This is a genomic window from Thermoplasmata archaeon (assembly GCA_038851035.1).
Taxonomy (GTDB): Archaea; Thermoplasmatota; DTKX01; order VGTL01; family VGTL01; genus JAWCLH01.
On the sequence record JAWCLH010000002.1, the window covers coordinates 115,343 to 161,625 of the forward strand.

Annotated in this window: 40 protein-coding genes and 1 tRNA gene; 19 read left to right on the plus strand and 22 right to left on the minus strand. The window is 57.6% G+C overall.

What is annotated here, in order from left to right; translation table 11 throughout:
* Positions 1-271 precede the first annotated feature (271 nt).
* Both QW379_01140 and QW379_01145 read right to left on the minus strand, forming a co-directional pair.
* On the minus strand, positions 272-2,467 hold the full coding sequence (locus tag QW379_01140; protein MEM2869015.1) for a CARDB domain-containing protein: 2,196 nt from the start codon (positions 2,465-2,467) through the stop codon (positions 272-274).
* A 121-nt stretch (positions 2,468-2,588) separates the two neighbouring features.
* Positions 2,589-3,155, minus strand: a complete 567-nt coding sequence (locus QW379_01145) for a zinc ribbon domain-containing protein (GenBank protein MEM2869016.1) — start codon at positions 3,153-3,155, stop codon at positions 2,589-2,591.
* A 143-nt stretch (positions 3,156-3,298) separates the two neighbouring features.
* Between QW379_01145 and leuS the strand changes: the two genes are divergently transcribed.
* Together leuS and QW379_01155 are read left to right on the plus strand one after the other, a co-directional pair.
* Positions 3,299-6,193: a leucine--tRNA ligase gene (gene leuS, locus QW379_01150; GenBank protein MEM2869017.1), complete on the plus strand. Its 2,895-nt coding sequence runs from the start codon at positions 3,299-3,301 to the stop codon at positions 6,191-6,193.
* Between the two features lie 44 nt (positions 6,194-6,237).
* Complete coding sequence (locus QW379_01155; GenBank protein MEM2869018.1) at positions 6,238-7,620, plus strand: right-handed parallel beta-helix repeat-containing protein; 1,383 nt, start codon at positions 6,238-6,240, stop codon at positions 7,618-7,620.
* A gap of 25 nt (positions 7,621-7,645) precedes the next feature.
* Here the strand turns inward: QW379_01155 and QW379_01160 are convergent.
* A tRNA-Met gene (locus tag QW379_01160) sits at positions 7,646-7,747 on the minus strand.
* Between the two features lie 164 nt (positions 7,748-7,911).
* On the opposite strand from QW379_01160, the gene gcvH reads away from it, so the two are divergent.
* Together gcvH and gatD are read left to right on the plus strand one after the other, a co-directional pair.
* Positions 7,912-8,328, plus strand: a complete 417-nt coding sequence (gene gcvH / locus QW379_01165; GenBank protein MEM2869019.1) for a glycine cleavage system protein GcvH — start codon at positions 7,912-7,914, stop codon at positions 8,326-8,328.
* Between the two features lie 152 nt (positions 8,329-8,480).
* Positions 8,481-9,869: a Glu-tRNA(Gln) amidotransferase subunit GatD gene (gatD, locus tag QW379_01170; GenBank protein MEM2869020.1), complete on the plus strand. Its 1,389-nt coding sequence runs from the start codon at positions 8,481-8,483 to the stop codon at positions 9,867-9,869.
* On the opposite strand, the gene QW379_01175 is transcribed toward gatD, so the two are convergent.
* Complete coding sequence (locus QW379_01175; protein MEM2869021.1) at positions 9,850-10,899, minus strand: geranylgeranyl reductase family protein; 1,050 nt, start codon at positions 10,897-10,899, stop codon at positions 9,850-9,852. The two genes, gatD and QW379_01175, sit on opposite strands and share 20 nt — an antisense overlap.
* Positions 10,900-11,062: 163 nt before the next feature.
* Here QW379_01175 and QW379_01180 point away from each other — a divergent pair, with 163 nt between their 5' ends.
* Positions 11,063-12,076, plus strand: coding sequence for a radical SAM protein (locus QW379_01180; GenBank protein ID MEM2869022.1), 1,014 nt, complete (start codon positions 11,063-11,065; stop codon positions 12,074-12,076).
* Here QW379_01180 and QW379_01185 read toward each other — a convergent pair.
* On the minus strand, positions 12,054-13,169 hold the full coding sequence (locus QW379_01185) for an ABC transporter permease (protein MEM2869023.1): 1,116 nt from the start codon (positions 13,167-13,169) through the stop codon (positions 12,054-12,056). The two genes, QW379_01180 and QW379_01185, sit on opposite strands and share 23 nt — an antisense overlap.
* Positions 13,170-13,251: 82 nt before the next feature.
* Positions 13,252-14,307 (minus strand): ABC transporter ATP-binding protein, encoded by a 1,056-nt coding sequence (locus tag QW379_01190; GenBank protein ID MEM2869024.1) that lies wholly within the window; start codon positions 14,305-14,307, stop codon positions 13,252-13,254.
* A gap of 186 nt (positions 14,308-14,493) precedes the next feature.
* Between QW379_01190 and QW379_01195 the strand changes: the two genes are divergently transcribed.
* The 4 genes from QW379_01195 to QW379_01210 all read left to right on the plus strand — a co-directional run bounded on the left by QW379_01195 (position 14,494) and on the right by QW379_01210 (position 19,977).
* Positions 14,494-16,140, plus strand: coding sequence for a M48 family metalloprotease (locus tag QW379_01195; protein MEM2869025.1), 1,647 nt, complete (start codon positions 14,494-14,496; stop codon positions 16,138-16,140).
* A 106-nt stretch (positions 16,141-16,246) separates the two neighbouring features.
* Positions 16,247-17,521, plus strand: coding sequence for an NOP5/NOP56 family protein (locus QW379_01200; GenBank protein ID MEM2869026.1), 1,275 nt, complete (start codon positions 16,247-16,249; stop codon positions 17,519-17,521).
* Positions 17,522-17,588: 67 nt separating this feature from the next.
* Positions 17,589-19,307 (plus strand): DUF5711 family protein, encoded by a 1,719-nt coding sequence (locus QW379_01205; GenBank protein ID MEM2869027.1) that lies wholly within the window; start codon positions 17,589-17,591, stop codon positions 19,305-19,307.
* 7 nt (positions 19,308-19,314) lie between these two features.
* The gene (locus QW379_01210; GenBank protein MEM2869028.1) at positions 19,315-19,977 is read left to right on the plus strand and encodes a fibrillarin-like rRNA/tRNA 2'-O-methyltransferase; all 663 of its coding nucleotides are present in this window, start codon (positions 19,315-19,317) and stop codon (positions 19,975-19,977) included.
* 156 nt (positions 19,978-20,133) lie between these two features.
* On the opposite strand, the gene QW379_01215 is transcribed toward QW379_01210, so the two are convergent.
* The 3 genes from QW379_01215 to QW379_01225 all read right to left on the minus strand — a co-directional run bounded on the left by QW379_01215 (position 20,134) and on the right by QW379_01225 (position 22,748).
* Complete coding sequence (locus QW379_01215; protein MEM2869029.1) at positions 20,134-21,354, minus strand: transglutaminase family protein; 1,221 nt, start codon at positions 21,352-21,354, stop codon at positions 20,134-20,136.
* Between the two features lie 91 nt (positions 21,355-21,445).
* Entirely contained in the window at positions 21,446-22,033 is a 588-nt protein-coding gene (locus tag QW379_01220; protein ID MEM2869030.1) for an HAD family hydrolase, read from the minus strand.
* Between the two features lie 124 nt (positions 22,034-22,157).
* On the minus strand, positions 22,158-22,748 hold the full coding sequence (locus QW379_01225; protein MEM2869031.1) for a 50S ribosomal protein L15e: 591 nt from the start codon (positions 22,746-22,748) through the stop codon (positions 22,158-22,160).
* Between the two features lie 233 nt (positions 22,749-22,981).
* Between QW379_01225 and QW379_01230 the strand changes: the two genes are divergently transcribed.
* The 3 genes from QW379_01230 (at position 22,982) to QW379_01240 (ending at position 25,345) form a co-directional block, all read left to right on the plus strand.
* Positions 22,982-23,806 (plus strand): Mov34/MPN/PAD-1 family protein, encoded by an 825-nt coding sequence (locus tag QW379_01230; GenBank protein ID MEM2869032.1) that lies wholly within the window; start codon positions 22,982-22,984, stop codon positions 23,804-23,806.
* 24 nt (positions 23,807-23,830) lie between these two features.
* The gene (locus tag QW379_01235; GenBank protein ID MEM2869033.1) at positions 23,831-24,130 is read left to right on the plus strand and encodes a GYD domain-containing protein; all 300 of its coding nucleotides are present in this window, start codon (positions 23,831-23,833) and stop codon (positions 24,128-24,130) included.
* A gap of 174 nt (positions 24,131-24,304) precedes the next feature.
* A complete protein-coding gene (locus QW379_01240) occupies positions 24,305-25,345 on the plus strand; it encodes an SLC13 family permease (GenBank protein ID MEM2869034.1) in 1,041 nt (346 codons plus the stop codon).
* A gap of 40 nt (positions 25,346-25,385) precedes the next feature.
* Here QW379_01240 and QW379_01245 read toward each other — a convergent pair whose 3' ends face one another.
* From QW379_01245 to QW379_01265, 5 genes are all read right to left on the minus strand, one after another.
* Positions 25,386-26,489 carry a GTP-binding protein gene (locus QW379_01245; protein MEM2869035.1) on the minus strand — a complete coding sequence of 368 codons (1,104 nt, stop codon included), beginning with the start codon at positions 26,487-26,489 and terminating at the stop codon, positions 25,386-25,388.
* Positions 26,490-26,630: 141 nt separating this feature from the next.
* On the minus strand, positions 26,631-27,764 hold the full coding sequence (locus QW379_01250) for a (Fe-S)-binding protein (protein ID MEM2869036.1): 1,134 nt from the start codon (positions 27,762-27,764) through the stop codon (positions 26,631-26,633).
* On the minus strand, positions 27,757-29,190 hold the full coding sequence (locus QW379_01255; protein MEM2869037.1) for an FAD-binding oxidoreductase: 1,434 nt from the start codon (positions 29,188-29,190) through the stop codon (positions 27,757-27,759). Before QW379_01255 ends, QW379_01250 begins: the two co-directional genes overlap by 8 nt.
* 138 nt (positions 29,191-29,328) lie before the next feature.
* Positions 29,329-29,886: a CBS domain-containing protein gene (locus tag QW379_01260; GenBank protein MEM2869038.1), complete on the minus strand. Its 558-nt coding sequence runs from the start codon at positions 29,884-29,886 to the stop codon at positions 29,329-29,331.
* Between the two features lie 158 nt (positions 29,887-30,044).
* A complete protein-coding gene (locus tag QW379_01265) occupies positions 30,045-31,514 on the minus strand; it encodes an NAD(P)H-hydrate dehydratase (protein ID MEM2869039.1) in 1,470 nt (489 codons plus the stop codon).
* A gap of 225 nt (positions 31,515-31,739) precedes the next feature.
* Between QW379_01265 and QW379_01270 the strand changes: the two genes are divergently transcribed.
* From QW379_01270 to QW379_01280, 3 genes are all read left to right on the plus strand, one after another.
* Positions 31,740-32,879 (plus strand): DUF1611 domain-containing protein, encoded by a 1,140-nt coding sequence (locus tag QW379_01270; GenBank protein MEM2869040.1) that lies wholly within the window; start codon positions 31,740-31,742, stop codon positions 32,877-32,879.
* Positions 32,876-33,943: a dipeptide epimerase gene (locus QW379_01275; GenBank protein ID MEM2869041.1), complete on the plus strand. Its 1,068-nt coding sequence runs from the start codon at positions 32,876-32,878 to the stop codon at positions 33,941-33,943. Before QW379_01270 ends, QW379_01275 begins: the two co-directional genes overlap by 4 nt.
* Before the next feature lie 72 nt (positions 33,944-34,015).
* Positions 34,016-35,323, plus strand: a complete 1,308-nt coding sequence (locus QW379_01280; protein MEM2869042.1) for a phosphoribosylglycinamide synthetase C domain-containing protein — start codon at positions 34,016-34,018, stop codon at positions 35,321-35,323.
* A gap of 159 nt (positions 35,324-35,482) precedes the next feature.
* Here the strand turns inward: QW379_01280 and QW379_01285 are convergent, their stop codons facing one another.
* Genes QW379_01285 through QW379_01315 form a run of 7 tightly spaced genes read right to left on the minus strand, consistent with a single transcriptional unit; the run spans position 35,483 to position 39,578 of the window.
* Positions 35,483-36,421: an ABC transporter ATP-binding protein gene (locus tag QW379_01285; protein ID MEM2869043.1), complete on the minus strand. Its 939-nt coding sequence runs from the start codon at positions 36,419-36,421 to the stop codon at positions 35,483-35,485.
* Positions 36,406-37,143, minus strand: coding sequence for an energy-coupling factor transporter transmembrane component T (locus QW379_01290; protein MEM2869044.1), 738 nt, complete (start codon positions 37,141-37,143; stop codon positions 36,406-36,408). Before QW379_01290 ends, QW379_01285 begins: the two co-directional genes overlap by 16 nt.
* Positions 37,140-37,433 carry a cobalt transporter gene (locus QW379_01295; protein ID MEM2869045.1) on the minus strand — a complete coding sequence of 98 codons (294 nt, stop codon included), beginning with the start codon at positions 37,431-37,433 and terminating at the stop codon, positions 37,140-37,142. The genes QW379_01290 and QW379_01295 overlap by 4 nt, the downstream gene beginning before the upstream one ends.
* Positions 37,434-37,449: 16 nt before the next feature.
* Positions 37,450-38,112, minus strand: a complete 663-nt coding sequence (locus QW379_01300; GenBank protein ID MEM2869046.1) for an energy-coupling factor ABC transporter permease — start codon at positions 38,110-38,112, stop codon at positions 37,450-37,452.
* 57 nt (positions 38,113-38,169) lie between these two features.
* On the minus strand, positions 38,170-38,955 hold the full coding sequence (rlmB, locus tag QW379_01305; protein ID MEM2869047.1) for a 23S rRNA (guanosine(2251)-2'-O)-methyltransferase RlmB: 786 nt from the start codon (positions 38,953-38,955) through the stop codon (positions 38,170-38,172).
* A 7-nt stretch (positions 38,956-38,962) separates the two neighbouring features.
* A complete protein-coding gene (locus QW379_01310; protein MEM2869048.1) occupies positions 38,963-39,298 on the minus strand; it encodes a hypothetical protein in 336 nt (111 codons plus the stop codon).
* Between the two features lie 19 nt (positions 39,299-39,317).
* The gene (locus QW379_01315; GenBank protein MEM2869049.1) at positions 39,318-39,578 is read right to left on the minus strand and encodes a hypothetical protein; all 261 of its coding nucleotides are present in this window, start codon (positions 39,576-39,578) and stop codon (positions 39,318-39,320) included.
* A gap of 452 nt (positions 39,579-40,030) precedes the next feature.
* Between QW379_01315 and QW379_01320 the strand changes: the two genes are divergently transcribed.
* The 4 genes from QW379_01320 (at position 40,031) to QW379_01335 (ending at position 44,973) form a co-directional block, all read left to right on the plus strand.
* Positions 40,031-40,945 (plus strand): ribose-phosphate diphosphokinase, encoded by a 915-nt coding sequence (locus QW379_01320; protein MEM2869050.1) that lies wholly within the window; start codon positions 40,031-40,033, stop codon positions 40,943-40,945.
* A gap of 78 nt (positions 40,946-41,023) precedes the next feature.
* On the plus strand, positions 41,024-42,352 hold the full coding sequence (locus QW379_01325; GenBank protein MEM2869051.1) for an NAD(P)-dependent oxidoreductase: 1,329 nt from the start codon (positions 41,024-41,026) through the stop codon (positions 42,350-42,352).
* A 64-nt stretch (positions 42,353-42,416) separates the two neighbouring features.
* Positions 42,417-43,949, plus strand: coding sequence for a sialidase family protein (locus tag QW379_01330; GenBank protein ID MEM2869052.1), 1,533 nt, complete (start codon positions 42,417-42,419; stop codon positions 43,947-43,949).
* Positions 43,950-43,968: 19 nt separating this feature from the next.
* The gene (locus QW379_01335) at positions 43,969-44,973 is read left to right on the plus strand and encodes a hypothetical protein (protein MEM2869053.1); all 1,005 of its coding nucleotides are present in this window, start codon (positions 43,969-43,971) and stop codon (positions 44,971-44,973) included.
* An 85-nt stretch (positions 44,974-45,058) separates the two neighbouring features.
* On the opposite strand, the gene QW379_01340 is transcribed toward QW379_01335, so the two are convergent.
* Positions 45,059-46,141 carry a histone deacetylase family protein gene (locus QW379_01340; protein ID MEM2869054.1) on the minus strand — a complete coding sequence of 361 codons (1,083 nt, stop codon included), beginning with the start codon at positions 46,139-46,141 and terminating at the stop codon, positions 45,059-45,061.
* Between the last annotated feature and the right edge of the window lie 142 nt (positions 46,142-46,283).

Consider the following 46,283-nt stretch of genomic DNA (forward strand, 5'->3'; position numbering starts at 1 on the left):
CCAACATGTTCCTTTATAAGGCCTCGAGAGCCGGAGTAGGCAGGGTCGGGGTTATTGGCATGGTGGACGATTCTCTTTTTAAGACGTAGCAGAGCTCACGTACCAGGGGCCATGCGCTTCTCCATGCTGCCCCTAGAGTTACCCAGAATTGGGTTGTGAGTTGTCGATAAGTGCGACATTGCTTAGTGAATCCGGAGCGGCTGATGTTACACCCCCGGTCACACAGAAGCGCTGGACCGGAGGGGCTGGGGCCAGGCGTGGGTTAGACCGGTTAGCTTTTTCTTCTCCTGAGCAATAGATTGCCCACGAGTACGGCGGCTAGAAGCACTAGAGCTCCGAATCCGGGAGTACTCTCTCTGAGTTCAACGTAAATGGTCTGAGAGGTCTTCAGGCCCGCGTCCGCACCCTCTATCGATATCCTGGCGGTGTGGGTTTTTGCGCCCGTGAGGTTCCATTTATATACGAACTCCGCCGTGGAGTTGGCTGGGACAGAAACCTCTGTGCTGAGCAGTTGGACGAGCCCTTCTTTGATTACGAGCAGGACCGTGCCGTCCTTCTCGCCGCTGTTGGAAAGGGTGACGGTGAGTTTGACGCTCCCCTTCTCCCCTTTCTTTACCTCGAGGCTCTTCTTTGACACGAGGACGCTCTGGATATCTATGGAGGCTCGTGGCTCCGGTTTCACAATGATGTCCTTGATATCCTCGTTGATGTTGTTGAACTCGTCCGACTCCACCACAACACCCGTGGCATCGACCTCGACTTTGAATCGGAGGGCAGTGCCGGGAATTGTGGGCTTCACAGTCCAGTTCACGGTCATGGTGTCTCCGTTGGCGAGGTCTAGGTTCTTCACCAAGTATGGCATCTCGGTCCCGAGGTTGAACTTCACCGTAAAATTATAGGCGGGAGCGCGTCCCTTGTTCGCTATTACGGCGGAGGCGGCGTATTCGCGATTCACTATCATTAGTCGAGGCACGTCCACACTTTCCACCACGAGGTCTGGCCTCAGCGGGACAGTTGACTTTACCAACACGCTGTCCTCGAGCAAAGTAGATTTGTACTGTGCCAAGAACTTGAATGTGGTGTCGTTCTCACCCACCTCGGGAGTGTAGGTGTAATTCACCCACTCCTCCGTGCCCACCCGTACATTGACCTTTTTGATGGCGAGGGGATAAGTCTCGTTGGAGCCGAGGTAGAACCTAAGCTCCTCGTTGTAAGCATCGGCCGTGCCGGTGTTGGTCACCTTTGCAGAAAGAAGGACTGTCTCCCCGCTCTTCACGACGGACGGCGTTACCTCGAAGAAGATAAGCTCCACGTTGGGCAGTCTTGGCCTTACCTCTACCTCAGGAGAGGTCATCGAGGCCCGTGGGTCGCTCGAGGCGGGAACCTTCACGGTGAAGGTATGCATGCCCGGTTCTGCACCCGAGGAGTTCCATATGAACGTTGCGATAACGCTGACGCCCCCCTTCGGGATAAACTTAGTCACAACACCTTCGGTGGTCGGGCTAGTCGCATCGTCGACCAGAAGCCAAATCTCCTCGTCGGCGGTGGTGTTGGCGGTCCCATTATTCTTCAGTGTGACCGTGATTGTGACGCTCTCCCCCTCCAGGATAGAGGTCTTGTCCACCTGAATGGAATGGATGTACACGTTCGGGGTGGGGAGGGTGAGTTCGATGATGTCGGACTCGAGCTTGAATTTGGAGCTCGTCACCTCCACCACTATAATGAATTTTCCCTCGCTCATCTGAGAGGTGTCCCAAGTGTAACTGACCGAGACCTCAGTGGAGTTGTCGGCGGGGAGTGGTCTGGGGTAGGGAAGTATCCCATTTATCAGCGGGGAGGCCCCGACTAGGAACCTGACCGTGTCCTCGTCCTGCTCTGTCATATCTTTGGTTCCGTCGTTCTTGAGGTAGGCAGTTATGACGACTGGGTCTCCTATGAGAGCATTGTTGGGTAATACTATTCTATCTACATATACGTGAGGCTTAGGAATTGGGATAATCTTAAAGCTCTTGTAGGCGTCATTGTTGCTGGTGTCTGCATCGGGTATCATTTCATCGTTCACGTTCACCCGGATTTCGTAGTCCCCCGGGACTACGCTGGTTGTATCCCAGACCAGTTGGCAAGAGGCCTCCTCTCCTGGCGCTATGGGGTCGGTGATCATGGATGAGCCTATGACGAGACTATCATAAAAGAATGATACCGTCACTTGACTACTATCGGTGTCGGAGTTAGCGCTATTGTGCACGGTCGCTTTGATCGTTACCATTGAACCCATGATCGCCTCCCCGACAGACTCGCCTCCAACCGTGAACGTGATATCGTCGGTCTCAAGATAAAGGTCCAGTCCAGGGCTCCGGGCACCGGCCATTGCGTCGCCTACCCCGCCGACGCTGAGCCCACCGCCCAGGCTCGCGAGGAACAGGAGGACGCACATTAAAGCACCCATCTTGGTCATTGTAGTCTTCATCACACCACCCTTAGTTAGGTCGGGGGCTTTAATGTTTTGAACCTATATAATAATATTCCTCGGGACAGGAAAGTTGATAAAGGTGATGTGTAGAACCCCATCTAGAATATAGGTGGGCCTTTTACCGAAGGGGTGCTCCGCATTTCGGGCACAGAATCCATTTCGGTCTGGTCTCTGTGCCGCATCTAGGGCAATGTTCTTGCTCCGCCTCTAGCCGTTCCGCTAGCTCCATCGCCTTTGTGGCGTACCTGAGGGCTCTCTCCGCGTCACCTTGGTGCAGGAGCGATTCCGCCAGAGAGAGGTGCCTCCTAACCATGGACGCGTTCAGACCATTCTCTTCTAAGGCTACAATCATCACGGTCACGGATTGGATGACCTCCCTAACTAGGTCCTCTTTCTCTTTCTGCTCCTCCTCATCCGGACCCCCAACCGCAACCGGGGGCTCCGGAGGCTTCTCGAGTTCTGGAGGTGGCTGGGGGCCGGGAGTGGCCGAGACTATTCGGGGGGAAGTGTGCATGGGGCGGGGGAGAGGGGGAAATGTCTCGTGAAGAAGCTCGCGCCGCCCTTCGCCCTTACTGGGCTTTTCCCTTTTCCTCTCTTTGAAAAAGGAGCGTAGGCGAGAGCCGAGGCCGGCCATCAGGAGAAGCTGAGTCGGGTTGAAAGAGCAATGATGGGTGGGTCGGCCCATTTATCGTCCTCCGAAACTCCGGAAGGAGAGTTTTTTATTAGTATTAAATTGTTTTTATATTAATGAGTTCTTTCATTTGGTTTCATTTGGTCCCGGTTTTTACGGATAGGATTATATCCCACCTCAACCTTTTGCACGCTGTCATGAGGGAGTACGACCCCCGGGCAATAGAACAGAAATGGCAACATAGATGGGTGGAGGCAGGGGTCTTCAACTCGCGCCCGGACCCTAGCCGGAGGAAGTTTTTTATCACTGTCGCGTGGCCCTACCCCTCCGGACCGATGCACGTCGGCCACGCCCGCACATACACCGTGCCGGACGTGATCTCGCGCTTCAAGAGAATGAAGGGGTACAATTGCCTCTTTCCAATGGGGTGGCATCTGACCGGGAGCCCCATCGTGGGAGCAACCAAAAGAATAGCTGGGCGGGACGAGAAATATCTCAAGACTCTGCACGAAAAATACGGCCTCTCTCCTCAGCAAATCGACGCCCTCAAAGACCCGATGAGCTTCGCCCGGTTCTGGATATCTGAGAGTCCGATGGGCTACAAGCGCAGCATGAACTCACTCGGGTTCGGTATCGCTTGGGAGCGCGAGTGCACTTCCCTCGACCCCCATTTCAGCAAGCTGGTCGAGTGGCAGTATAGGAGGCTTAGGGAAAGAGGCCTGGTGGCGACGGGCTCCCACCCCGTGAAGTTTTGTCCCCGAGACAATAACGCGGTCACAGACCACGACCTACTCGAGGGGGAGGGCGTTGGGATAAACGAGTTCGTGCTCATAAAGTACAGGCTGGAGGGGGGGAGCCTTGTTTTCCCAGCCGCCACCCTCCGCCCCGAGACCATATTTGGCGTCACCAATATCTGGCTGCATCCGGGCGCGGCTTATGTGGAGATAGAAACAGGCGGCGAGCGCTGGATCGTCTCCGAGCGAGCCGCGGAGAAGCTCTCCCACCAGCAGAAGGAGGTCAGAGTCGTCCGGAGCGTTAAGCCGAGGGACTTCATCGGGAAAAAGGTGGTCGTGCCTAGGACCGGCGTGACAGTGCCGATTCTGCCCGCGGAGTTCGTTCAGGCCGACCACACCACGGGGGTCGTCGGGTCCGTCCCGGCCCACGCGCCCTTCGACCTCGTCGCCCTCGCCGATTTGCAAAGGGACGAGGAGCGGATGCGCTCCTTCGGGCTGAACCCGGAAGAGGTCCGGAGAATTCGGCCTATACGGATGATAGAGTTGGAAGACGGAGGCGAGAGCACCGAGGAATTCATCCGGCGGCTGGGCGTGAGGGACCAGGGGGATGCAAAGAAGCTGGATGAAGCCACCCAAAGAATATACAAGCTCGAGTTCAACAGGGGAAAGATGGCATCCAACACGGGCCCCTGGAGAGGGATGAGAGTCTCCATAGCCAAGGACGGCGTAAGGCAGGAGCTTCTTTCTACCGGCGATGCCGATATCATGTACGAGTTCTCCGACATGCCCGTCATCTGCAGGTGCGGGAGCCCCTGTGTGGTCAGGGTGGTGAAGGACCAGTGGTTCATCCGCTACTCGGACCCGGCCTGGAAGGAGGAGGTCAGGGCCGCGCTGGAAAGAATGGAGCTGATACCACCCGAGACGAGAACCTACTTTCTGAATGTTGTCGAATGGCTCCATGACTGGCCCTGTACCAGAAGGGTTGGGATGGGGACAAGGCTCCCCTGGGATGCCACTGGCTGGATAATAGAATCTCTTTCTGATTCCACCATTTATATGGCCTACTACACCCTCGTCCCCTGGATAAGGAAGGTTAGGCCGGAACAGCTCGACGACTCTGTCTTTGATTATATCTTCTGGGGGACCGGGGAGCCTTCCGCCATCTCGGAAAAGACCGGGATCCCTTCAGAACTACTCACGAGAATGAGGGATGAGTTCACATACTGGTACCCGCAAGATTACCGGGTCAGCGCCAATGAACTGATTCCCAACCACCTGACCTTCATGATATTCCACCATCTCGCCACAATGCCGAAGGAATTCTGCCCACGGGGCATAGTGAGCCTTGGCCTTGGGGTGCTCGAGGGGCAGAGAATGTCGAGTTCGAGGGGAATTGTTTTTGCGGTCTCGGACGCTGTGGAGAAGTACGGAGCAGACGTCACCCGCTTCTACCTGATGTACATGTGCGAGCCCTGGCAGGACTTCAACTGGCGAGGGGCGCAGGCGGAGGCACACAAGCGCCAGCTGGAGAGGTTCTTCTCGATGGCTCAAGAGATAATGGCTATCGAGGACTCTAGGGAAAGCCCTGTGGATGGATGGATGCTCTCGAGGCTGCAGCACCATGTGGCTGCAGCGGGGGAGGCCCTCGAAGAGTTTCAGACTAGAAAGGCACTACAGCACTCCTTCTTTCTGCTCCAGCAGGACATGCGCTGGTACCTCCGGAGGGGCGGCTCGAATCGTGAGGTCCTCAGAAAGGTTCTGGATGCGTGGCTCCGCCTTCTGGCCCCCATCGTGCCACATATCTGCGAGGAGCTTTGGGAGATGCTCGGCGGGCGAGGGTTCATTGCCGACGCCCCGTTCCCATCACCGGATGAGTCCCTCCGGGACAGAAGGGCAGAATTCAGAGAAGAGGTGGTCAAGAGGGTGGCGGAAGATGTGGGTGAGATTCTGAAGGTCACGGGAATAAGTCCGAAGAGGGTCGTTCTCTACTCGGCCCCCAGCTGGAAGTGGGCGATACACAAGCGTGCTCTGGAGATGGCGAGGGAAGGGCGCCTCTCCGTGAGCGAGCTGATAAAATCCGTTCTCAGGATGCCGGAGCTAAGGGAGCGGGAGAGGGAGGTGGCCCCTGTATGTCAGAAGCTTGTGATTGGATTTGGGAGACTCCCACCGGAAGAGCTGGAGCAGCTCACACTCCCGATTGACGAGCCCGCCCTGATGGAGGATATTAGGACCTTTCTCGCGAGGGACCTGGGCTGTGAGGTGCTCCACTTCCCGGCCGAGGCTCCCGACAGGTATGACCCACAGGGCAAGGCCCGCCAGGCTATGCCCCTTCGGCCCGCGATATACATCGAGGGATGAGCTCATCACAACCAATATATACCACACCCCTTAATCTTAGACAAGTGTCCGGAGCGTTAGGGAGTTGCGTCCTCCCTTTTCTGGTGGTCTCTCTCATCTTAGGCATCCTCATTCCCGCACCGACATCCGTTGCCCAGACACCTGAGTGGGTGGTCAGCTCCCTCTTCACGCTTGAGAGCACCGTCAAAGACATCAGAGCCAACCTGATAATTGAGAGCGGCGGCGTACTCCAGCTCCTGAACTCGACCCTCGTGATGAACCTCACAAAGGACGCAGAGTTCGAAATTCTGGTCAAGCCCGGAGGCAGGTTGATTGCGCGTAATTCCACAATCACAAACGGCCCCCTAGGAGCCCATTACTGGTTCAGGGTCAGGGGCGCGATGGAGCTATGTGACAGCAACGTTAGAGGAACATGGGGCGTATTTGAAACCGGAGGGATCATAATATCCTGCAATGAGGTCATCATAACCCGCTGCCGTCTCACCGATCATAAATGGTATGCAATAACTGTCAATGCCTCATCCCCGGAAATCTCCGACAACACCATCGAGGGATGCCGAGCTGGAATTCGGGTGGAGGGGGACGGGGCCCCCAATATCTCGGGTAATTTGATAAGAAACATGGAAAAGGAGGGCATAATCTCCCTTGGTGCGAGGCCCCACATCAGGAGTAACCGGCTCCTGAACAACTGGATGGGCGTGGGCCTCTTCGACTCGGATGCCGAGGTATCGGGCAATGAGATTTTGGGCTCAGGTTCCTCTGGCATTGATTGCTCCAGCGGCTCTGACGCTAAAATCTCAGGAAACACCATCTCCTCAGGGAACGGTGCTGGCATAACCATCCACTCATCCTCGCCGCTCTTGTCCTCCAACACAATCTCCGACAACGCCGTAGGAGTCAACTGCACCTCCTCCAGACCTATAATCCGGAACAATCTTATCACCGGTAGTAGGGGCTGGGGTGTCTACTCCGTCAGCGGCTCCCCAGTGCTGGAAGGTAACTTGTACACCGCAGGCCCCGGTAGCGAGAACGCTCTGGGTGCAGTAGCGGTTGTCTGGAGGCTAACAATCCGGGTGGAGGACTCTGAGCGCCGGCCAGTTGGTGGAGCGGATATTACCATCCGTGACAGTTTGGGGGCTATCGTTTTCAGGGGCAGGACGGAGAGGAGCGGCACCTTCAGCGGCATCGAGCTTTTCCAGTTGCACTATGACCCTAATGGCACGAGGCATGAGGACACGCCGCACACAATCACGGTGGGAGCACAGGGTCTCTCATCGAGCCGGGAGGTCGAAGTAAATGAGGACCAGTCCATAACCATCAGGCTAGGAGAGGGCGCGCCGTCTTTTATCCCCACTGGAAGCGGTCCCCTGTTCGCTCTGGCCCTCATTGGAGCACTGCTCAACTACGTCAGGAAGTACCGTGATTGAGTGCCCTTGAACTCTTCGTAATAAGTGTCGGGGGGGGGGTTTGAACCCCCGGCCTCCGGATGTCGCAGAGCTAGAGGGTCTCTATCTCCTATGAGTCCGACGCTCCACCAGGCTGAGCCACCCCGACTTGACGATACTTGATGATTGTTTTACGAGGATAAAAGAGCGAGGGCCAATAAAAAGCTTGGGGAGCGCCCCGGACACTACTCTTGGCTCTCCGGGACTAGCAGCGGGTGGTAACATAATACTTAATAACAATGACTGCATTCGACCTCCGGAGGGGGGAACCCGATGAAGTTCGAGCAATACGACATTCCCGACAACCTCGTTTACCACAAAGAGCACCACTGGCTCAAGAAGGAGGGCGACCACTACATTATGGGAATAACGGATTTCGCCCAGAAGCTGGCGGGCGACATAACCTATGTCGACCTCCCCTCGGAGGGCGACAAGGTGTCGCTGGACAAGCCCTTCGGTACGATGGAATCGGGTAAGTGGGTTGGCAAGCTCTACGGCCCGTTCGACGGCGAAGTTGTGGAAGTCAACCAGGATATTGCGGACGACGCCACACTCATCAATAGGGACCCCTACAACAGGGGCTGGATAGTGAAGCTCAAACCGAAAGACCCCTCTCAGGTCTCCCAGCTCCTCAACGCGGCTGCATATCTCGAAATAATGAAGAAGAAGCTCTCCGAGATAAAAAAGTAGGTTGAGCGCCGCGGCCCCCCTTTTTACTGTGGCTCTGAGGCCGAAACCCGCCGAGTGAGGTGCCCACTGCCCCCCTTGTCTACTCAGACCTTCCTCAATCACACCACCGGCAATGCTTATTTAGGGCTATACCATGCCGGTCCCGAGGGAGATTGACCGACGACGCCTACAAGGGGTACAGGGGCCGCGCGAGAGCCCGCCTCATCGAGTTCGGCGTGAGGGTATGGAGCGACGTCGAAGTCAGGACGGGGCACGGGGTGTTCGAGGGCATCATCCTGCCCCGCTCAGAGAGCGCGGACGACTATCACATAGTCCTCAAGCTGCGCAACGGCTACAACATCGGCCTCGATGTCGATTCGATACAGAGCATAAAGGAGGTCGGGTACAGGGAAGCAAAATACAAGATACCGGAAAAGGAGTTCCCCAGGGACCCGAATAAGCCCAACGTAACCCTGTTAGGCACCGGTGGCACCATCGCAAGTCGCCTCGATTACAGAACAGGGGCGGTGATTCCCGCCTTCACACCTGGCGAACTCTATGGCGCGGTCCCGGAGCTGGCCGACATCGCCAACCTGACCACTATAAAACTCTACGGGGTCTTCAGCGAGAATATGGGGCCGGAACAGTGGAAGACGACCGCAGAGGCCATAGGGAAGGAGGTGGCCAAGGGTGCGGACGGAATCGTCATAGGCCACGGCACCGACACGATGCACCACACTGCTGCCATCCTCTCATTCATGGTCCAGAACTCGCCCGTCCCGATTGTGATGGTCGGCTCCCAAAGGTCGAGCGACAGGCCCTCAAGCGACGCCGCCATGACCCTGATCTGCTCCACCATGACCGCTGCGAAGTGCGACATCGCAGAGGTAATGGTTTGCATGTTTGGACCCACGAGCGAGGAGTACTGCCTCCTCCACCGCGGCACGAGGGTCAGGAAGATGCACTCGAGCTACAGGTCCACCTTCAGGACAATAGGTGATATACCTCTCGCCATGGTCTCGCCACAGTGGGGCTTCAGGTACCTCAGGCAGGACTACAAGAAAAGGAGAAGGGACAGGGACATTATTATAGACACGAAGTTCGATGACAGGGTTGCGATAGTTTACTATTATCCGGCGATGAAGCCCGACATCATCGACTCCCTCATTGACCATGGGTACAGGGGAATTGTGATAGCGGGCACGGGCCTCGGACACGTGAACAAGCCCCTCTACCCATCCCTGAAAAGGGCGAAGGAAGAGGGAATCGCCATGTTCATGACCGTGCAGACCCTCTGGGGCTACGTCCAGATGTATGTTTATGACACTGGGCGGGACCTGATGGAGCTGGGCGTTGTCCCGGCCGCCAACATGCTCCCCGAGGTGGCTTATGTGAAGCTCGGCTGGGTGCTCGGCCACACCCAGAACCCAGAGGAGGTCAAAAAAATGATGCTCACGCCCATCGCCGGCGAAATCACAGAGAGGGAGCCTTTCAACGGCTACCTGATAATGCAGGGCGGAATACCCGAAGTTGAAGAATTCGTCAGCAAGCACTTCCACTGAGACCCCGGAGGGCTGTCACGTATCTCTCGGCGCTCGTGGGGGTCCTGAGCACCCTCCGAAAATCCACCTCCCTGAGCGAGAGCAGCCCCTCCTCCTCGAGGAGCTTTAGATAGGTTCTGTCAATTCTCCTAATACCTGGGCCCCTCTCCAGACAAAGGGAAGCTGCTCTCGCCGCGAGCGTACCTGAGAGAAGGGCGAAGCGGACGCCCTCACCCGTTCCGGGGAAGACAAAACCCCCCGCGTCGCCCGCTAGAAGGACCCTCCCCTTCCCCAATATTGGCAGGGGGCCGCCCATCGGTATCCTGTGCGCTTCAAACCCCATACACTCCCCATCGCCCGTCAGCTCGCGAACTTTTGACATTCTCAGGAAGATAGATAGACTCTTGGGAGCGCCCCACCCAGACAGCGTGCTTCCGACGCCGGCCCTTACGCAGCTTCTGTGAGGCGCTACCCACCCATATCCTCCGGGAATGATGTAGAAAACGTGGAACCACCCCTGCGTTCTCCGGCGGACCTCAGAGGGAGGCATAGGAATACTAGTCTGGCAGGCCAGCGCCATAGCTCCGGGAGCGGCGTCGAGCACTGCCCTCACCCGAGAGTTCGCCCCGTCTGCACCGATGAGCACGCGGCACTTGAGTTCCCCGGTGCTCGTTCTCACCGTGACTGAATCACGCCCCTGAGATGCACCGAGCATTTCTGCCCTCACCGGCTGCTTCTTAAGGCGAGAGAGGAGCCATGAGTCGAACCGAGACCGGTCCACGGAGTATCCCGGGCGGGGGAAGCGCGAGAGGAATTCAGCGCTGGAAGCCGTGTGGAGATGATAGCCCCAAATTCTTCGCTCATACACGGTCCGGGGCAGAGGACCCACTAGCTCCTCAATTTTGGGAGGTAGGATGCCGGCGCAGGGTTTTGACCTTGGAAAAGAGCATCTGTCCATTAGAATATAATCCACCCCGAGCCTCTCTAGCTCTCTAGCAGCAGAGGCGCCCGCGGGACCGGCGCCGATTACTGCGACCTCGTACTCCTCCACATTGCTAAATCTGGTTAGGGCCTTAAATCTTCTCCTGCCGGAACTCTCCGCCCCCGGACCCGGAGAATTTCAGCCAGCATCGTTGCGCGAATTGGATAGCTGAGGCGGCTCACGCACCCAATTCCAAAAACAATATATCGCCCCCCCTCGCTCCCCTCGCCCAATGGGAAGCGCTTTGGTCGGGCGAATCAGGGAGCTTCGACGGAGGCCGCTGGATGAGCTTTTAGCGCTCGCCTGGGACGCGCGGCGCCTGAACTTCGAGCCCGTGCTGGGCGTTTCAGCACCCAGCCCGAAGGTCTATAGAGTCGCGAGCTTTACCAATCGACCCGGTAAATTCGTCAATATCAGCGTCACGGGTGGGAGGTGCGCCCTCCGCTGCGAGCACTGCGGGGGACGCCTGCTGAAAGACATGCTTCCCGTGTCCACTCCGGCCAGGCTCGTGGCCGTCGGCAGAGAGCTGAGGAAAAAGGGGTGCGCAGGTGTGCTCATCTCCGGCGGCTCACTCAGGGAGGGCCTCGTGCCCCTCCTCCCCTTCACCGGGGCGATTTCGGAACTCCGGAAAATGGGTCTGAAGGTCATCGCCCACACGGGCCTGATGGACCGGGCGACAGCATGGGCCCTGAGAGAGGCTGGGGTGATGCAGGTTCTTATAGATGTGATCGGGGACTCGAGAACCATCAGGGAGGTCTACCACCTCCGGAAGAAGCCCCAGGACTTCAGGAAAGCCCTCCAAGTGGCCCGGGAAGCCGGGCTTGGCCTAGCCCCCCACATCCTCGTCGGGCTCTACTACGGAAAGGTCAGGGGAGAATACAGGGCGCTGGAGTATGTCACGGAGGCCCGCCCGGAGGCGATTGTTATTATTTCCCTCACGAGAATTCGCGGGACGGCAATGGAGAGGACAGGAACGCCCCCCCCTGGAGAGGTGGCGAAGCTCATCGCTGTGGCCCGCCTCCTTAACCCTCGCACGCCCCTGATTCTGGGCTGTATGCGCCAGTCTGGCCCGGAGAAGCCCCTGCTGGAGAAGCTGGCTGTAGACGCCGGAGCAAACGCCATAGCCTACCCGCTTGAAGAAACTGTTCGCCACGCGAGGCGGAGGGGCCTGAGGGCCGTCTTCACTGAGGAATGCTGCTCGCTGATGTGGCCGCTACTGCCCCTCACTGGGCCATCGCTTTCTTGAAGAGCGGTATCGCTATCAGCAGCAGCACGAGGCCGAACACGAGCAGAACCACCACCTCCGTCCATATCTCCGCAAGTCCCGCTCCAAGGACAACGACCTTGCGCATCGCGGAGGTGGCGTAGGTCAGGGGCATCGCTTTAGCAACGTACTGCATGTAAACCGGCATCTGCTCTATCGGGAAAAAAACACCCGATAGGAACATCATGGGGAATTGAAGCACCATCATGAGCGTTCCGGCGGTCTCTTCGTCCTTTGCGGCGGATGTTATCGCTATCCCGAGCCCGATGAAGCTGAAGATTCCCAGCAGGAGCAGGAAAACGACCAATATCAGCGGGCCGTTGACGGTGACGCCGAAGAGGGTGAGGGCCAGAAGGAGGACCACAGCTCCCTGAACCATCCCCCTGACGCTCTGGGCGATTGTTTTTCCCAGTATAATGGAGAAACGGCTAGTGGGAGCGGCCAATATGCCGTCGAACGTGCCCGCCTCCCTCTCATGAGATATCGCTCTCGGCAGGCCGGTCATGACGCTGAACATCACCACCATCATCATCATTCCCGGCGCCATGAACTCGAAGTAATTCGGGTCGCCGGGAACAGTTCCCTTGATATGAATTTTATAGGGAGTGACGATTGCGGCCGAAGTGTTGAGGGGCTCTCCAGTTGTGCGGTTCACGGTCTGGATGGCCCGGCCCGTCCCCATCTGGGATATGACCGAGTTGAGCAGGGCCGTGAGCTGGAGCGAGAGTTGCGGCTTGGACTGGTCGTAGAGAATCGTGACCTGCCCCTGCCTTCCGGCGCGCAGGCTCGATGTGAAGTTCGCGGGGACTATCACGGCTCCCATTACATCGCCGCGGGTAATCATCTCACGCGCCTCATCCTCGCTCGAGGCGTTGGAGATGGAGAAGTAGCCGGTCCTATGGTTTATGCTCTGGAGGGTGAGATAGAATGTCAGGCCCTCCTCCCCTATGGTGCCGTTGGCCCTGTCCAGATTCACGAAAGAGACGGGGGCGTCCTTCAGGGTGGTCCCGGACGGGAAGATGTAGCCCGTCATCATCATCAGGAAGAGGGGGAAGACGAAGAGCATTACGAGCATCACCCGATTGCGCGCGAACTCCAAGAGGTCTTTGTGGGCTATCCATAAAGAATGGTAGATAACTGCCCCCGCTCCCATAGAATCACCTGATTCTCGGCCTTAGACCTAAACTGTGCGGCCCATGCCGGTGCATAGACACCCTTTCCTTTACCTCCTCCACCATAGCCCTACCTGTAAAGTGAAGGAATACGTCCTCTAGCGTGGGCTGGGTGATGGAGGCGTTCCTGAGCCTGAGACCGGCCCTCCCCGCGGCCTCGACCACCTCCTGAAAGGCGTCGCCTCGAGAAACGATTACCTTAACGCAGTTCTCTTTCTGAGACACGCTCATTATGCCGTAGAGGCCGCGGAGTCGCTCGGCCGCGTCGGACGGTGCATTGATCACATCCAGCTCAACCACGGTGTTGTTCCGGTCCGATATCCGGCCCTTCAACTCATCTGGCGACCCCACCGCAACTATCCTCCCCCTGTCCATCAGTCCTATGCGGTCACACAGGGCCTCGGCCTCGCTCATTATGTGCGTCGTCAGGACAATGGTTAGGCCGTCCTTTTTATTGAGCCTCTTGATGAGAGCGCGAATCTCGGCTGTGCTCTGGGGGTCAAGGCCGAGTGTGGGCTCGTCCATGAAGACCACTCGTGGCATGCTGACCAGCGCCCTGATGACGTTGATGCGCTGCTTCATGCCGGTCGAGAACTTCCCTATCTGCTCGTCGGCCCATTTCGTCATGTTGACGATTTTCAGGAGCTCTTCTATTCTCGCATCCGTTTCACTTTTAGGTACGTTATAGAGCTTAGCGAATAGCCTCAGGTTCTCGTAGGCGGTGAGCCTTTCGTACATTATCATCTTTTCCGAGACGATGCCGACGAGCTCCCTGACCCTGTGGGCCTCCTTGACCACGTCATAACCGGCGATCCTCGCCGAGCCTTCTGTAGGAAGAGAGAGGGTCGTGAGCATTCTTATCAGTGTGGACTTCCCCGCCCCATTTGGTCCGAGGAGGCCGTATATCTCTCCCTCATTGACCCGAATGTTCACACGGTCTACAGCAGTGAAGCCGTTGAACCTCTTGGTCAGGTTGATGGTCTCGATTATTGCTCTGCTCCCGACCGCTCCCGCTTCTCCGTCGAGCGAACCCTTTGGCATAGGCAAGACCCGGGCGCTTCAACCCCCCACTCAAAATATATCGTTTGTGGTCGGTGGGGGCCTGCTGTTCCTTGCCTTTCCACCCTAGATATACAAGGGTTGAGCGCGAGGCTCCTAAGCCCCGCAATCCCCGGAGCGGGGTCGTGAGAGTAAAAACTAAAAGGTCGGTCGCGAAATATATATTTCATGGCCTTGATGGCGAGGATGTACCTCGCGATATCGGTCCTATTCGGAATTCTGTTCGCCTTCTTTATGGTGCTGATTCTCCTCTTCGACCTGCCCTTTCTTATAGGTCTGGCGCTTTCCTTGCTCGCAGCTGTCGGGGTGGTGCTGCTACAGTGGGCTGTTTCACCGGCGGTTATTAAATGGATATACAAAATAAAGTGGGTGAACATATCCTACTTCCCCGCCTCCATCCAGGACTACATTCGGAGCACCTGCCGAGAGAACCGAATTCCAGTGCCTGCGCTGGGAGTCATCGAGGACGGCAACCCCAACGCCTTCGCGTTCGGTAGGACGAGGCGCAGCGCCCATCTGGTCGTGACGGAAGGGATATTTAAGTACTGCGACGAGGAGGAGCAGAGGGCGGTCGTCGCGCACGAGATGGGCCACATCGTACACAACGACTTTGTCGTGATGACCGTGGTGGCGATGGTCCCTCTCATCCTCTACATTTTCTACCGCGCCGCCTTCCGCTCGATTCGATATATGAAGGGAGGGGGGAAGGGGAAGGGGCAGGCCGTAGCGGCGATTGCGATCGCCGGAGTCATTGCCTTCCTCGCCTACCTTTTCGCCCAGCTGATCGCGCTGATGGTTAGCCGATACAGGGAGTACTACGCCGACGACTTCTCCGCCCGGAGCACGGGGAGGCCCAACGCGCTCTCCAGTGCGCTCATAAAAATAGCCTACGGTCTGGCGGTCGAAGGGAAGGGCCAGGGTATGGAGCAGGTCAAGCGCCAGACGAGATTTGAGACCAACCCCCTGATGTTCTTCGACGCCCGAATTGCGCGCGCTCTGGCGGTCCAAGCGACCACCGCCGGCTCCTACTCGAAGGAGACGCTGAAGAGGGTGATGGCCTGGGACCTGTGGAACCCTTGGGCCTTCTTCTCGGAGCTGACGATGACCCATCCCCTGCCCGCGAAGAGGATAAAGGCCCTAGGCAAGATCGCCTCTGAGCTGGGCCAGACCCCTTATATAAATTTCGACCTCGAGCAGCCAGAGTCCTACTGGGACGACTTCCTCCGGGACATATTCATCAGGGGCTCCTGGGCCCTGTCCATCCCCATCGCCATTTTTGTCGGTTGGTGGCTATTCCCGGTCGGGCTGATGGTTGCATTCTTCATCTCGCTCAGTGCCCTCCTTTTCTTTGCCGGGCTATTCGGCTTCGTTTATCTCCAGGTCTACAAGTACCCGCACAATTTCGCGAGTGCTCGCGTTGTTGACCTTCTCCAAGAGCCGAAGGCGAGCCCCGTCAGGGGAATTCCTGTGGAGCTGAGCGGGAAAATAATCGGGAGGGGGAGGCCAGGCCTCTTCTTTAACGAGGACATAAAGCTCGACGACGGGACCGGCCTGATTCTGCTGGACTATGACCAGGTTCTGCCGATAATCAATTTTTTCGTGGGCCTATTAAGGACCGAGAGTTGGCTCGGACAGGAGGTTGAGATAAGGGGATGGTACAGGAGAGGGGTGGTGCCATATATCGAGCTCTACGAGATGCAGGTTGGGAAGAAGAGGCATCGCCTGTGGACCGCGGGGCTGAAAATGGCGGGGTGCCTAGCCGTTGCTATTATTGGAGTGCTGCTTTTCGTCCTCAGCAATATCGCTTTGTTATGACAAATTCACAACTCAATACAAAGGCTCACGGGCCTCCTCCGTCTCCAACCCATGGTTCTTGCGCCAACATTTATACAGCTCCAGGCGTATTTCCAACCGGGAAAGAATGCTCCTCGTCACCACTTGGTTCGGGACCTTCCTGCTAGATGGGAAGCGCGTGGTCGAGCAGAGGCCCGCCCCGCGCGACCCGCGCGAGCTCGCCCGCCGCCTCCGGAGAATCGAGAGGGGTGAGATTCTAGATGAGGAGAGGGAGCTGGCCGCTCTTGTGACGGCGCGTGCGGGCGGGGGAGAGATTCCGGCGGCGGGAGGCGCTTCTAGAGGAGAGTCTAGCGCTCCGGCGGAAGGAGGAGGGGGAGTCGTTTCACAGGCACCCGAGGGGCCAAAGGTTGAGACCCATGCTGCCCGGCGGGCGCGGAGGGGCCGGCTCTCCGCAGTTTCGGAGGAGGGTGAAGGAAAGTCCCTCCAAGGAGGACCTGTCCCGGATGTGTTGGAAGAGAGGCTCCGCTCCCTCGGGAGGCTCGTCCCCGGCGCCCCTCCAGACCTCGAGCCGCTCGGAAGGAAGTTGGGCTTTGGACCGGAGCTCCTGCACGAGGCCACGCTCTGGATGGGCAGGGAGAAGCTCGGCGAGCTCGGCCCGGACAGGCTCGTGACCCAGGCCGTTGCGGGGCTGGAGGAGCTAACCCGCGTCTCCAATCTGCTTACCGAGAGACTGGTGGAGTGGTACGGCCTCCACCTCCCCGAGCTGGCCGAGTCCCTTGGGACCAAAGATTTCGTCGAAGCGGTGGCAGAGTACGGAGGGAGGGAGGGGGTCGAGAGGGCCATGGGCAAGAAGTTCGACTCGCCCGGCGCGCTTCTCTCCCCGGCGGACGAGGCTGCCATCCGTTCCTGGGCCTCTCTGGTGAGGGAGGTTGGTCGCTGCAGGGCAGGGCTCGAGGGCTACATCACCAAGAGAATGGAGGAGCTCGCGCCAAACCTGAGCGCCATCGTGGGTCCCCTCCTCGCAGCCCGGCTTCTTTCCCTCACTGGAAGTTTGGATAGGCTTGCGAGGCTCCCTGCGAGCACAGTCCAGCTCCTCGGCGCGGAGAAGGCCCTCTTCCAGTTCATGAAAACGGGAGGGAGGCCGCCCAAGCACGGTGTCCTCTTCCAGCACCCCCTCGTCCACAGGGCGCCGCCGAGGCTGAGGGGCAAGGTCGCGAGGGCCCTAGCATCCAGCGCCTCGCTCGCGGCGCGCGCCGACGCCTTCGGCCGAAGAGACATTACAGAGGCCATCAAGGAGGGTCTTCAGAAAAAGCTCTCTCGAATTCAAAAGGAATCAACGCTGGACAGGGAGAGAAGGGGGGCCAGCGGTTGCGGAAAACGCGGCCGCCGGGGCGAAAGGTGAGGGACATCCGGCGGCAGGGGAAAGATATAATATTCTCAAGGAGTTATTACGCCAACGGAGGTTGCTATTGCCCGAGGCTGCGAAGATCTGGGAATTCCAGACTAAAAATGAGGTCAGAGACGTCGCCATCACCAAAGGCGGCGAGCTGGTTGCGGCGGGCATTTCCGACGGGACCCTCCTCCTATTAGATAATCAGGGCAAGGCGATCTGGCAGAGGGACGCAGGGGCACCGATACTCAAGCTGAAAATGTCGAGCAACGGCGAGTTAATATCCATAATCACCGCTGACGCCAGGGTCCACCTTTACGATAGAAATGGCAACGTCCTCTGGAAGATGGGCCTGAAGGAGCCCATTACCAGCCTCTCCATGAACTCAACGGGCTCCTCCGTGGTGATAGGCAGCGAGAACATGAACACCTACGTTCTCGACAGAAGCGGCAAGGTGCTCTGGGGCGCGAGAATGGGTGGCGCGGTGCATGACGTCTGTATATCCTCAAATGGAAACTACGTCGTTGCGGGGTCTGACGACCACTCGATATACCTCCTCGACATTGGTGGAAAGCTGATATGGAGCTACCGCACGGAGGGCCCGATTCGGACCGTGGCGATATCCGACAACGGGGACTACCTCCTCGCCTCTTCGATGGACAAAAGGCTCTACTTCTTCGAGAGGACGGGCTCCCTCCTCTGGAACCCTAGGAACCCCGAGACCGCCTCCTGTATGGACCTATCCCTCTCTGCGCGCAACATTGTGGTCGGGGTAGGAAACGAGGTCCATCTCCTCTCAAGGAACGGGGCACTCGTCAAGCGCTGGCAGTGCCGGGATAGAGTCCTCGATGTTGCAATCTCGACAAATGGGGAGTTTGCGATAGTGGCCTCGGCCGACGATCATGTATATCTTATGGACCAGAACGGCGAGGAGGTGTGGAGACAGAAGAGGCTCGAGGACGCCACCTGCGCTGCTCTGACGGCCGCGGGAGACTTTGCGGTCGCCGGGGGCCGGGACCGGGTCATCTGCTACTTCGACAACAACCAGTTCTTCAGTGCCATCATATCCCAGGCCGCGCGCTACCTTGAGAGTGTCAAGAATTTCGGCGTTGCGGCCCTCGAGGCCGAGGTGCTGATGCAGAGGGCCGCCTCAGAGCTGGAGAGGAAGGCCTACACCTCCGCGGTCAACTACGCCCGGGGGGCGGAGAAGGTGGCCCTGCGCCTGAAGGAGAAGAGCAGGCCTGAGCTTTCCATACTCGCCGTTGCATCGGAGAGCTTCAACGTGGACTCGGTCACAAAGCTCAACACGATAATAATGAACACAGGCAGCGCCCACGCCGCCAACCTGAAGCTGGAGTTCTCGGGGCAAGTTGCTATTGAGGGCAATATGAGAATTCCCCAGCTCCAGACGGGGAAGTTCGTGAACGAAGTTTACGGTATCAGGCCTTTAGTCGTGGCAACAATACCTATGAAGCTTTCAATTCATTTCAGCGATATGGAGGGAAAGGAGTACCTGACGGAGGCGATTTTTTCGATTGCAGCCGGGGAGCCCGGCAGGAAGGTGGCTTTCGGAAAGACCCAGCCCATTATCCAGCACGGGAATATTCAGAGGCTCGTGGCCAAGGTCCAGGCCTCGAAGAAGGAGGCTCCGAAGACGCCAGCCCCCACCCCTCTCGCGAGGGTACCATCGCCGGGTGTCACATTCACACCGGACGCGCGCTGCCCCGTCTGTGGAAAGCCTGTGAGGCGCGACTTCCTCGCCTGCCCGTTCTGCCACACGAAGTTCAGGGCCGGGTGATAAAATTCTGGAGCCCTCGAGATTCAGAGGGGTCTACCTATCGCGCGGGAACCTCTATACCCGCAGGCTGGCTGGCGGTAGCGTGTACGGTGAGAAGATAGTTGAAATCAAAGGGGAGCTCTATCGCGAGTGGAACCCCTGGAGAAGCAAGCTCGCAGCTGCAATAAAGAATGGTCTGAAGGAACTCCCCATAGAGAGGGATTCGAGGGTGCTCTATCTCGGTGCAGCCAGCGGGACGACCGCGAGCCATGTCTCTGATCTCTGCCCTGACGGAATGGTGTTTTGCGTCGAGATTTCCCCTCGGGCATTCAGGGACCTTCTCGGCGTCTGCAGGGAGAGGCCCAACATGTTCCCTCTGGAGGCCGACGCGCGGCACCCTATGAGCTACATGGCCGTTGTGGGGGCGGTTGACTTCATTTATCAGGATATCGCGCAGAGGGACCAGGACAAGGTCTTCATGGCCAACGCGGAGATGCTTCTCCGTAGGGGAGGGAGGGCCCTCCTAATGCTCAAGGCGCGCAGCGTATCCTCCTCCGAGAGGCCTGAAGAGACTTTCCGCCGGGTGCTGGCGTCGCTCGAGGCGTCTCCATCCGTCAAGGTCACCGAGAAAATCCGTCTCGAGCCCTACCACCGCGACCATCTGGCTCTCGGGATACAATGGAAGGGCTGAGGCCTCGTCGAGGGATACGGAGCCAAACCCCCCGGCCGCTCTATAATGATGCTAAACGTGACAGGTGAACCCCGTGTCTCATGTCCATTCCCAGAAGGATGGTGAGTCGGGAGGGGAGTGAGCGTGTGGAGGGGAGAGAGCGTTCAGAATCCACCTCTACCGAGGAAGCATATCCACGGTGAAATGATACGTGGTGCCGGTCAGGGCCCAGCCCCCCGGCACGGGCTCTCCGCCGAGTGGGAGGGCCCCCAGGTGGAGTGAGGAGGTTGTGTCGGCAGCGAGCCAGAAGCCCAGCGGGTCCTGAAAATAGGCAAGCTTCAGGTCCGTGTTGTAATAGCGCTCTAGAGCGAGCTCGACCGAAGAGAGGTCTCGTCCGACATAAATGCTGCAGAAGGCGTGGTTTTTTATGATATGGAAGCGCGTGGTGCCGTTCATGGCCGTCACTAGGGCAGAGAGGAGGAGGGCTTGGTCCTCGCAGTCGCCCCGGCCGGTGCGCAGGGTTTCGGCGGGCGGGGCCCAGTAGTCCTCCCCACCGGACTCATTGAGATATTCTATCTCGTCCCGGACAAAGTCGAACGCTTCTGCGGCGTGGTAGATATTGAATGGCCCGGGGTGGAGCGAGAGGATTCCCGCGGCCTTCGAGCACACCTCTGAGTCCGAGGGGTCCATCAGGCGGTTGAGCTTGTCGAAGTAGCATGCGGGGTTCTTCCTAATCGGAATCCCGGGGTCGATTCCTCCTGGGAGGAATGTGAGGGTTCTGGGGGCACTTCCAACCCATCCATAGTCAAACCAGCCTCTGACCGGCCCGAGCTTGCTCTGAGCCATGACAGCCATTTTTACAGTGAAATTGTAGGAGCCGTGCTGCTCTGGACCCTGAAAGTGCAGAATTCCGAGAGCGGTCTCGGACCCCTTCGGGACAGTGACCCCGACCGAAGCGCAGATGGGCGCCCCCCACTCGCCCTCCATCGAAAACCCGTAGATGAAGAGTTCGCTTGAACCGGAATTCCTGACCCAGAGCCTCAGCTCCCCTCCCCACAGAGTGAAGCATCGCCCGAGTTCCCACCTCCACTCTAGTGAATACCCGGGGCCGACAATCGCGCTAGCTGCCGGTCTCTCCTCCCACGAGATCGGATCGTAGTCGGGGATGAGGGGGGCCCGGACATCATTGCTCCCGAACCCCGCCCTAGGGACCATTGGGTCGTCCATCCTCCCAGAATTTCTGAAGAGAAACCACGCCCCTAGGACTGCATTGACGACGAGAAATGCAGCGAGGAAGACCCCGAGTATACTCCCCAGGTTTTGATCCCTTGGCGGTGTTTTACCCCCCTCCCTGGTGGGCAGGTGGGTTGGTGGGTCTCCCAGCTGGCCGGCTGGCATCACAGTTTCTGAAAGGTAGTGTGCGATATTTATTATTCCCGCTCGGAGTATCCGGCCGAGCCGCGGTTTCCACTAGCTTCGCCGGGAGCTGTCAGCGATGTTCAGTGCCCGGGACTCGACCCCGGCTTATCTCAACGACCCAGCGTGCCGCGGAGAGGAAGTCCTCACCGATGAAATCCGGCCTCACATCCCAGCCCTTCATCTCAGCGAGAATTCTTTCCCTGTGCCGGGGTTCCGGGACGAGGGCCGTTCGGGCACCGATTGTATGTCCCGCTGCCACGTCCATATACGTGTCACCGATGACGAAGGACTGCCTCAGGTCTATCCCGAGCTCCTCCGCGGCCCTCTCAAACAGCGCTGTGCCGGGCTTCCTGCATGCGCAGCCTTCGCTGGGGAGGTGGGGGCAGTAGTAAACTCTATCTACGGAGGCCCCGCCCTTGGCGAGTTCCAACCTCATCTTATCATGAATTCTCTCAAGAGTTGTCTCGTCGAAAAAGCCCCGGCCGATGCCCGACTGGTTGGTAACCACGACGATTACAAACCCCTCCTCCTTGAGCATGCGCAGGCCTTCTGCCACGCCGGGATAGAGCTGATATAATGAGGGGTCGCTGAGATAATCTATATTCACATTAAGCGTTCCGTCACGGTCCACGAAGACCGCCTTTTTTTTCACGCTCATTCCGGATGGCCTCCCCCAAATGCGCGGGGACTCCCCCCGTCCTGAGCGGCCGCCGCGCGAGGTTCATTCATCCACATGTCCATTTTTACAGCGACTTCGAGAGTGCTCCGAGCGGGTTGGAGGGCTACTTACCCCGTCCATCACCGGCCCGAATGGATGGCCGGACGTGCTCTACCCCCTTACCTTTGTACCGCAGCCCTCGGCCCTTCTTCCCGGCGGAGGTCAGGCCCCTGTACACCCTTGAACGGTGCTGGGGCATGCATATCCAGTTCAGCTTCGGGTCGGACATGATTGCGGGGTGGCATGGGTCGACCAGAATAACCTCATAGAACTTGTGCTTCCCGTCTTGGCCGACCCAATAGGAGTTGAGGACCTCCATGTTTGGGTAGTGCTTCTGGGTCCTTTCCTCCGCGATTCTCTTGATGCTCTTGGCCATCGTGATGCTCAGAATGCCTTTCGACCTTGGCTTTCTCCCCTTCCGAATCGCCCTTTTTCTGAGCCCCCCTCGTCTGACCCTCGTCCTAACGATAATGAACCCCGGCTTCGCTCTGTATCCAAGCGCCCTCGCGCGGTCCAGTCTCGTCGGTCTCTCAATTCTTTGGAAAACTGGCTCTGAGCGCCACTGGACCATCCTCTGCCAGCGAAGCTCCCCTGCCACGCTCTTCTCCGGTTTATGCCACACCTCGCTGATATATTTATACAGGCTTTTCACCATCGCCATCACCTGCTCCCGCGAATTCACCCCTCGGTCGGCTTTCCTAACCTCCCCCACTTGTGGGGTGGGTTCCACCGGCCTCTGGTCGGGTACATCTTCGCATCAGTTCCGGTGACGTCCCTCGCTGGGTGCCCGTAGGAGCCCCCCGGGGCGGGGGACCATGAGGGAAGGGGCATATAAAGAATTCCCTCTTAATCATTTAATACCCCTTTGCCATTCTCTTATCAAATGGAATGGGCGAAGCACCGAAGATAATTAAGGAGATTCGCAGGCCGATCGAGACGCGCCCCCCGCCGTCCATCGCTAGACTTGAGGACCTGGACCTCTCCGACTGGGATCTAACGGAGGACTGGCCAGAGCTCTACATCTCCCATGGCTGCTTCCATAAGATGATCAGCCACTGCATGGACTACATGGACCAGCAGATCGAGGTAATGGGCCTCATTCTCGGGGACATTTTCCAGTGGAAAAACAGAATCTATACGGTCGCGGAGGACGCCGTGGCCGCCGAGACGGAGGACAGCACCGCCACTTCCGTACGTTTCGGGGCTAAGGGGCTGGAGGAGATTGCCAGGGCCCTAAACGAACTGGAGTATGAATACCTGATTGTGGGATGGTACCACTCTCACCCGGGCTTCACCCCCTTTTTATCCGAGAAGGATCTCGAGACCCAGAAAAAGAACTTTAACAAACCCTACCACACGACCATCGTCATCGACCCGGTCAACAGGCAGTTCCGCGCCTACAAGGTCATAGAGAATGAATATGTGGAGAAAAGGTTCCAGCTATATGAAGAGAGCGCGCTGGAGAAGGAGGTCACGGCGAGGAGGAGGGAGGAGATAATGAACTATATCGAGGCCCTCATAGAGCGGCAGGTCAGCCCTAGGAAACACACCAGGCCGGTGGTCGTTCCTGGGGGCCATGCGGAACCTCCCCACACGAGCCGGCTCTCACCTGAAGTCCGGCAAGCCATCGAGGAAGATATCAGAAGGCTAATCGAGGAGCACCAGAGAGCGCTTAAAAAGAGGGATATGCAGGCCGGCCGGAAAGGCTTTTAAATTCGCAGGACAATGGCTATGCGGGTGGTCGGTTTGCCGCATTATATAATGCTGTCTACATTGACGGACGAAGGATGGAAGACGGTGAAGGAGAAGCCAGAGAGAATTCGGGAAGTGAATAAAGAGATTCAGGCAATGGGGGCGAGGGTCGTGGCCCAGTACTGCTGCCTCGGCCCCTACGACTTCGTCAACATCGTTGAGGCTCCGAACAACGAGGTGATTACGAGGGTCTCACTGGAACTAGGGTCAAGGGGGACAATTAAAATACTGACTATGCCCGCGATGGGCGTGGACGAGCTCGTTGGGATGCTGAAGAAGAAGTAGCCCCACTGCCTCCTACCCAGACCCGGGTTCTCCTTCCTTCAGAAGAGCCGGAGCGGGCCCATCAGCCCACTTAGAATAAGAGGCGATTTCTTCGAAAGTTTCGATGTTCAGTGGTCATCTTCATCCTCCCCTTAAACTAAATCTTTAAGTCATCGCCGCTTATGCGCTGTTACGATGCTGGAGAGCCTCCATCTGTCCCGGCTGCTCGGACCTTATCTAGACCCCAGGCTTGTCTCGAACATTGAGTTCCTTATACTACTCTTCCTGATGATGCTCGTGATGAACCTCTTCGAGCTCTCGGGCTTTCTCTCCTCCATAGGTAGGCGCATCGTAAACCGTGCAGGCACTGAAAGGCGGCTGGCCATCTTGCTCTGCCTCCTCGTATTTTTCGCATCGGCCTTCCTGACCAACGACGTTGTGCTTCTGGGCATCGTTCCACTGACCATTCACGTCGGTGTGGTGTCGCGGGTGAACGTCAGGACGCTGGGAATCTTCGACGGAATCGCTGCCAACACCGGCAGCCTCCTGACCCCCTTCGGTAACCCCCAGAATATTTTCATATCGGTTCATTACAGCGTTTCTGTCTCCGAGTTCCTTCTGGCCCTCCTTCCTCTCTGGCTACTCTCCTTCGGCCTCCTTCTCCTCCTAATCTGCGTGAGCTTCGGGGACAGATGTCTTCACCCCCTCAGACCCAAACCCGCCAACAGGCGCTCTGCGATTCTGGGTCTCACGGCACTGGCGGTGATAGTGCTATTCTTCTTTCGCCTCCTGCCCATTCTGATAATCGCCCCCCTGGTCCTTGGGCTCATTCTGAGCGATGAGAAATATGCCCGCGTATTCAGGATGTTCGACTGGAGGCTCTTCTCGCTCTTCGTATTCATGGCTCTCGCGACCTACGCAGCCATGAGGTTCTGGAAAATCGAGCTCCAAGGACCCGTCCTCCTGCTCTGCGCCGTGGGGCTCTCACAGGTGGTGAGCAACATTCCCGCCACATTCCTCCTCTCCGAGTCGCCCGATTGGAAGACGCTAGCAATCGGGGTAAACATCGGTGGGAGCGGGACACTGATATCCTCCGTCGCAACTGTCATCGCCTACCGATACATAAAGAAATATGACAGGCGAACGACCGTATGGGACTTCATGAAGTGGGGTGGACTTTTCTGCGGGGCGCAAACAATCGCCTTCCTGCCCATTCTTCTGATGACAATGTCCTAGGCTCCAATCCGGTCCAACCCCCTACCACGGCTGAAGTCCCTCAAGCGCTCAGGACAATTGTGAGGACGTCTCCGTCCGCGAGCTCGTGTTCGAGACCGACTCGCTGCCCGTCGAACTTCACGCTACTCCCCCAAACCACCGCATAGCGGAACTTCCTCCTGAACTCCTTGTGCAACCGGTCGCAGACGTCCCCCACCGTTCCGCCCCTTCTCAGGACCAGAGGTCTCGAGCGGTCAACCTCGCCGCCTTGGGGCCTCAGGTACACCCGCTTGAGGTCGAGCGCCTGATAGATTCCCTTCTGTAGTTCAGGGAGCCCTTCCCCGGTCAGGGCGCTCACCGGGTAAACTCTCCAGCCCGCCAGATTCGTGAGCCCTCGCTCCAGCTCCTCTCGCGGAATAAGGTCTATTTTGTTAAGCGCCACAATCGCGGGTACATAGACGCAGCTCTCGGAGAGTGAGTCGATCAGCTGGTCGGCGGAGGCGTCGGTTCGAAAGACTACGTCAGCATTGACGACGCCATATTCATTCAAAATTGCCCTCGCGGTGGCGGGGTCCAGACGAGTCATCGTCACCGTCGAGCTTATCGTTATACCGCCCCTCTCCTTTTTAGCGATAGTGATGTCCGGCGGGCGCTCGTTTGGCCTGATGCCCGCTTCACGCATTTCCCTGACGAGACTCTCGAGATCAGGATTGAGTACGTCGAGAAAGATGAGAATGAGGTCCGCGCAGCGGGCCGAACCCAGGACTTCCCTCCCCCGTCCGCGCCCCGAGGCCGCTCCGGGCAGTATGCCAGGCATGTCCAAGAGCTGAATTTGGGCTCCTTCATAGCTCATTATTCCGGGGCGAATCTCTTTAGTGGTGAAGGCGAAGTCGCCAATCTCGCTCTGCGCGTCCGTGATGCGGTTGAGCAGGGTGCTCTTGCCGCTGTTTGGAGGGCCGAGGAGTGCCACGGTTGCGTCGCCGCTCTTCTTAACCGAGAAACGTCTGCCTCCTCCCCCCCGTCTCGCGCGTGCCCTCTCCGCCTCTTCCCTAAGCCGCGCGAGCTTGGCCTTGAGCTTTCCTATGTGGTGGGCGGTCTTTTTATTGTACTCGGTTCTTCTTATCTCTTCTTCGACCTCCTTTATTCGCTCGTCGATGGTTGCCATCCGGTACTCTAAATCAGGTGGAATCTAATAAATTCTATCCCTCAGCGATGAAAGGAACCGTAGGCGGCCCCGGATGTGCGGGCGGTTAATTGGGGATTGGTCCGTGTAAAACGTTATGGACGGGGGCGCATCATCCAAGTGCTATCGTTTCTCCTCCCGCTCAATGGCTTCCTCAACGAACTGGGCGAGAGTCACGGGCTGGACGCGGCTCTTCTTTTTCTTCGCCACGACGCCCATTGTGTGGGCGCAGGCGGGGCATGTGGTGACCATGACCTCCGCTGCCATCCCGGCTTCCTCGAGGCGTCTGGCCGCAATTCCATCAGCCTCACCGCTGAAGGCGATTCTCACCCCTCCACCGGTCCCGCAGCAGAGCGCCTGCTCCTTCGTGCTGCGCATCTCCTTGATGTCAGCGAACCTCGAGAGCACCTTTCTCGGGAGGTCGTACATCTTCATGTGCCTTCCGAGGTCGCAAGAGTCGTGGTAGGTCACGGTCTGCCGGCTCTTCGGGGAGGGGAGTCTGTCGAGGTTTTCAGCAAGAAGCTCGGCGATATGCCTCACCTTTATATCGCTCTTCCTCACTTTTGGATATGCCTCCTTGAACATCCTGTAGCAGCCGTCGCAGCTCAAAACAACCTCCTTGACACCGAGCCCCTCGAGCCTACTGAGGTTCTCTCTGGCAACCCTGCTGAAGTCCGCTCCTAGTAAGTACTGGGGGTAGCCACAACACATCTCGTTAATCATCGTATAGTCCACGCCGAGCCTCTTCAGGAGCTTTCTCGTGTTGAGCGCGGGCTTCCTGTTCGCATATGTGCTGACACAGCCCGCGAAAAAGGCCACCGGCGCCGGATGCTCTCTCTCGTCGTGCATCTCCGTTGAAGGAGTCCTGTCGGCGTAGATGTTGCCGCCCTCATCTATATTCCTCAGCACAGCCTTGTGGGGAGGGAGATGCATGCCGCTGCGCGCTATGTCCCTCCTCACTGCCTCGAATATTTCCAGAATCTTCAGTCTCGAAGAGCAAGCCACCTCACACCTCCGGCAGAGAGTGCATTTGAAGAGGTTCTCGATAGTTTTCTCATCAGGCGGAATCATTTTGTGCAGGAGGGCATAGGAGAGCAGGATCCTCCCCCTCGAGGTGTTGCTGTCCCATCCTATCACATTGAAGAACGGGCACGATTCTTTGCAGTACCCGCACATAGTGCAGGTCAGAATCATGTCCTCCGCCGACTTAAGGCCATCCATGACCGGAAGGGCAACGGGCGCCGCCATCTCAATCATCCCCCCCCATCACATACCTGTTGTACGAGTACATGTCGTCCGGCGCATCGAATATCTTCCCGGGGTTGAGGATGTTGTTTGGGTCGAGGGCTCTCTTTATTTTCCTCATTACCTCCACCGCTGGCCCCCTCTCCACTTTGAAGAGCCTCGCCCTCGTTATCCCGATTCCATGCTCCGCGCTCATCGTGCCGCCTGCCTTCAGCACGGCCTCGTATATTTCGTCGGTGGCCTTCCTCCCCGCCTCCCACTCCCTCTCCGACTTCAGGTTGAGCAGCACCTTGCCGTGGATGTTGCCCTCGCCCGCGTGGCCGTAGGCGCCTATTACAATGTTGTACTTTTTAGCTATATCCGGGAATTGCCCTATGACCTCCGCGACCCTGGATATCGGGATGCCCATGTCGTCCGCGAGCGATATCGGCCCCCTCTCGCCCGATCGCGCCATCGCCGGAAGCACCGATTTTCTGCTCTCCCATATCCTCGCGATTTTGGAGGGCTCGGTGGCGTAGTCGATGTTCTGCGCCCCCGCCGCCCTGCAGATTTCTCCGGCGGCCTTCAGGTCCTCCTCAACCACCCTCGGGTCCCCGTCCATCTCGATGATAATGATTGCTGCGGCGTCTGGCAGTGGCGTGCCGAAGGCCTTTTTGACGGCCTGAATGCAGTTCGTGTCCATGATTTCAAGAGCGGATGGCATCAGTCGGTTCTTGTAAACCTCCGATATCGCAGCTCCTGCGGCCGCGAGAGAATCGAAAGAGGCGATGAGCGACCCGGAGCTCTTGGGCTTGGGCAGGATGCGTAACCGGGCCTTCGTCACGATGCCCAGTGTCCCTTCGCTCCCCACGAAGAGCTTCTCGAGCTGATAGCCGCTGGCATTCTTGACGGTCCTGTTGCCCACCTCGATGAGCGTCCCGTCCGCCAGAACGACCTCCAGCCCCATGACCAAATCCCTTGTTGCCCCGTACTTTATCGTCCTTATCCCGGAGGCGCTGTTGCCTATCATTCCTCCTATCGTGCAGACATCGCCACTTCCGGGGGCAGGGGGGAACCAGTAGCCATATGGAGCGAGGGCCTCATTCACCTTCGCGAAAACGACCCCCGGCTCGACCTCTATGTAAAGGTCTTCGATTCTGATGGAGAGGATGCGATTCATTCTCATCATGTCCATAACGATGCCGCCCCTCACGGGCACGGTCTGCCCCGAGAGGCCGGTGCCCGCCCCCCGGACAACGATGGGAATTCTTTCTTCATTGCAAATTCTGACGATCTCTTGAACCTGGCGCGGGTTCTCAGGCCTCACAACGATGTCCGGCATGCAGTGGTGTAATGACGCGTCCGAGCCGTAAATATACCGGGTGGCCATGTCGTCTGCGGTGTTCTCCGCCCCCACTATCTCCCGAATTCTTGCCTTGACACTCTCCGCAAGAGGCATGTCGGATTACCCCCAAGGCCGGGATTGAGCTTCTTTGATAAATAGTTATTGAAAAATCGGGGATTGAGGCGTGGAATCACCATCGCGACTCGCGCCAAGGAACAGTGGTAAGCTGAGAGGAAGCTCGATGAAATAGGCTCAGTCAAGGTCCTCTATACAGTTCTTGCAAAGGTGGAGGCCGTCCCTCTCCACCAGCTCGTCAGAGAAGGACTCGCAGCGCTCACACATGCCCTCCCTGACTGTTTCAGGCGGTAGCCTTTCCCCGTGCTGGTTGATAGCCCTGAGCTCTCTCGTTATCTCGATGAGCTCGGGAGAAATTCTCAGGATGTCGCTCTCTGTGAGAATTCCGACCAGCCGGCCCTTCTCGATAACGGCCAGTCTCCTGATGCGAAGGGAGGCCATCTTGCGGGCAGCGTCGACGAGATCCGTGTCGGGGCCGACGCTGACCAGGGGCGAGCTCATCACATCCTTTATCTTCAGCCGGCTTGGTTTGGTATTCGTAGCCACACACTTATCGACGAGGTCCTTCTCTGTGACAATGCCCACGGGAGATCCTCTGCTAGCGACAATAAGTGTGGAAATCGAGCGCCTGCGCATGAGCAGTGCGGCGCGGTGTAGACTCATCCCCGGGCTGACCGTGATAGGCTTCCTAGTCATCACCTCTCCGACCGCTATTCGCCCGTCCGCACCGTACATTTTACCAAACCCCACAGCCGCAACGCCGGCGGCACATGATTTGTTTTAGACTCCATCAATATTAAAGCTTTTCTCCGCGGTCCTCAGGGAGGATTTAAAGATTGCTGTGGATGTCGCCCGACACGAAGCCCCTAATGGGCATATCGGCTCGAGAAACCCTACTGGGTTTCGGGCCGTACAGTCCACCACTCAACGAATTTCTTTAAAGTCTCGGTTATTCTGGCGATTACGTCGAGAGGGCCGAGGGAATACCCGAGCTCGGCGAAAGCGAGGTCTCCGGAATAGCCATTTATCAGCGCGGCAGCGCGCGCCGCGTTAAAGGGGGAGACACCCCTAGCCAGAAGAGCGCCCACGATTCCGGTGAGAACATCGCCCGTACCCCCCACCGTCATCCCAGGGTTCCCGGTCCGGTTGAGCTTGACCCGGCTTCCATCCGAGACTACATCTAGCCTCCCCTTCAGAAGAATCGTCAATCCGAACTTCTTGGCCCACGTCCTGACCGAGCTCATCCGGGATTCAATATCCTCCGGCAGTTTCTCCCCAGTTAGAATCTCGAATTCTCCAGCGTGTGGGGTGACGACGCCTCTAAGCGAAGGCAGGTGCTTACGTCTCTGGCCGAGGGCCTTTATTGCGTCTGCGTCCACCACTATAGGCTTCTCACATTTTGAAAGAATCTCCAGAACCGTGGAGAGAGTATCCGGTGTCGCTCCCAGACCAGGTCCGATGACCATGGCGTCGCAATCGCCTAGGGCCGCGGTCACCTCTTCTATGTGCGAGGAGTTCAGATTTTGCCCGGGTAGGGAGTGAACAATGAACATCGGAGAATAGGAGGCGACCACAGCGGCAGCAGTGGAAGGTGTGAGAATTCTGACCAAGTCCACACCCATTCTGTAGGCTGCAAGGGCGGCGAACGCGGGGGCGCCGGTATAAGGTCCCCCACCGACAACCAGAAGCCTGCCGTTGTCACCCTTCCGTGATGTTGGTGACGGCTTAGGGATATAGACGAGCTCACCCGGTCCGATATAGAGTTCAGCCTCTTTAGGAATTCCAATATCGGCCACAATAATCTTCCCGCACCTCGCGCTCTCCATACCCTCCTTCATGTCGTGGAAGGTCACCGTCATTGACGGCCGTACCATTAGCTCCGTGCCCAGTCCAGTGGGAACATCCACGGATACGATTTGCTTCTTTGATGCGTTGAGCCTCTTCACAACGCTGGCGTAGGGCTCCCTGAGCTTACCGGATATCCCTACGCCGAGCATGGCGTCAATGATTATGTCGCTTGATGAGATGATTTCCCCGATGTTTGAAGGTGATATAAGGGTCCGGACCTTGCCCCGAATTTTGGAGAAGTTGAGGCGCACTAGGTCGGAGGTGATACTCTTCTCGTCACCCAGTAGAACAACGGTGACGTCGCAGTGGACTCTGAGATATCTGGCAGCGACGAAGCCGTCCCCGCCGTTCCTGCCTGTGCCGCAGATTACAAGAACCTTTTTATGCTTCAATTGGTATTTGTTCATCACAGCTTCCGCGACCGCTTTGCCCGCGTTCTCCATAAGCTGGGAAGTAGGTATTCCAAGATACTGGGCATTTCTATCTAGAACGCTCACCTCCTCGAAAGGTATCAATGTCTTGCCTCCTCAATTTTATTATATGCTGACGATATTTATTTTTTACTATATAAATGAATTTTATACTTAAATAAGCTTCTTTTTATTAGAAAATCCTTTATATGTCTAGTATATATATCAATCAGCTTGAAGAAATCAGTAGTTCTTGCGCGTGGCTATTTCCGGACGTCCAGTGCGAAGACTGCCCATGGTCTTATTATTCATGGACGCCGATACAAGGTGATGGCGGTTGTTGATGAGACCTGCGAGGGGGAAGACGCGGGGGAATTGATGGGAATCGGGAGGAGAGGAATACCGGTGGTGGGAAGTCTGAGTGAGGTGCCTGGAATTCCTCCTCTGCGCTCGCGTGTTGCCGGAATCTCTGAGGGGCATAAAAGGAGGGTGCGGGGGGAGCGGTGGGCATTGATTGTGGGCGTCGCTCCGACCGGAGGGCGTCTCCCTCCGGTTTGGCGAAGGGACATAAAAGAGGCCCTGCAAAGGGGTATGGACATCGTCAGTGGCCTTCACGACTTCTTGGGAGACGACGCCGAGTTCGCCAGTCTCGCGCGGAAATATGGGGTGTCAATCTGGGATGTGAGGCGCCCTCCGGCTCTTCTTGACGTCGCTCGCGGGTACAGAGCTAATGTGCCCGTGGTTCTGGTCTGCGGAACGGATTGTGCTGTTGGAAAGAGGACCGTGACAATCGAGCTCCATCGTGGAGCTCTTTCACGCGGAATCGACGCCGCCTTTGTAGCTACAGGCCAGACCGGGGTTATGGTTGGGTGTGACGCGGGCATGGTAATTGATCGTGTGCCTGGTGACTTTATGTCCGGGGCAGTCGAGGGGATGGTTAAAAGGATGGTGGAGAAGGGAAAAGAGCTGATATTCGTCCAGGGCCAGGCTTCCCTAACCCACCTAGCCTATGGGCCCGTCACGCTGGGAATCCTTTACGGCGCAAGACCGCACTTTATAGTGCTTGTACATGAGCCCGGTCGAAGATACAGGCCGAGCTTCCCGGACCAGAGGGTTCACGAGCCGATGGAGGAGGCGCGGCTTGTGCGTGAGTTGTCTGGCGCCGAGCCTGTGGGGCTCTCCCTGAACTGCCAGCGCCTGATGCGAGATTCTATCCACACGCGCGGGATGCAGTGCATGGCTTCTTCCATCTCAACATCCCAGCAGGAGGGCCGGCCCGGATTGTCACCTCACCAAACAATCTGCCTCCATTATGAAAGGTCTACAGGCCTCCCCACGGTGGATGTCCTGCGGGATGGTCCTGATCGAATTCTGGATGCCATTCTCCTCAGAGTTAAGGGAAGGCGAGATCTAAAGATTGGACCGGGCCTGAGAAGGGCGATTCGGAGACTCAGTGAGGGTGGAGCATGAGACTCCTCTCTCTCCGGACATATCAAGTAATCATACCTTTGGTCCGGCCCTTCGTCATCTCCACTGGAGTCCAGCGCTACTATGAAGGGGTTCTCCTGCGCCTGCGAGCCTCCGGTGGGCTCGAGGGCTGGGGGGAGGCAGTCCCGTCGAGAAGGGTCACGGGCGAGACACCCTCCGGAGTTATTGCAGAGCTCTCGCGAGCAGCTGAGAAGATACTTAGGCTCGACCCCCTTGAGACCGGTGCCTCGCTCGAGTTCGCCGCGCAATGGATAAAGGGCCCGAGCGCCCTCGCTGCGCTTGACATCGCCCTGCACGATTTAAAGGGAAAGTACTACGGCGTGCCTGTGAGGCACCTATTCGGTGGGATGAGGAGGGGAATAGAGACCTCAGTCACGATATCCATAGGCACCGGAGAAGAAACGCTGCGTCGGGCCGAGGAGCTTATCAGGAGAGGATTCCGGATATTGAAGGTCAAACTTGGGAGGGACCCTGAGAGCGATGTCGCGAGAGTAAGGCGTCTCAGGAGCTGGCTCGGGGGCGGTGTGAGAATAAGGGTGGACGCCAATCAAGGCTACACAGCCTCCCAGGCGATCGATGTTCTGAGACGAATTCACGGGTGCGACATCGAATTCTGCGAGCAGCCCGTGCCCGCGAACGCTCTTAGGGCACTCGCCCGGGTCAGGAAGAGCTCACCCGTCCCCATAATGGCGGATGAGAGCGTAAGGTATCCGGCCGAGCTCCTGAGAGTAATAAAGGCGGATGCCGCAGACATGGTCAATTTGAAGCTGATGAAGTCCGGCGGCCTGCGCCGGGCCTTCCAGATGGCGCGCATCTGCGAGGCGGCGGGTATGCCATGCCAGATGGGGTGCATGATTGAGACGAAGCTGGGAATCACAGCTGCCACTCACCTTGCCCTTGCTGATTCGAGCATCGCCTACGCCGACCTTGACGGGCATCTAGAGCTCGCATCAGACCCATGCAGGGGCGGTGTTCGCACCGCACGTGGGGAGAACAGCGTGCCCGCCCACCCGGGACTGGGGCTCGGAATCGTGGCGCCAAATTAATTCTGAACGCGCGGGTTTAAAGAGTTGAATCGATGGGCAAGTTTATATTATATTAAATCAATATACATTTTGATGCATGATGGGAGCACTGAGGGAGCGAAACCTGTGAGGAAATTCCTTTTCGTCTCTTTCGAAGGGCTGATTCACGACCTGGCCTGGCAGATATCGAAGGAGGGCCATCTGGTGAAGTACTGCATTTTGGATAAAGCGGAGAAGGACATCGCTGATGGCTTCGTGGACAAGGTCGATAACTGGGAAGAGTATGTGGACTGGGCGGATGTTGTGGTCTTCGATGACATTGGCTTTGGCGAAGTCGCGGACAAACTGCGCGCCCAGGGGAAACCTGTGATTGGAGGAACGCCCTATACCGACAGGCTCGAGGACGACCGGAACTTCGGCCAGGACGAGATGAAGGCCGCGGGCATAAGCATATTGCCACACTGGGACTTCACCTCTTTTGACGACGCACTAAAATTCCTGAAGGAAAACCCCGGCAGGTATGTAATTAAGCCCTCCGGGAAAGCCCAGAACGAGAAGGAGCTATGCTATGTGGGTCAGGATGAGGACGGAAAGGACATCATAGAGATACTCGAGCTCTACAAGACCTCATGGGGCACCAGGATGAAGGAGTTCCAGCTTCAGAAGTTCGCTTCTGGTGTGGAGGTGGCAGTGGGGGCATTCTTTAACGGCTCGGACTTCATCTACCCGATCAACGTGAACTTCGAGCACAAGAGGATGTTTCCCGGAGACATCGGACCCAATACCGGCGAGATGGGCACCTCAATGTTCTGGACGCAGAGGAACAAAATATTCGACGAGACCCTCCTGAAAATGAAGGAAAAGCTGGCGGCGGCAAAGTACGTGGGCTATGTCGACATCAACTGTATTGCCAACGTCAGGGGAATCTACCCGCTCGAGTTCACCACCCGGTTCGGATACCCGACCATTAACATCCAGATGGAGGGCGTCCTGAGCGAGTGGGGCGAGTTTCTCTACGGTCTCGCGAGGGGAGAGAAACCGGAGCTGAAGGTCAAAAGGGGCTTTCAGGTTGGCGTCGTCGTCGCAGTTCCCCCCTTTCCCTTCACAGACCCGCAGGCGTTCAAGAAATACTCGGAGGACGCAGCGATAATCATAAAGAAGAGCACAGAGGGAATTCACATCGGCGACGTCAAGTGCGTGGACGGGAAATGGCGACTAGCCGGTCACTCGGGCTACGCCTTGATAGTCACGGGCTCGGGTAGTACGATGGCGGACGCGCGCAGGGTCGCCTACAACCGAGTCGCCAATATACACATACCAAATATGTTCTACAGAACGGACATAGGAGAGAAATGGACGGAGGACTCGGACAGGCTCCAGACCTGGGGCTATCTATACTGATGAGCCCTGATGAGCCGCAGAAGCACCTTTCAGGCCCCCTCTCCGGGCAAGGAGTGTCCGGGCATCCCATCGCCCCCTGGGTCCCCTGAGGCAGTCTCCCGGTTTGAATTACTCCAGCCAGACTCACTACGCCCTCTCGCATTTCCCCCGCAGCCGAATTCAATCCGGGTGTCTGTGTCTTGAGCCTCCCAGCAGGATACCGCTCTTCTTGAGCCTCTCCAGCTCCTCGGGGGTGTGCTCATGAATAAGGAGATGAATGTGCCCCCCGCCCGCCTCGATGGCCCTGCTCAGCTCCTCCATGGCATGCTCCATTGAGAGAGGGAGGTTGGGGCAGTCGTACCCGAACGCCCGGAGCACTCTGAAGAGTCTTGTGACCTCCGGAATATCGAGGTTGTTTCGCTGGAGGAGGGCCTCGTCAAGGAAAATCTCGCGCAGGCTTCCCTCCCCCACAACGCGCTTGTTCAGAACATAGGCCCGGTCAGCAAGCTCTGCCACCGCTGCAACATCATGGGATGCCGTCACGATTGTGCATCCATACTTGTTTAGGCCGTTGATCAGGTCAATTAACTCCCGGCGGCTCCGCGGGTCCAGAGTGGCGGTGGGCTCGTCGAGAAGAAGGAGCTCAGGGTTCATCGCAAGAAGGCCGGCAATCGCCACTCGCTTTTTCTCCCCCAGGCTTAGCTTCTGTGGCACGCGATTCTCGTAGCCCCTCAGGCCCGTGCGCTCGATGGCGCGCTCCACTGCCCCCCTCACCTTCTCCGCGGGAAGCCCCTGGTTGAGAGGGCCGAACGCGATATCGTCCCACACTCTGGGCATTATCAGTTGGTCGTCCGGGTCCTGGAAGAGAATTCCAACCTTTCCACGCAGCGCTTCGGCCCCCCTTCTCCCAAGCTCCCTGCCGAGAACCCGGACAGTCCCAGAACCCGCGGGCCTCAGACCGGCGAGAATATGCAGCAATGTGGATTTTCCAGCGCCGTTGGGGCCGAGAATCGCCACGCGCTCACCACGCGCTATCGAGAGGTTGAGGTCCCTGAGGGCCGGTGTGCCGTCCTCGTATGTGTAAGAGACCCCAATGGCCTCGACTACAGGGTCAGCCATCTCAGACCCCCTCTGTCCGCGTAGAGTAGAAATACCGAGAGTGCCACCAGTGCCGCCGAGAAAAGGACCTCGGCAGCCCCGACGGGGCGGGCGTTGAGCGTTCTTATCCTACCATCGAAGCCCCGGACTCGGAGTGCCTCCCCTAGCCGAGTGCCGCGGTGGTAAGCTCTGAAGAGCACCATACCGGCCGTGAAGGAGAGGAGCCTCATCCCCGAGCGGTCGAGAAGGTGCCTACCCTTTTGGGCCCCACGGGCTCTCCGGGCAAGGGAGAGCCTTCCAAGCTCATCGGAAAAAATAGAAATGTACCTGTGGGTGAAGAGCAGTAATGCGACAAAGACTAAGGGAACACGCAGAGCCTGTAGTCCCTTCAGGATTTCGAAGAAGGGCGTTGTGCACGACAAGACCAAGAGCGCGAGCACGGAGGCCGAGACCCTAAGCAGCATCGCTACGGCAGCGGGAACGCCGGAGTGCATGAGAGCGCTGAGCGAGGCCAGAAGAACAAATGGAAAAGCAAGAGCATACCTTTTTGCAAAATGACTCACCGGGACCCCTGAGAGGGCTGCGAGAAATAGGGCGTAAACCAGCGCTGCTGCCAAGGCTGGTAGCCCTGTCAGGAAAGCCACCGCCGCGACAAATATAATCACCGAAATGAGCTTGGTCCTCGCATCCAAACAGCCAAAGCTCGACTTGGCCGCGTGGGTATCAGAGTTAATGAAGCTCATTGACCTTTCTTCCTTAGAACCCAGCCAACGGCAAAGGTGAGCGCAAAGACGGTTGCGAAGCCCAGAAGACCCATCGCCAAAGCGACAGGGTAGCTCTCACCATAATCTAGAGGAGCCCGATACACGGGTTCCGGCTCCTCGAATCCTGCGCCCTCCATCGTCCTCTCGAGCCCGTCCCCGTAGGGGGCGGAGAATATAAAGAATAGGACCAGTCCGATCGCGAAGGCGGCCAGAATCACTGCCACTGCCTTCACAAACCCTAGAAGCACTTTTCTCCCTATCATTTCCATCAACCATCCGCCTCCCTTAACAATCCCCGTTCACTCGCGCCTCCTGGACAAGCTGAGCGACAGCGCGGCGACTCACGAGCACCTCCGGCGCCACCTGTGCGAGGAATGACAGAACGCCGACAGTGATGAGCGCCTCCCCAACGCCGATCACAGCGTGGTATAGTGTCATCGCAGGAATCGCGAGCTGCGGCGCTATCCCGTAGACTCCACCGCTCAGGGCGTAGCTCAGGACGAGCTCGAGCGAGCAGGCAAATGCTCCCATGAACACCGCTAGCCAGGAGGCCGCGAAGACGCCGGCAAGGTGATAGCGCCTAGGGAAGAAACGCCAAACATAGTATCCCGTGAGACAGCCAATAAGACCCATGTTGACGAAGTTGAGGCCAAGCGCAATAACACCGCCGTCGCCGAAGAGGAGGCACTGAATGACAAGGATGACACTCATAACGACCATCCCTGCCCATGGGCCAAGAAGAATTGAAGCAAGCGCTGCACCAACAAGATGTCCAGTAGTCCCACCACCGATAGGAAAGTTGAGCATCTGTGCCACGAAAATCCCCGCGGCTAGGACTGCCATAAGAGGAAGCCAAGCTTCTTCCACTCTTTTATTAACAATCTTTATAACGAACGTAAAAACAATAAGTGCTACCAGCCATCCAGCACCAGCAACCAAGGGGTCCATGAGGCCATCAGGAATATGCATAAAATCTCACCCAGTAGCACGATTTTTTTTTTCGTGCTACCGTATGCCTGAGTCATTATAAATATGTTTTGGTTTCTGAGCGTAATTTTCTGCTCCATCCTGCCTCATCTTCTCGAAAATGACGATAGCAGCAGCGGCCGAGACGCCGAGGCTTTTCATTCTACCCTTCATCGGTATTCTTACAAGCCTGTCGCACATAGCAGCGGCCGCCGTACTGATCCCTTTATCCTCCCCCCCGAAGACGAGCGCAACCGAGCCCCTCAGATTCTCGTTAAAGACGCTCCTCTCCGCTCTGTTGTCGGCACCGACGACCCAAAGACCTCTCTTTTTAATCAGCTGGAGGGCACGGAGGGTTGAGGGCACGGAGACAACCTTTATGTGCTCTGTGGCACCCGCAGACGCCTTGCGCACTACGGGCGTTATCCCTGCCGCTCGCCTCTCCGGAATCACGATACCGTGCGCCCCTGCGGCCTCGGCGGACCGTATTATCGCACCGAGGTTCTGTGGATCCTCTACGCCATCTAAAAGCACTATGAAGGGCTCTTCTTTCCTTTTGGCGGCCTCCGCAAAGATATCCTCGATGGTGGATGGAGGGCGGGCGGGAGCCACCGCAACAATGCCCTGATGGCCGCCCCTGCCCACAAGAGAATCGAGGGCTGCCCTCTCAGCGAAAACCACCTCAATGCCCCTGCGCCTCGCCTCCCTGAGCAGCGGGTCCTGGGCCCTCTTGCTCTCTCTCGACACGATTATCCGCTCAAGCTGCCGTCCCGCGCGAAGGGCCTCGGCGACCGCGTTTCTCCCGGGAATCAGCTCATTGGGCACGCTGGGGCTATTGGTGTGGCGATTTAAGAATTGTGCCTGCGTCCTTTCGAATGTAACCGAAGAGCACCGGGAGTGCCCTTTCTACCCTATTTGGAAGGAACGCTCTGTATGTCTTTCCCTCGCTGGAATGGATTAGTGTGGGCTCTCCGAACTGACTGCCGTCTATGTACCCGACTTTGAGCAAGTCCAGTTGAAGATAGCGTTTCTTGAGCAGCCCCGTGCAGAGCATCAGCCTTCTTTCATTGAAGAAGATACCGGAAACGTTCAGACGCACCAGAAACCAGCCCATAGCACCAATTACCCCGATTATGAAAGCGGCTGATATTGCTGCAAACCTCAGCATATTAACATCTCCTGATAGTTCAGGCACGAATGGAAAAAGCGTGGTCATCAAAAAACCCGAGCACGAGGAACCCGTCGCTAGTCCTCACTTCGGCCCTGGTTCTTTGCCACCGCCCTTCCAAGGGCGTGTCGTTTGAGATATCGCCCCGCTCTACCATGTGAGCGACTACACGGGGGTCGTCCAATCCCGCCGGGTCCTCGAAGGGAATTCCTACTCTAAGCAGCTCCTCGGATATCGCATTGAACGCCTCTTCCAGCCACTCACCTGGACAGATATCCATTCAATCGCCGATGTTGTACTTCTTCCCGGTTCTGGATTTCAGCCCGAGACCTTTGACGGGGATGCCATCCGCAACTGGCTAGTGGATGGAGTATCCGAGCCTGATATCCCTCCATACTAGGCGCCATCGAAGCCTCCCCGAAACGAACAAGTACACCCCGAAGTCGTCTATCCAGAACGTTTTTTTAAGAGAATATAGAAGAAGGACCTGGCGAACTAGGTACTGCCCTCCAGTGAAAAGAGGAGCGAGGGGGCTGTCAGCCAGAGGAAAGACCAGCCGGTGTCGAGTAATAGATATATGAGAAACCAATCGGCACAGAGCGCTATGCCAAAGATAAAAATTGCACTGGGCAGCTCACTGGCGCGGCTGGATAAAGTACGCGCCCGCCTGCCACTCCACTGGGCTCGACGATATGGACGCGAGAATACGAGAGTATCAACCTCTCCGAGGTAATGAAAAAACCCAAATCCATCCAGGGCGTTCCGGTGTGCGGGAATTTCATGAAGGTCGTCGCCGGCTCCGCATCGAAGCATCTGGGGAGGTTCGTAGCGGGGGCTCTCGGGGCACAGCTCGTGGAGGTCCAAGTGAAGCGCTTCCCTGACGACGAGTGCTATGTGCGCATCATGGAGAATTTGGACGGGGAGGAAGTCGTACTCGTCCAGACGACCTACCCTGACAGGAACTTTGTCGAGGCCCTGCTCCTTCAGGACGCGATTCGGGAGTTCAAAGTGAGGAGGCTGATAACGGTTGTCCCCTACATGGCCTACGCTCGCCAGGACAAGAAGTTCAACGACGGCGAACCAATAAGCGCCCGGGCTATGGCCCGAGCCCTGTCGACACACTCGGACGGCGTCGTTCTGGTTGATGTCCATGACCAGAGGATAACGGACTTCTTCACCGTGCCGACAATCAATGTCTCGGCAATGCCTCAGATAGGGGAATATCTGGCGAGGAGCGCGAAGGTGGACCTAGTGGTGGCTCCCGACGATGGCGCAATGGACAAGGCCCAAGCAGTAGCGGGGGTGCTGGACTGCAACTGGTCTTGGCTCGAGAAGAAGAGAATCGACGGCTCCACTGTGGAGATAGCGCCCAAGCACGTCGAGGCAAAGGACAAGAGCATAGTCATAGTGGACGACATAATCGCCACTGGCGGGACCATTTTGACGGCCACAAAGCACCTGAAGCTCCAGGGGGCGAAAGGGGTGATAGCGGCCTGCACCCACGGCCTCTTCACCGGCGGGGCCCTCCCCAGGCTGAGGGAGGCCTGCGACTATGTACTTTCCTCCGACACCATTGAGAACGAGACGAGCATAGTTAGCGCAGGGCCGGAGGTGGCGAGGGGAGTTCAGAAGCTACTCGTGAAGTAGCGGGACCTGAAGGGGAGAAGAGGCCGGAAGGGAATTCCTTATTAGACCCTTCCATCATCACCCGCTTCGGGGACTGGAATGGGGGGAGAAAAGAGAACACCAATCAATGTCTGTTCACCGATAGAGCGGGTCAGGGATTTTCGCGAGGTGGTCAAGGGGTACTCAAGAGAGGAGGCAATCGAGGAGGCAAAGCGGTGCCTGAAGTGCAAAAAGCCCGCCTGCGTCCCCTCCTGTCCTGTCGGCCAGAGGATACCGGAGTATATAGCGGCCATCGCCGAGGGAAATTTTGACAAGGCGCTTGGAATAATCATGGAGAACAACCCCCTCCCAGGCGTCTGCGGCCGGGTCTGCACTAAAAAGTGCGAAACGACCTGCGTCCGGGGCAAGAAGGGTGAGCCCATAGCCATCCATCTCCTCAAAAGGGCTGCGGCCGACTTCGGGAAGGTAGAGCTGAGGCCCCCGGCCGCAACTGGTAAGAGGGTGGCCGTCGTGGGCTCGGGTCCGGCGGGCCTCGCTCTCTCGTTCAAACTCGCTCTCCGGGGACATGGGGTGACGATTTTCGAACAAAAGCCGGTCGCTGGAGGAATGATGGCCCTGTGCATCCCGCCCTACCGCCTTCCACGCGATGTGCTGGATGCGGACATCAGGCGCATAACCGACCTGGGGGTAAATATCCAGCTCAACTCTCCAATCAACAGGGAGCGCGGGGTGGACGAGCTGTTCGCGGAGGGCTACGACGCCGTATTTCTAGGGCTGGGAACTCTCAAGCCAAAGAGCCTCGGAATTCCGGGGGAGGAGCTGGAGGGCGTGGAGCACGTGATACCCTTCTTAGAAAGTGTGAACCTGCGAGGTAGGACGAAGGTTGGAAAACGGGTGGCAGTGGTTGGGGCTGGCTACTCGGCCATGGATGCCGTGAGGACTGCCCGCCGGCTCGGAGCGGAGGCCTTCATTGTTTACCGGAGGATGAGAGAGCAGATGCCGGCCTCGCAGGAGGAGGTGCGCGAGGCCGAGGAGGAGGGCTGCAGCCTGAACCTACTCGTCAACCCCATCCGTGTGTTGGGAAAGGATGGAAAAGTCGCAGGCCTCGAGTGCGTGAGAATGGAACTCGGGCCCCCCGACAACAGCGGCAGGCCCGCTCCAATTCCCATTAAAGGTTCGGAGTTCAGAATCGAGTGCGATATGCTGATTCAGGCGATAAGCCAGGAGCCGGATCTGTCGGGTTTCAAACCGGGCGAGTTCCGTCTAACAAAATGGAACACGCTCGAGGTCTCAGAGACCATGCAGACCAGTAGGAGGGGGGTCTGGGCGGCCGGTGACGTCGTCACTGGACCCCAGACAATTGCAGCGGCCATAGCTGGTGCGAACAGGGCGGCGGAGGACATTCTGCATTTTCTGAAAGGCGCCTGAGCGTTGGTCCCCTTTATCGCCGGTGGAGAACCAAAATAGCAAAATAGCCCCGGCCCGTATAAGGATGGTGATGCCTTTCCACCTGCTATCTGGGAGGCGCAGGATGCTCCTCACCATTATTATAGCAGGGGTCTTGATAGTGGCGGGAACGGCGCTCGTGCTCAGACCCGGTGGACCCTTTCTGCCGGCCCCAGCGCCCGCTACGATGAAATATCCCATTCCACCCCCAAATGTCCCAGTAACGACAAGGCCACGTGACAACAATGAGCCCACAATCGCGATAAACCCTCTTGACCCCAAGAACATGGTCGCGGGCTCCAACGACTACAACACACCCACGGGCGATAGCTGGCCTGGCTTTTACACGACCCATGACGGAGGGCTTACCTGGAAGGAGGACCTCATACCCGGCTATCCCTTCGGCCCACCCTCCCAGCTTACCGGCTTCAGGGGCGGAGGCGACCCCGTAGTTGTGGCGGACAACAGGGGCAATTTCTACTATGCAGGAATTGCTTTCAAGCGGGCCGTCAACCCCCTCAACCCTATCGGCTTTGGAATCAACCTCGGTCTGGCGAACTGCGTGTTTGTGGCCAAGTCCACAGATGGAGGAGATTCCTTCCCACAGGTAGTTATTGTTTGGGCCGCGCTAGAGAACCTAGTTCGCTTCAACGATAAGGAGTGGATTGCGGTTGACCCGAATAACGGCAATGTATATCTGGTCTGGGCAATATTCACAGGCATGATGACTTCTCGCCTCCTTTTCAGCAGGAGTACGGACGGTGGGAAGAGCTGGTCCCTTCCCATAGTTATATCGGAGACCACATCTGGGGAGATAAACATACAGGGCTCCGCCGTCGTCGTGGACAGGGATAGCACAATTCATGTCACATGGATAGATTTCTCCAGCAGGAACGTCCGCTACGCCCGGTCCACCGACATGGGCCAGAGCTTCTCCGAGCCGATAAATGTGGCGCCCATTGTCCCCCTCCCCTCCACCCTCCCCAACGGGAACTACAGAACCCCGACGATGACAATGCTGGCGGTGGACACCAGCGACACCAACACCACAGGAAGCCTCTACGTCACATGGGCCGATTATGGAGCCGGGGACGCGGACGTCCTATTAGCATACAGCCGGGACCACGGGATGAGCTGGCGGGGCCCCATAAGGGTGAACAACGACACCGAGGGCAACGGGGCGGACCAGTTCTTCCCCGCGGTGGCGGTGTCCGCGGAGGGCTGGGTCCACGTCGGCTTCTACGACCGCCGCACAGACCCCAACAACACGCTCCTCGAGTACTGGTGGGCTATCTCTTTCGATGGTGGCGAAAGCTTTCCCATCAATATTCCAATGAGCGATTCATCATTCAATGGCGACTGGAGCCGGACCGGAGACAACGATTTCATAGGCGACTACACAACGCTTGTGGCGGAGGGCCCGGTGGTGGCTGGTGTCTGGTGCGATACTAGGGAGGGGAGCGAAACCGCAGGCGACAGTGAGATATATGCCGCCATCGTCGAGTACCGGACGCTTCTGAAGGCCTGCGACCTTGGCGTGAAGGTGCCTTGGACCGACGTCCCAGTAAAGGAGGAGTGAGAAGAGGAGATGTGGAAAGATGATGATAAAGAGAGTGAGGAAGGGGTTGCTCGTGTTAGTCCTTTTACTAATTGTTGGACTCATGCTCGGCTTCCTTATTGCGACCCCACCCGAGCTTTTCCACGAGAGTGAGGCCCAACCGGGTCCAGTGGGCCTACCGACATGGATTAAGGGGCAGTATTGGCTCTACTCGTTCAGAACCCCCGATGTAGACTACACGACCGCCCGCGTCGTCGTGGCAGATATCGACGCCTCTAACTACCAGCTGGGCATCAGCACACTTTTGGACGCCCAGAGGCACGCGGTTCTCAACTACAATCCGATGCTTGGAAGGGTGGGTATTGCAAACCTCTCGATATACGAGAAGGGTGAACCTAAGAGCGTGCTAGTATTTCCTCTTACAAAGGGAAAAATCTGGCATTTCTCGCTTCTCGGCGTCGAAGAATTCGAGGCCCGCGTGGTGGCGATGGAGAGAATGTGCTTCTCCGATGTTGGGAGGACGACCCTTGTCATGATTCGGGCCCGCGCGGCATCGGGTGACACCCTCAACTACTCCTACGACTCGGCCGCGGGCTGGTTCCGCACGATGGAGTGGAGAGGCCCCGCGGGTGAGGAGTTGCTGATGATGACCCTCCTATCTACAGGCACTGGGTATAAGGGAGAGGCCTATTTCGTCAGGGGAGTTGACCTGTATGACCGTGAGCTGAACTCCAGCCGCGGCGCGCCGGAGGTGGAGCTCTACGACACATTTATTGATAGAGGGCACAAGACCTGGGGGCCGTTCGACACCCTTGTTTACTACTATAGGGCGACGACAGGCAGCCGGTCCAACATCGTCGTCACTATCACGGCCCATACCGACGCAGTCGTCAGGACGCTGAGAATCGACGCTGAGGAGCACCAGAGCGGTCTAGGCACAATGCAGAGCAGTGCCGGAGAATGGGGAGTGGGCTTTATCCTTCAAGGAGACTGCACGATTCGTCTCAGAATCGCTGGTGGAATTACTTACGTGTGGAACGTCTGAGGGAGAAAGCGGAGATCGGTCTGGCCGTGCAGTCCAGAGAAATCCCAGGGCCGGGGGATTTCAACGGAACATGCTCTGGCCAAGCTCACGAAAAGCATTTCCAGTAGGGACGGAGGTGGTGCCTGAGTTCGGCCAGTGTGGCTTCAAGCTCTATATCCTTCTGTGTCGCTAGGCCCGGCGTGAGACCGCGCTCCCGCCTCCATCCCTCCTGCACAGGCGGCACGGCGATGTCGAACCCCGTGGTCCCCGAAATCATGGATATCCAGCACGCAGGCAAAACCTCTGGGTTGTAGCCGCTCCCATACATCTCGACGATGGGAGCTCCCCCCGCGGCCGTTCTGACCAGCGCTCCCAATCTCCTGAAGTCTGCAACTGTGAGGTCGAGGGCTGTGAGCTGGTCCGCGAAGTGAGGGTCGCTACCGCCGTTTCTAATCACGACTTTGGGGCGGAACTCCCGGGCCAGCGGGAAGACAACTTGCTCGAAGGAACGCTCGTATTGGGCTATTCCAGAGCCGACTGGAAGCGGGATGTTAACGGTAAAGCCTTTACCTTCCCCCTCCCCTATTTGGTGCGGGAACCCTCTTCCAGGGTAGATGGTTGTGGGGTCCTGGTGTAGCGTCACCTTAAGAACTTCGGGCACGGAGGCCAGCAGCTCTTGCGTACCATCGCCGGCGTGCGCATCGGTGTCTATTATCATCACTCTCTTCATCGATTTTCGGTTTAAAAGATCTAGAGCTAGAATAGCGACGTCGTTGAAAACACAGAAACCGCTCCCATAGTCCCTGCCAGCATGATGGAAGCCGCCAAATGTTATTGCATGGGGGTTCTCGCCCCCTGCCACCCTCCTCCCGGCCTCAAGAGCCCCTCCAACGGCGAGCATTGCCCCCCTGACTACCGCGGGGTTGATGGGTGTGTCGATCGATAGAAATCCCCCTCGGGACGCGATTTCATCAACTTCCTTTATATACTCGAGCGAGTGGGCGAGGAGGAGATCCTCGAGACTTGCCGGACCGCACCCCACCACCTCGAACCGTGGATCCCTATCCAATCCGAGCTCCCTAAATAACGCGAGGAAGTCTGAGTAGCGATCGCTACGGAGGGGGTGGCCCTCGCCAAAGTCTAGGGAGAGAATATCCGGGTGGTAAACTAGCGCGACCCTGCCTCGCATGCTCCTCCTAACTTCGGGAGAGGTATGGTGAGGAACTATTATAATTAAACGGATTGTCCGAGTTCCCGCGCGGGTACCCCCATTTCCTATGGAAACGACAGCCCAGTTAGTCGGCCTTTAGACTCCATCCGCCCTATAATAG

Excerpts from the sequence above, each read along its gene's own strand:
- QW379_01140 (MEM2869015.1), bottom strand. The coding sequence starts at position 2,467 with ATGAAGACTACAATGACCAAGATGGGTGCTTTAATGTGCGTCCTCCTG.
- QW379_01145 (MEM2869016.1), bottom strand. The coding sequence starts at position 3,155 with ATGGGCCGACCCACCCATCATTGCTCTTTCAACCCGACTCAGCTTCTC.
- leuS (MEM2869017.1), top strand. The coding sequence starts at position 3,299 with ATGAGGGAGTACGACCCCCGGGCAATAGAACAGAAATGGCAACATAGA.
- gcvH (MEM2869019.1), top strand. The coding sequence starts at position 7,912 with ATGAAGTTCGAGCAATACGACATTCCCGACAACCTCGTTTACCACAAA.
- QW379_01180 (MEM2869022.1), top strand. The coding sequence starts at position 11,063 with ATGGGAAGCGCTTTGGTCGGGCGAATCAGGGAGCTTCGACGGAGGCCG.
- QW379_01185 (MEM2869023.1), bottom strand. The coding sequence starts at position 13,169 with ATGCTCGTAATGCTCTTCGTCTTCCCCCTCTTCCTGATGATGATGACG.
- QW379_01190 (MEM2869024.1), bottom strand. The coding sequence starts at position 14,307 with ATGCCAAAGGGTTCGCTCGACGGAGAAGCGGGAGCGGTCGGGAGCAGA.
- QW379_01195 (MEM2869025.1), top strand. The coding sequence starts at position 14,494 with ATGGCCTTGATGGCGAGGATGTACCTCGCGATATCGGTCCTATTCGGA.
- QW379_01200 (MEM2869026.1), top strand. The coding sequence starts at position 16,247 with ATGCTCCTCGTCACCACTTGGTTCGGGACCTTCCTGCTAGATGGGAAG.
- QW379_01215 (MEM2869029.1), bottom strand. The coding sequence starts at position 21,354 with ATGCCAGCCGGCCAGCTGGGAGACCCACCAACCCACCTGCCCACCAGG.
- QW379_01220 (MEM2869030.1), bottom strand. The coding sequence starts at position 22,033 with ATGAGCGTGAAAAAAAAGGCGGTCTTCGTGGACCGTGACGGAACGCTT.
- QW379_01225 (MEM2869031.1), bottom strand. The coding sequence starts at position 22,748 with ATGGTGAAAAGCCTGTATAAATATATCAGCGAGGTGTGGCATAAACCG.
- QW379_01230 (MEM2869032.1), top strand. The coding sequence starts at position 22,982 with ATGGGCGAAGCACCGAAGATAATTAAGGAGATTCGCAGGCCGATCGAG.
- QW379_01240 (MEM2869034.1), top strand. The coding sequence starts at position 24,305 with ATGCTGGAGAGCCTCCATCTGTCCCGGCTGCTCGGACCTTATCTAGAC.
- QW379_01245 (MEM2869035.1), bottom strand. The coding sequence starts at position 26,489 with ATGGCAACCATCGACGAGCGAATAAAGGAGGTCGAAGAAGAGATAAGA.
- QW379_01250 (MEM2869036.1), bottom strand. The coding sequence starts at position 27,764 with ATGATTGAGATGGCGGCGCCCGTTGCCCTTCCGGTCATGGATGGCCTT.
- QW379_01255 (MEM2869037.1), bottom strand. The coding sequence starts at position 29,190 with ATGCCTCTTGCGGAGAGTGTCAAGGCAAGAATTCGGGAGATAGTGGGG.
- QW379_01260 (MEM2869038.1), bottom strand. The coding sequence starts at position 29,886 with ATGTACGGTGCGGACGGGCGAATAGCGGTCGGAGAGGTGATGACTAGG.
- QW379_01270 (MEM2869040.1), top strand. The coding sequence starts at position 31,740 with ATGGCGGTTGTTGATGAGACCTGCGAGGGGGAAGACGCGGGGGAATTG.
- QW379_01275 (MEM2869041.1), top strand. The coding sequence starts at position 32,876 with ATGAGACTCCTCTCTCTCCGGACATATCAAGTAATCATACCTTTGGTC.
- QW379_01280 (MEM2869042.1), top strand. The coding sequence starts at position 34,016 with ATGCATGATGGGAGCACTGAGGGAGCGAAACCTGTGAGGAAATTCCTT.
- QW379_01285 (MEM2869043.1), bottom strand. The coding sequence starts at position 36,421 with ATGGCTGACCCTGTAGTCGAGGCCATTGGGGTCTCTTACACATACGAG.
- QW379_01290 (MEM2869044.1), bottom strand. The coding sequence starts at position 37,143 with ATGAGCTTCATTAACTCTGATACCCACGCGGCCAAGTCGAGCTTTGGC.
- QW379_01295 (MEM2869045.1), bottom strand. The coding sequence starts at position 37,433 with ATGGAAATGATAGGGAGAAAAGTGCTTCTAGGGTTTGTGAAGGCAGTG.
- QW379_01300 (MEM2869046.1), bottom strand. The coding sequence starts at position 38,112 with ATGGACCCCTTGGTTGCTGGTGCTGGATGGCTGGTAGCACTTATTGTT.
- QW379_01310 (MEM2869048.1), bottom strand. The coding sequence starts at position 39,298 with ATGCTGAGGTTTGCAGCAATATCAGCCGCTTTCATAATCGGGGTAATT.
- QW379_01315 (MEM2869049.1), bottom strand. The coding sequence starts at position 39,578 with ATGGATATCTGTCCAGGTGAGTGGCTGGAAGAGGCGTTCAATGCGATA.
- QW379_01320 (MEM2869050.1), top strand. The coding sequence starts at position 40,031 with ATGAAAAAACCCAAATCCATCCAGGGCGTTCCGGTGTGCGGGAATTTC.
- QW379_01325 (MEM2869051.1), top strand. The coding sequence starts at position 41,024 with ATGGGGGGAGAAAAGAGAACACCAATCAATGTCTGTTCACCGATAGAG.
- QW379_01330 (MEM2869052.1), top strand. The coding sequence starts at position 42,417 with ATGGTGATGCCTTTCCACCTGCTATCTGGGAGGCGCAGGATGCTCCTC.
- QW379_01335 (MEM2869053.1), top strand. The coding sequence starts at position 43,969 with ATGATGATAAAGAGAGTGAGGAAGGGGTTGCTCGTGTTAGTCCTTTTA.
- QW379_01340 (MEM2869054.1), bottom strand. The coding sequence starts at position 46,141 with ATGCGAGGCAGGGTCGCGCTAGTTTACCACCCGGATATTCTCTCCCTA.